This is a genomic window from Streptomyces sp. NPDC002773 (assembly GCF_040295605.1).
In the GTDB taxonomy this organism is placed as follows: Bacteria; Actinomycetota; Actinomycetes; order Streptomycetales; family Streptomycetaceae; genus Streptomyces.
In genome coordinates, this window is record NZ_JBEOVO010000022.1 from 54,237 (window position 1) to 110,653 (window position 56,417).

General features: G+C 70.4%; 55 protein-coding genes (2 of these 55 cut by a window edge). 26 read left to right on the forward strand and 29 right to left on the reverse strand.

What is annotated here, in order from left to right:
- Both ABT034_RS24370 and ABT034_RS24375 read right to left on the reverse strand, forming a co-directional pair.
- Positions 1-262 carry the 5' end (the start) of a hypothetical protein gene (locus tag ABT034_RS24370; protein WP_351218592.1) on the reverse strand. 887 nt of this gene lie to the left of the window's left edge, so 262 of the gene's 1,149 nt are visible here — the first part of the coding sequence; it begins with the start codon at positions 260-262; its stop codon lies beyond the left edge, outside the window.
- Positions 263-273: 11 nt separating this feature from the next.
- On the reverse strand, positions 274-528 hold the full coding sequence (locus ABT034_RS24375; RefSeq protein ID WP_351218594.1) for a MoaD/ThiS family protein: 255 nt from the start codon (positions 526-528) through the stop codon (positions 274-276).
- 435 nt (positions 529-963) lie between these two features.
- Between ABT034_RS24375 and ABT034_RS24380 the strand changes: the two genes are divergently transcribed.
- From ABT034_RS24380 to ABT034_RS24400, 5 genes are all read left to right on the forward strand, one after another.
- Entirely contained in the window at positions 964-1,812 is an 849-nt protein-coding gene (locus ABT034_RS24380; protein WP_351218596.1) for a response regulator transcription factor, read from the forward strand.
- Positions 1,813-1,836: 24 nt separating this feature from the next.
- A complete protein-coding gene (locus tag ABT034_RS24385) occupies positions 1,837-2,862 on the forward strand; it encodes a LacI family DNA-binding transcriptional regulator (RefSeq protein WP_351218599.1) in 1,026 nt (341 codons plus the stop codon).
- A gap of 100 nt (positions 2,863-2,962) precedes the next feature.
- A complete protein-coding gene (locus ABT034_RS24390; RefSeq protein ID WP_351218601.1) occupies positions 2,963-3,967 on the forward strand; it encodes a S1C family serine protease in 1,005 nt (334 codons plus the stop codon).
- A gap of 32 nt (positions 3,968-3,999) precedes the next feature.
- Entirely contained in the window at positions 4,000-4,731 is a 732-nt protein-coding gene (locus ABT034_RS24395; RefSeq protein ID WP_351218603.1) for a response regulator transcription factor, read from the forward strand.
- The gene (locus ABT034_RS24400) at positions 4,728-6,119 is read left to right on the forward strand and encodes a sensor histidine kinase (protein WP_351218605.1); all 1,392 of its coding nucleotides are present in this window, start codon (positions 4,728-4,730) and stop codon (positions 6,117-6,119) included. Before ABT034_RS24395 ends, ABT034_RS24400 begins: the two co-directional genes overlap by 4 nt.
- Before the next feature lie 119 nt (positions 6,120-6,238).
- On the opposite strand, the gene ABT034_RS24405 is transcribed toward ABT034_RS24400, so the two are convergent.
- The 6 genes from ABT034_RS24405 to ABT034_RS24430 all read right to left on the reverse strand — a co-directional run bounded on the left by ABT034_RS24405 (position 6,239) and on the right by ABT034_RS24430 (position 16,231).
- A complete protein-coding gene (locus ABT034_RS24405; RefSeq protein ID WP_351218607.1) occupies positions 6,239-8,734 on the reverse strand; it encodes an FG-GAP-like repeat-containing protein in 2,496 nt (831 codons plus the stop codon).
- 197 nt (positions 8,735-8,931) lie between these two features.
- Positions 8,932-9,798, reverse strand: coding sequence for a phosphatidylinositol-specific phospholipase C (locus ABT034_RS24410; RefSeq protein ID WP_351218609.1), 867 nt, complete (start codon positions 9,796-9,798; stop codon positions 8,932-8,934).
- A 96-nt stretch (positions 9,799-9,894) separates the two neighbouring features.
- Complete coding sequence (locus ABT034_RS24415; protein WP_351218611.1) at positions 9,895-12,393, reverse strand: FG-GAP repeat domain-containing protein; 2,499 nt, start codon at positions 12,391-12,393, stop codon at positions 9,895-9,897.
- A gap of 402 nt (positions 12,394-12,795) precedes the next feature.
- Positions 12,796-15,258: an FG-GAP repeat domain-containing protein gene (locus tag ABT034_RS24420; protein WP_351218613.1), complete on the reverse strand. Its 2,463-nt coding sequence runs from the start codon at positions 15,256-15,258 to the stop codon at positions 12,796-12,798.
- A 181-nt stretch (positions 15,259-15,439) separates the two neighbouring features.
- The gene (locus tag ABT034_RS24425; protein ID WP_351218615.1) at positions 15,440-15,934 is read right to left on the reverse strand and encodes a hypothetical protein; all 495 of its coding nucleotides are present in this window, start codon (positions 15,932-15,934) and stop codon (positions 15,440-15,442) included.
- 12 nt (positions 15,935-15,946) lie between these two features.
- Positions 15,947-16,231: a hypothetical protein gene (locus ABT034_RS24430; RefSeq protein ID WP_351218617.1), complete on the reverse strand. Its 285-nt coding sequence runs from the start codon at positions 16,229-16,231 to the stop codon at positions 15,947-15,949.
- A gap of 342 nt (positions 16,232-16,573) precedes the next feature.
- Between ABT034_RS24430 and ABT034_RS24435 the strand changes: the two genes are divergently transcribed.
- On the forward strand, positions 16,574-17,236 hold the full coding sequence (locus ABT034_RS24435) for a ScbR family autoregulator-binding transcription factor (RefSeq protein ID WP_351218619.1): 663 nt from the start codon (positions 16,574-16,576) through the stop codon (positions 17,234-17,236).
- Between the two features lie 92 nt (positions 17,237-17,328).
- Here the strand turns inward: ABT034_RS24435 and ABT034_RS24440 are convergent, their stop codons facing one another.
- The gene (locus ABT034_RS24440; RefSeq protein ID WP_351218621.1) at positions 17,329-17,955 is read right to left on the reverse strand and encodes a ScbR family autoregulator-binding transcription factor; all 627 of its coding nucleotides are present in this window, start codon (positions 17,953-17,955) and stop codon (positions 17,329-17,331) included.
- 179 nt (positions 17,956-18,134) lie between these two features.
- Between ABT034_RS24440 and ABT034_RS24445 the strand changes: the two genes are divergently transcribed.
- The gene (locus ABT034_RS24445) at positions 18,135-19,103 is read left to right on the forward strand and encodes a ScbA/BarX family gamma-butyrolactone biosynthesis protein (protein ID WP_351218713.1); all 969 of its coding nucleotides are present in this window, start codon (positions 18,135-18,137) and stop codon (positions 19,101-19,103) included.
- A gap of 130 nt (positions 19,104-19,233) precedes the next feature.
- Here the strand turns inward: ABT034_RS24445 and ABT034_RS24450 are convergent, their stop codons facing one another.
- The 12 genes from ABT034_RS24450 to ABT034_RS24505 all read right to left on the reverse strand — a co-directional run bounded on the left by ABT034_RS24450 (position 19,234) and on the right by ABT034_RS24505 (position 29,830).
- Positions 19,234-20,349 (reverse strand): fatty acid desaturase family protein, encoded by a 1,116-nt coding sequence (locus tag ABT034_RS24450; protein ID WP_351218623.1) that lies wholly within the window; start codon positions 20,347-20,349, stop codon positions 19,234-19,236.
- A 62-nt stretch (positions 20,350-20,411) separates the two neighbouring features.
- A complete protein-coding gene (locus tag ABT034_RS24455) occupies positions 20,412-21,650 on the reverse strand; it encodes a beta-ketoacyl-[acyl-carrier-protein] synthase family protein (protein ID WP_351218625.1) in 1,239 nt (412 codons plus the stop codon).
- Positions 21,650-21,898, reverse strand: coding sequence for an acyl carrier protein (locus tag ABT034_RS24460; protein WP_351218627.1), 249 nt, complete (start codon positions 21,896-21,898; stop codon positions 21,650-21,652). Before ABT034_RS24460 ends, ABT034_RS24455 begins: the two co-directional genes overlap by 1 nt.
- Positions 21,895-22,083, reverse strand: a complete 189-nt coding sequence (locus tag ABT034_RS24465) for a hypothetical protein (RefSeq protein ID WP_351218629.1) — start codon at positions 22,081-22,083, stop codon at positions 21,895-21,897. The genes ABT034_RS24460 and ABT034_RS24465 overlap by 4 nt, the downstream gene beginning before the upstream one ends.
- Complete coding sequence (locus ABT034_RS24470; protein ID WP_351218631.1) at positions 22,080-23,081, reverse strand: beta-ketoacyl-ACP synthase III; 1,002 nt, start codon at positions 23,079-23,081, stop codon at positions 22,080-22,082. The genes ABT034_RS24465 and ABT034_RS24470 overlap by 4 nt, the downstream gene beginning before the upstream one ends.
- Positions 23,078-24,043: a ferritin family protein gene (locus ABT034_RS24475; protein ID WP_351218633.1), complete on the reverse strand. Its 966-nt coding sequence runs from the start codon at positions 24,041-24,043 to the stop codon at positions 23,078-23,080. The genes ABT034_RS24470 and ABT034_RS24475 overlap by 4 nt, the downstream gene beginning before the upstream one ends.
- Before the next feature lie 8 nt (positions 24,044-24,051).
- Positions 24,052-24,612, reverse strand: a complete 561-nt coding sequence (locus ABT034_RS24480) for a flavin reductase family protein (protein ID WP_351218635.1) — start codon at positions 24,610-24,612, stop codon at positions 24,052-24,054.
- On the reverse strand, positions 24,609-25,103 hold the full coding sequence (locus ABT034_RS24485; protein ID WP_351218637.1) for a hypothetical protein: 495 nt from the start codon (positions 25,101-25,103) through the stop codon (positions 24,609-24,611). The genes ABT034_RS24480 and ABT034_RS24485 overlap by 4 nt, the downstream gene beginning before the upstream one ends.
- Positions 25,103-25,603, reverse strand: coding sequence for a type II toxin-antitoxin system RatA family toxin (locus ABT034_RS24490; RefSeq protein WP_351218639.1), 501 nt, complete (start codon positions 25,601-25,603; stop codon positions 25,103-25,105). Before ABT034_RS24490 ends, ABT034_RS24485 begins: the two co-directional genes overlap by 1 nt.
- A gap of 57 nt (positions 25,604-25,660) precedes the next feature.
- Positions 25,661-26,914: an aspartate aminotransferase family protein gene (locus ABT034_RS24495; RefSeq protein ID WP_351218641.1), complete on the reverse strand. Its 1,254-nt coding sequence runs from the start codon at positions 26,912-26,914 to the stop codon at positions 25,661-25,663.
- Positions 26,915-26,940: 26 nt separating this feature from the next.
- A complete protein-coding gene (locus tag ABT034_RS24500) occupies positions 26,941-28,077 on the reverse strand; it encodes an acyl-CoA dehydrogenase family protein (protein WP_351218643.1) in 1,137 nt (378 codons plus the stop codon).
- Between the two features lie 28 nt (positions 28,078-28,105).
- On the reverse strand, positions 28,106-29,830 hold the full coding sequence (locus tag ABT034_RS24505) for an aldehyde dehydrogenase family protein (protein WP_351218645.1): 1,725 nt from the start codon (positions 29,828-29,830) through the stop codon (positions 28,106-28,108).
- 252 nt (positions 29,831-30,082) lie between these two features.
- Between ABT034_RS24505 and ABT034_RS24510 the strand changes: the two genes are divergently transcribed.
- Positions 30,083-31,075: a bifunctional lysylphosphatidylglycerol flippase/synthetase MprF gene (locus ABT034_RS24510; protein ID WP_351218647.1), complete on the forward strand. Its 993-nt coding sequence runs from the start codon at positions 30,083-30,085 to the stop codon at positions 31,073-31,075.
- A gap of 11 nt (positions 31,076-31,086) precedes the next feature.
- Positions 31,087-32,511: an MFS transporter gene (locus tag ABT034_RS24515; RefSeq protein ID WP_351218649.1), complete on the forward strand. Its 1,425-nt coding sequence runs from the start codon at positions 31,087-31,089 to the stop codon at positions 32,509-32,511.
- A 128-nt stretch (positions 32,512-32,639) separates the two neighbouring features.
- Here the strand turns inward: ABT034_RS24515 and ABT034_RS24520 are convergent, their stop codons facing one another.
- Positions 32,640-33,449: an AfsR/SARP family transcriptional regulator gene (locus tag ABT034_RS24520; RefSeq protein ID WP_351218651.1), complete on the reverse strand. Its 810-nt coding sequence runs from the start codon at positions 33,447-33,449 to the stop codon at positions 32,640-32,642.
- Between the two features lie 395 nt (positions 33,450-33,844).
- The gene (gene mshD / locus ABT034_RS24525; RefSeq protein ID WP_351218653.1) at positions 33,845-34,780 is read right to left on the reverse strand and encodes a mycothiol synthase; all 936 of its coding nucleotides are present in this window, start codon (positions 34,778-34,780) and stop codon (positions 33,845-33,847) included.
- 281 nt (positions 34,781-35,061) lie between these two features.
- Here mshD and ABT034_RS24530 point away from each other — a divergent pair, with 281 nt between their 5' ends.
- The 11 genes from ABT034_RS24530 (at position 35,062) to pstB (ending at position 47,421) form a co-directional block, all read left to right on the forward strand.
- Positions 35,062-36,897, forward strand: coding sequence for a bifunctional metallophosphatase/5'-nucleotidase (locus ABT034_RS24530; protein WP_351218655.1), 1,836 nt, complete (start codon positions 35,062-35,064; stop codon positions 36,895-36,897).
- Between the two features lie 159 nt (positions 36,898-37,056).
- The gene (locus ABT034_RS24535; RefSeq protein ID WP_351218657.1) at positions 37,057-37,443 is read left to right on the forward strand and encodes a GntR family transcriptional regulator; all 387 of its coding nucleotides are present in this window, start codon (positions 37,057-37,059) and stop codon (positions 37,441-37,443) included.
- Positions 37,440-38,300 carry an ATP-binding cassette domain-containing protein gene (locus tag ABT034_RS24540; RefSeq protein WP_351218659.1) on the forward strand — a complete coding sequence of 287 codons (861 nt, stop codon included), beginning with the start codon at positions 37,440-37,442 and terminating at the stop codon, positions 38,298-38,300. The genes ABT034_RS24535 and ABT034_RS24540 overlap by 4 nt, the downstream gene beginning before the upstream one ends.
- A complete protein-coding gene (locus ABT034_RS24545) occupies positions 38,297-39,232 on the forward strand; it encodes an ABC-2 membrane transporter-related protein (protein WP_351218661.1) in 936 nt (311 codons plus the stop codon). The genes ABT034_RS24540 and ABT034_RS24545 overlap by 4 nt, the downstream gene beginning before the upstream one ends.
- 187 nt (positions 39,233-39,419) lie before the next feature.
- The gene (locus tag ABT034_RS24550) at positions 39,420-41,699 is read left to right on the forward strand and encodes an RNA degradosome polyphosphate kinase (RefSeq protein ID WP_351218663.1); all 2,280 of its coding nucleotides are present in this window, start codon (positions 39,420-39,422) and stop codon (positions 41,697-41,699) included.
- A complete protein-coding gene (locus ABT034_RS24555; RefSeq protein ID WP_351218665.1) occupies positions 41,686-42,690 on the forward strand; it encodes a CHAD domain-containing protein in 1,005 nt (334 codons plus the stop codon). The genes ABT034_RS24550 and ABT034_RS24555 overlap by 14 nt, the downstream gene beginning before the upstream one ends.
- Positions 42,687-43,103 (forward strand): NUDIX hydrolase, encoded by a 417-nt coding sequence (locus ABT034_RS24560; protein WP_351218667.1) that lies wholly within the window; start codon positions 42,687-42,689, stop codon positions 43,101-43,103. The genes ABT034_RS24555 and ABT034_RS24560 overlap by 4 nt, the downstream gene beginning before the upstream one ends.
- 221 nt (positions 43,104-43,324) lie before the next feature.
- Complete coding sequence (gene pstS / locus ABT034_RS24565) at positions 43,325-44,467, forward strand: phosphate ABC transporter substrate-binding protein PstS (protein ID WP_351218669.1); 1,143 nt, start codon at positions 43,325-43,327, stop codon at positions 44,465-44,467.
- 107 nt (positions 44,468-44,574) lie between these two features.
- Positions 44,575-45,549 (forward strand): phosphate ABC transporter permease subunit PstC, encoded by a 975-nt coding sequence (gene pstC, locus ABT034_RS24570; protein WP_351218671.1) that lies wholly within the window; start codon positions 44,575-44,577, stop codon positions 45,547-45,549.
- The gene (gene pstA / locus ABT034_RS24575; protein ID WP_351218673.1) at positions 45,546-46,619 is read left to right on the forward strand and encodes a phosphate ABC transporter permease PstA; all 1,074 of its coding nucleotides are present in this window, start codon (positions 45,546-45,548) and stop codon (positions 46,617-46,619) included. Before pstC ends, pstA begins: the two co-directional genes overlap by 4 nt.
- 25 nt (positions 46,620-46,644) lie before the next feature.
- Positions 46,645-47,421: a phosphate ABC transporter ATP-binding protein PstB gene (pstB, locus tag ABT034_RS24580; RefSeq protein WP_351218675.1), complete on the forward strand. Its 777-nt coding sequence runs from the start codon at positions 46,645-46,647 to the stop codon at positions 47,419-47,421.
- Between the two features lie 225 nt (positions 47,422-47,646).
- On the opposite strand, the gene ABT034_RS24585 is transcribed toward pstB, so the two are convergent.
- Entirely contained in the window at positions 47,647-48,645 is a 999-nt protein-coding gene (locus ABT034_RS24585; RefSeq protein ID WP_351218677.1) for an inorganic phosphate transporter, read from the reverse strand.
- Positions 48,646-48,650: 5 nt separating this feature from the next.
- Entirely contained in the window at positions 48,651-49,271 is a 621-nt protein-coding gene (locus tag ABT034_RS24590; protein WP_351218679.1) for a DUF47 domain-containing protein, read from the reverse strand.
- A gap of 193 nt (positions 49,272-49,464) precedes the next feature.
- Here ABT034_RS24590 and ABT034_RS24595 point away from each other — a divergent pair, with 193 nt between their 5' ends.
- A complete protein-coding gene (locus ABT034_RS24595; RefSeq protein WP_351218681.1) occupies positions 49,465-49,821 on the forward strand; it encodes a metal-sensitive transcriptional regulator in 357 nt (118 codons plus the stop codon).
- A gap of 25 nt (positions 49,822-49,846) precedes the next feature.
- Here the strand turns inward: ABT034_RS24595 and ABT034_RS24600 are convergent, their stop codons facing one another.
- Positions 49,847-50,032 carry a hypothetical protein gene (locus ABT034_RS24600; protein WP_351218683.1) on the reverse strand — a complete coding sequence of 62 codons (186 nt, stop codon included), beginning with the start codon at positions 50,030-50,032 and terminating at the stop codon, positions 49,847-49,849.
- Between the two features lie 117 nt (positions 50,033-50,149).
- Positions 50,150-50,992: an SCO4651 family lipoprotein gene (locus ABT034_RS24605; protein ID WP_351218685.1), complete on the reverse strand. Its 843-nt coding sequence runs from the start codon at positions 50,990-50,992 to the stop codon at positions 50,150-50,152.
- A gap of 131 nt (positions 50,993-51,123) precedes the next feature.
- On the opposite strand from ABT034_RS24605, the gene ABT034_RS24610 reads away from it, so the two are divergent.
- Positions 51,124-51,288, forward strand: coding sequence for a hypothetical protein (locus ABT034_RS24610; protein ID WP_351218687.1), 165 nt, complete (start codon positions 51,124-51,126; stop codon positions 51,286-51,288).
- Between the two features lie 38 nt (positions 51,289-51,326).
- Here ABT034_RS24610 and ABT034_RS24615 read toward each other — a convergent pair whose 3' ends face one another.
- Complete coding sequence (locus tag ABT034_RS24615) at positions 51,327-52,049, reverse strand: phosphatase PAP2 family protein (RefSeq protein WP_351218689.1); 723 nt, start codon at positions 52,047-52,049, stop codon at positions 51,327-51,329.
- Between the two features lie 238 nt (positions 52,050-52,287).
- The gene (locus tag ABT034_RS24620; protein ID WP_351218715.1) at positions 52,288-53,292 is read right to left on the reverse strand and encodes a C40 family peptidase; all 1,005 of its coding nucleotides are present in this window, start codon (positions 53,290-53,292) and stop codon (positions 52,288-52,290) included.
- Positions 53,293-53,660: 368 nt separating this feature from the next.
- On the opposite strand from ABT034_RS24620, the gene ABT034_RS24625 reads away from it, so the two are divergent.
- The 4 genes from ABT034_RS24625 to ABT034_RS24640 form a co-directional block, all read left to right on the forward strand.
- Positions 53,661-53,969: a DUF8827 family protein gene (locus tag ABT034_RS24625; RefSeq protein ID WP_017242359.1), complete on the forward strand. Its 309-nt coding sequence runs from the start codon at positions 53,661-53,663 to the stop codon at positions 53,967-53,969.
- 99 nt (positions 53,970-54,068) lie between these two features.
- Positions 54,069-54,908, forward strand: coding sequence for a DUF8175 domain-containg protein (locus ABT034_RS24630; protein ID WP_351218691.1), 840 nt, complete (start codon positions 54,069-54,071; stop codon positions 54,906-54,908).
- Positions 54,898-56,217: a hypothetical protein gene (locus ABT034_RS24635; RefSeq protein ID WP_351218693.1), complete on the forward strand. Its 1,320-nt coding sequence runs from the start codon at positions 54,898-54,900 to the stop codon at positions 56,215-56,217. Before ABT034_RS24630 ends, ABT034_RS24635 begins: the two co-directional genes overlap by 11 nt.
- Positions 56,214-56,417 carry the 5' portion of an SCO6880 family protein gene (locus ABT034_RS24640; RefSeq protein WP_351218695.1) on the forward strand. 1,350 nt of this gene lie beyond the right edge of the window, so only the first 204 of its 1,554 coding nucleotides appear in the window; it begins with the start codon at positions 56,214-56,216; its stop codon lies off the right edge, out of view. The genes ABT034_RS24635 and ABT034_RS24640 overlap by 4 nt, the downstream gene beginning before the upstream one ends.

The following is a 56,417-nucleotide window of genomic DNA, read 5'->3' on the forward strand; positions in this document are numbered from 1 at the left end:
AGCCGGCGGAGCCCCCGTACGGCGGGTACTGCTCGTACGACTGGTGCTGCTGCTCGTACGACTGCTGCTGCTGGCTCTGCGCGGCCCTCGCGGCCTGGACCTGTTCGTACGAGACGGCCGGCTGGTACTGGGTGTCCCAGGTCTGCCCCTCCCACGTCTGGGTGACGTCGGGGCTCCGCGGGACCTCGTCCGCGCCCTGGCTTCGGCCCTGGTTCGCGTACGGGTCGTACTGCTGACCGCCGTAGTACTGGTCGTTGCTCATTGCTCTGGGGTTCACCCTCCTGCGAACGGGGGGAGCACCTCGACCGTGCCGCCCTCGGCAAGCCGTACCGTCTCATGGCTCCGGGTCCCGACGGGGTCGCCGTCGACCAGGAACGAGCACCGCTTGAGGACCTGGACGAGCTCGCCCGGGTGCTTCGCACGGGCCGCGTCGAGCGCCTCCGCGAGGTGCTCGGCGGTGTACGGCTCCTCCGCGATACCGGCGGCGGCCTTGGCCGCGGCCCAGTAGCGGATGGTTCCCGCTGCCATAGCGGCGCTCCCTTCGTTCGTGTGCGCGCCGCTCACCATGATGGGCTATGCGCGCCGACGCCGGACGCCGTATCGGTGACACTTGCGGTGGAGGGGTGGCAAACCGCCTTGATACGGACATCGTCATCCGTACGCAACATGGCCCGCCGGGAGCCGGAAGTGATCAGGGAGACATCCACGATGTGAAATCAGCCCTCTCCCCCGCAAGACATCTGGGCTATTCTGCTGGGCAGAGGATCCGGGCGACGCAGCCCCCGGGTCCTTTTGCGTTTTCCGACCGTTGTTACGGACGGATGAACAAAAGCTCTCGGGGCGCGAGAGCCGGTAGTGATCTGTACGAAGCAGTGCACGTCCTCGCAGGGACCGAGGAGGAACCGACGTTATGAGCGAGCGACCGAAGCACGACCGACCGACCACCGGGGCAGGTGGGGCGCGATGAGTTCACTGCTGCTCCTCACCAACGCCCTCCAGCCGTCGACCGAGGTGCTTCCCGCACTCGGCCTGCTGCTGCACAACGTCCGGGTCGCCCCGGCCGAGGGCCCCGCCCTCGTGGACACCCCCGGCGCGGACGTGATCCTGGTGGACGGCAGGCGGGACCTCCCGCAGGTGCGTTCGCTCTGCCAGCTGCTGCGGTCCACCGGGCCCGGCTGTCCGCTGATCCTCGTCGTCACCGAGGGCGGTCTCGCGGCCGTCACCGCCGACTGGGGCATCGACGACGTCCTCCTCGACACCGCGGGCCCGGCCGAGGTCGAGGCACGCCTCCGGCTCGCGATGGGCCGGCAGCAGATCGTCGCCGACGACTCCCCCATGGAGATCCGCAACGGCGACCTGTCGGTCGACGAGGCGACGTACAGCGCGAAGCTCAAGGGCCGGGTCCTGGACCTGACCTTCAAGGAGTTCGAGCTCCTCAAATACCTCGCCCAGCACCCGGGCCGCGTCTTCACGCGCGCGCAGCTCCTCCAGGAGGTGTGGGGGTACGACTACTTCGGCGGCACCCGGACGGTCGACGTCCACGTACGGCGGCTGCGGGCCAAGCTGGGCCCCGAGCACGAGTCGCTCATCGGCACCGTCCGCAACGTCGGCTACCGCTTCGTCACCCCGGAGAAGGTCGAGCGGGCGGCCGAGGAGGCGCGCGCCAAGGCGGAGGACGCCCGCGTGAAGGACGAGGCCCGCGCGAAGGCGGAGTCCCGCGCGAGCTCCCACGTCAAGGGCGCCACGACGGACATCACCCCCTCGGAGGACAGGAACGTGGCGGACGCCACAGTGCGACCTGCCGGTAGGTAGGTCCCCCCGCGTAGACTGCCGCGCGTGGCCAAGGTGACGCGGGATGACGTAGCTCGACTGGCAGGTACTTCGACCGCGGTCGTGAGCTACGTCATCAACAACGGACCCCGGCCGGTCGCCCCGGCCACGCGCGAGCGTGTCCTCGCCGCGATCAAGGAACTGGGCTACCGCCCCGACCGGGTCGCCCAGGCGATGGCGTCCCGGCGCACGGATCTCATAGGCATGATCGTCCCCGACGCGCGCCAGCCGTTCTTCGCGGAGATGGCGCACGCGGTCGAACAGGCCGCCGCCGAGCGCGGGAAGATGGTGCTCGTCGGCAACTCCGACTACCGGACCGAGCGCGAGGTCCACTACCTGCGTGCCTTCCTCGGCATGCGGGTCTCCGGTCTGATCCTGGTCAGCCAGGGCATGAGCGAGCAGGCCGCGAGCGAGATCGAGGCCTGGGACGCGCGCGTGGTGCTGCTCCACGAGCGGCCCGAGGCGATCGACGACGTGGCCGTCGTGACCGACGACATCGGCGGCGCCCAGCTCGCCACCCGGCACCTCCTGGAGCACGGTCACCCGTACGTGGCGTGCCTCGGCGGCGTGCCGAACACCCCGGCCGTCGGCGACCCGGTCGCCGACCACGAGGAGGGCTGGCGGCGGGCCATGCTGGAGGCGGGCCTCTCGATCGAGGGCCGGCTCTTCCAGGCCCCGTACAACCGCTACGACGCCTACCAGGTGGCCCTGAAGCTGCTCTCCGGCCCGGACAGGCCGCCGGCCATCTTCTGCTCCACCGACGACCAGGCCTTCGGTGTGCTCCGAGCGGCGCGCGAGCTGCGCATCGAGGTGCCGACGGAGCTGGCGGTCGCCGGCTTCGACGACGTGAAGGAAGCGGCGCTCACCGACCCGCCGCTGACGACGGTCTCCTCGGACCGGCCGGCGATGGCCCGGGCGGCGGTGGACCTCGTCCTCGACGACTCGCTCCGGGTCGCGGGCTCGCGCCGCGAACGCGTGAAGCTCTTCCCGTCGGCCCTGGTGGTCCGCCGCTCCTGCGGCTGCGACGGCTGATCCTCCCCCGGGGCTCCTTTATATGGGGCATACGGGGTTCTGTCGGGCTTCTCAGCCGCTCCTCAGACGGTTCTCATGTACGGCTCCGAGAGTCGTACCCATGACGGACTTCCAGGAGCAGCAGCCGCAGCCGTACTACCCGCCGAGGCCGCCGTACGACCCGCCGCGGGCGTACGAGCACGCGGCACCCGGAGTCACCGCTCCCGCCCCTTCCCGCCGCCGCGCCAAACGCGGTGTCGGCCTCGTCGCGGCCGTGGCCATCGCGGCCGCGGCGGTCGGCGGCGGCACCGCGACCCTCGTCGGCGAGCTGGCCTCCGGCACCCCGGTCGCCACCGCCTCCTCGAACGTCAGCGGCACCAACGTCTCCGCGAGCAGCACGGGCACGGTCGCCGGCGTCGCGGACGCTGTCTCCCCCTCCATCGTCGAGATCTCCGCCGCCTCGAACTCCGGCAAGTCCACCGGCTCGGGCGTGATCATCACCGCCGACGGCGAGATCGTCACCAACAACCACGTGATCTCCGGCGCGTCCGAGATCAGCGTGCGGCTCAGCGACGGCACGTCCTACGCCGCCGAGGTCGTCGGCACGGACCCCGCCAAGGACCTGGCCCTCATCAAGCTGAAGGGCGCCTCCGGCCTCAAGGCCGCCACGCTCGGCGACTCCTCCACGGTGCGGGTCGGCGACCAGGTCGTGGCGATCGGCTCCCCCGAGGGCCTGACCGGGACCGTCACCAGCGGCATCGTCTCCGCGCTCGACCGGGACGTGACCGTGGCGAAGGACGAGGAGAGCCAGGGGCAGGGCCAGGGGCAGCAGTACGACCCCCGGCAGGGCTGGCCGTTCGAATTCGGCGGACAGCAGTTCAACGGCGACACCGGCTCGTCGAAGACCACGTACAAGGCGATCCAGACCGACGCCTCGCTCAATCCGGGGAATTCCGGCGGCGCGCTGATCAATATGAACGGCGAGATCATCGGAATCAATTCGGCCATGTACGCGCCCAGTTCTTCGAACGGTTCCACCGCCGGAAGCGTCGGCCTCGGATTCGCCATTCCGGTCGACACCCTGAAGGCCGACCTGGACAGCCTGCGCGCGGGCGGCGGGAACTGACCGGCGAGCGGGCCTCGTGCGACGCTGAGCCCATGACGGGACAGCACAGCGAGGCCGAGCGCATCCTCATCGTCGACGACGAGCCCGCCGTACGGGAGGCCCTGCGCCGCAGCCTCGCCTTCGAGGGGTACGGGACCGAGGACGCCGTCGACGGCCTGGACGCGCTCACCCGGATGGAGTCGTACGCCCCCGATCTCGTCGTCCTCGACGTCCAGATGCCCCGCATGGACGGACTGACGGCGGCCCGCCGGATCAGGGCCTCCGGCTCGACCGTGCCCATCCTGATGCTCACCGCCCGCGACACGGTCGGCGACCGGGTCACCGGGCTCGACGCGGGCGCGGACGACTACCTGGTGAAGCCCTTCGAGCTGGACGAGCTGTTCGCCCGGATCAGGGCGCTGCTCCGGCGCAGCTCGTACGCCTCGGCGACGGCCGGCGCCGCCGCCGACACCGACGTCCTCGCCTTCGAGGACCTGCGGATGGACCTGGCCACGCGCGAGGTGACCCGGGGCGGGCGGACGGTCGAGCTGACGCGGACCGAGTTCACCCTCCTGGAGATGTTCCTGGCGCACCCCCGGCAGGTGCTGACCCGGGAGCAGATCCTCAAGGCGGTGTGGGGCTTCGACTTCGAGCCGAGTTCGAACTCGCTCGACGTGTACGTGATGTATCTGCGGCGCAAGACGGAGGCGGGCGGCGAGCCGCGCCTCGTGCACACCGTGCGGGGCGTGGGGTACGCGCTGCGCGGAGGGGGAGGCGGGGAGTGAGGAGTCCCCTCACCTGGTTCCGGTCACGGCCGCTGCGGTCCCGGCTGGCGCTCCTGACGGCGACGGCGGTCGCCGTGGCGGTGGCGGCGGTGTCGCTGGCCTGCTGGTTCGTGACGCGGGCGCAGTTGGAGGCGGAGCTGGACTCCTCGCTGCGCAGCACCCGGCTCGACCCGTCCGGGGTGCAGGGCCTGCTCCTGCTCTGCCGGCAGGGCGGCACACCGCCGCCGGTGGCGGGCTCGTTCACGGTCCAGGTGATCCTCGCCAACGGCAGCGTGTGCACCTCGGGCAAGGCCGCGATCCCGGCGGAGAACGACGATCTCGCGGTGGCGCAGGGACGCCTCCGGTACGCCCTGCACACGGTGAAGGACGCCACCGGCCGGGAGATGCGGGTCTACACCTATCCGCAGGAGGGCCCGATCGGGCTCGCCGTGTCGGTCGCCCGGCCGCTCGCCGAGATCGACAACTCGATGTCCACCCTGCGCTGGGTGCTGCTCCTGGTCTCCGGGATCGGCGTGGTCGGCGCGGGCGCGGCCGGACTGTGGGTGGCGCGGACCGGACTCGAACCGGTGAACCGGCTGACCGGGGCGGTCGAGCACGTCGCCGCGACGGAGGACCTGACCGTGCGCATCCCGGTGGACGGCGAGGACGAGATCGCCCGCCTGTCCCGTTCGTTCAACGCGATGACGGCGGCGCTCGCGATCTCCCGCGACCGGCAGGCGCAGCTGATCGCGGACGCGGGCCATGAGCTGCGTACCCCGCTCACCTCGCTCCGTACGAACGTCGAACTGCTCGCGCGCAGCGAGGAGACGGGCCGGGCGATCCCGCCGGAGGACCGGCGGGCCCTGATGGCCTCGGTGAAGGCGCAGATGACGGAGCTGGCGGCGCTGATCGGCGACCTCCAGGAGCTGGCCCGCCCGGACGCGGCGCAGCCGGGTCCCCTGGAGGTGGTGCCGCTGCACACGATCCTGCGGGCGGCCCTGGACCGGGCGCGGCTGCGCGGCCCCGGGCTGACCCTGGTCACGGACCTGGCGCCCTGGTACGTACGGGCGGAACCGGCCGCCCTCGAGCGGGCCCTGATGAACGTCCTGGACAACGCGGTGAAGTTCTCGCCGCCCCGGGGCACGGTCGAGGTCACCCTGATGCGCGGCGAACTGACCGTCCGCGACCAGGGCCCCGGCATCGCCCCGGACGAGCTCCCGCACGTCTTCGACCGCTTCTGGCGCTCCCCCTCGGCCCGCAGCCTCCCGGGCTCGGGCCTCGGTCTGTCGATCGTGGCCCGTACGGTCCACCACGCGGGCGGCACGATCACCCTCACCCCGGCGGAGGGCGGCGGCACGGTGGCGACGGTCCGACTGCCGGGGGCGCCGACGCCGCCGCCGGAGGGGTGACCGGGGCGCCTGACGCCGGGGGCGCCCGGAAGCATGACGGGCACGCGTCACGTCCCGCCAGAGCGAGGGGCCGGGCATCCGCGTCGCTGCGGATGCCCGGCCCCGGTGTCATCGCTGGATCACAGGATGTCCTTGTAGGCCCCCCAGTCGGCGATCGTCGACATCTTCGCCGGAGTGCCGAAGCTGCCGTCGCCCTTGCCGGGCCACTGCCACAGCTGGCCACTGCTGTCGACACCGGCCATGTCGCCGTAGCGGTCGCTGTTGAAGTCACCGGCGAACACCTTGGTGACCGTTCCGAAGCCGTTCGGAGCCCAGGTCTGCCTGACGCCCTGGGTCCAGCGGGCGTCGGGCGCGGAGGGGCCCGGGTGCAGCTCCAAGGCCGTCGGGTGGGGCATCTTCGCGATGTCCATACGACCGTCACCGGTCACGTCCAGTGCGGAGAACTCGGTCTCCGTGCGCGATGCGTAGATGTACTCGTAGCCGTAACTCACGGTGAGGGTGGAGTTGATCCCGCCGTCCCCGTCGCCGGGATACCAGAAGATGCTGTCGTCGTCGTAGTTGCCCTGTTCCGAGCCCTGGCCGCAGGCAGCCGCGATGTCCGTCTTTCCGTCGCCGTTGAAGTCGGAGGCGAAGGCGACCCGACACGGATTGTGGACGCCGGGGTTGAAGGCGGCCTGCCTCTTGTACCGGTTGTCCATCAGCGGTTGAGCCGTCGCGCCGACCCCGCTGTCGCCGTCTCCCGCCCACCACCACACATAGATGCCGTCGAAGGCCCCGACGTCGCCGAACCCGTCCCCGTTGAAATCGCCGGCGAAGACGCTGACGTACGCGCTGCCGCGGCCGTCGGTCCACAGCATCCGCTTGTTCCCGAGGGTGCCGTTGCCGTTGCCCGGGAAGAGGGCGAGGTTGCCGTCCGTCTGGAGGGCCAGGACATCGGACACACCGTCGGAGTTGAAGTCCTGCGGCGGGGTGATACCGGGGGTGACGCTATGGACGTCGCAGGCCGGCAGCCCGGGGTAGGGTTCCGCGCCCACGCCGGTGATCTTGTCGGCCGGTACGAAGCCCCAGCCCTGCCAGTTGGTCCAGCCCGACGCCGTGTCGCCCTTGACGTAGTACCAGATGCGGTTTCCCGCGCCGTTCATGTCACCGCTGCGCCAGCACACGAAGCCGTGCGTGCCCGCAAGAAGCTGCCCGGTCGTCTGCGACGTGGTGAACGGCTCGATTTTCACGTCGGAGGCCAGGCTCTCGCAGTTCATCTCCTTGGTGAACGACCTGCCGTCGGGGTCCGTGTAGCTCACGTCCGTGACCAGGAAGCACTCGCCGTTGTTCGCGATCTCCACGGTGAACTTCGCGTACGCCGTCAGGAACTGCCGGGTGCTGTCGACCTTGGCACCCTCGGCGGCGAGGGTGGTCCGTACGCCCAGGTCCACGAGGTTCGTGCCACTCGCCGCGGCAGCCTTCGCCGCGCTCGTCGCGCCCAGGGTCAGCGTGCCCTTGGGGCAGGAGTAGGTGGAGTTCTTCGTCTTCCACACCGGCTGGTTGTTCCACGTCGTCGTGGCACCGGCGCGGCCCGTCTCCCACAGTTCGACAGGAGCGACGGAACAGTCGGTGGTATCCCCCGTCAGGTCCCTGAGGGACAGCGTCGCGTTCAGCACCTGGCGCCCGGCCAGGTAGGGAACGTTCACCTGGAAGAACGAGCGCGTACGCGAGAACTTGCCGTTGGAGTCCTTGTAGGTCCCCATCCAGAGGCGGTCCGGATCCCAGTGGTGCCACGTGGGGGAGAACTCGTGCACCGCGTATCCGCCGGGCAGCTCCGCGCTGAACGTCGGGTCCACGTACACCGGATAGGTGGTCCCGGGACCGGTCAGCACCGTCTGGTCGGGGACGACCGAGAGGCTCTCGCCCGCGACCGCGGTCTCCATGACCGCCTGCTTCCTCTTGCCACCCTTACCGCTGTCCCACATCAACGGCGCCGGCCCGGAGAACCGCGTACGGCCCTTGCCGTCGGCCGCCCTCAAGCCCTGCTTCTCGTCGGCGGTCAGCTTCAGCCCGTTCGACGTGACGCCGTACGTCAGCTTCTTCAGCTTCGGGTTCTTCGCAGCCTTGGCGTCCTTCACGACCAGCAGCTGCTGGAACCCCTTCGCGTCCACCTCGACCCGGAGGTCGATCCCGGGCAGCACCTCGGCATACGTCGCCACCGAACCGGCCAGCGTCGGCTTGGGCAGCTTGCCCGGCCAGCTGTACTCCAGCACATGCGTATCGTCATTGAGCCGGACCAGCGGACCCGTCCCACCGTCGGAGAGCTCGATGCCCGCCGCCGCGGCCCTGGGCCTCACGCCGTTCTTCCCGGCCACCAGATCGGTGTCGATCGCCACCCACTTGCCACCCAGACGTGTCCGCACGGGCTTCAGATGCGTCGTCACCGTCAACGTGCCGGACGGATTCGCGAACACCTCGGACGTCTCGGTGCGCTGCTCCACGATCTCCACCGGACCCCCGGAGGACTTCGCCTTCGCCAGCGCCGACACCTCGATGCCTCCGGCCGCCTCACCGGAATCCGGTTCGGGGACCGCCGCCGCAATTCCCAACCCCGTCCCCAGAGTGGAAAGAACCACGAGCAGGCTCAGGGCGAGCACGGACTTACGACTACGCCCCCGCCCTGCGTCATTCCTCGTCAACATCGAAACTTCTCCGGATCTGTCAGTACCGCACTCCCCTCGTCAGGATGCCGGAAGCCCCTGACATGACCCTGATGATCCGCCTCCGGGGTGATGACGCACGGCCCCTGCCGGGATACCGAAGGGGCAGCGGCCTAGTTGTGCCGGAGTAGGGCTTCGACGAGACCCGTCCGGGTGTTCGGGAAGTCCATGGGGACGATCCCGAGCCCCGTGCGGCCGGACATCTCGGCGCCGTCGAGGAAGCCGTGCACGCGCGGGTTGAGGCGGTCGGAGTTCCAGCGGGGCGGCAGCGAGGCGGAGGTGCTGACGAAGTTCACGTAGAGCCGGCCGGGCTGTGCGACGGCTGCACGGAAGTGGGCCTCGATCTTGGGGTACTTGGCGTCGGGCAGCGCGTTCCAGTCGTCCTGGGTCGCGAAGACGGAGCCGTCGCCCCACCGCAGGCCCGGCAACCCGCCGTTGTCGGCGAAGAGGACGACCCGGCCGCGGGCCTCGCCGAGGAGGGGCAGCCGGTCCCCGATGCGGAAGAGGGAGCGCCAGCCGCGTACGTCGAGGTAGTCGTCGAAGACCGCGCGGAAGGTGGCGTCGGACTCCTGGGAGTACTCCTGCTTGACCCGCATGAGGACGGTCTCGGAGGGGTGTACGGCGAGGAAGTCGCGGCAGGCGACGAGGACGTCCCCGAACATCATGTTCTGGTAGGAGGCGCCGTGGTGGATCGCGAAGGATCCGCCGGTCACCCGGCACCGGATGTCCAGGAAGCGGATGCCGCTCGCCAGCTGCTGGGCGATGGTCGTGTTCTGGCAGGCGCTCCAGGGGCCGCCGTAGCGGGCGCCGGAGTCGTGGGTGCCGGGGATGGTGAGCTTCTGGAGCGGGGTGGGGTCGCCGTGGCCGGCCATCCAGTCCTGCGGCCCGAGGGTCCGGGTGCGCGCCCGGGCGGGCGCGGTTCCGAGGAGGAGGGTGGCGGTGGTCGCCGCGGCGCCCGCGAGAAGGCTTCGTCGGTCCATGACCCGGATTATGACGGGTACGCGTCAAATCCCGCCAGAGCGAGAGGCCGGGCATCCACGTCGCTGCGGATGCCCGGCCCCGCTGTCATCGCCGGATCACATGAGGTCCCTGTAGGCCCCCCAGTCGGTGGTCGTCGACATCTTCACCGGGGCGCCGAAGGTGCCGTCGCCCTTGCCGGGCCACTGCCACAGCTGGCCACTGCTGTCGACACCGGCCATGTCGCCGTAGCGGTCGCCATTGAAGGCACCGGCGAACACCTTGGTGACCGTGCCGAAGCCGTTCGGCGCCCAGGCCTGCCTGGCACCCGAGGCGTAGGAGGAGTTGGGTGCGAGGGGGCCCGGGTTCAACTCCAGGACCGTCGGAGAGGCCATCCTCGCGACGTCCATGCGGCCGTCACCGGTGATGTCCAGCGTGGAGAACTCGGTCTCCGTACGGCTCGCGTAGACATACTCGTGGCCGATACTCCCACCCAGGGTGGCGTTGATCCCGCCGTCTCCGTCGCCGGGCCACCACCAGATGGAGTCGTCGTTGTAGTTGCCCTGTTCCGAGCCCTGGCCGCAGGCCGCCGCGACGTCCGTCTTCCCGTCGCCGTTGAAGTCGGCGGCGAAAGCGACCCGACACGGCTCGTGGATCCCCGGGTCGATGGCGAACTGGCCCCCGTACTTGTGGTCTATCAGCGGTTGAGCCGTCTGACTGACCCCGCTGCTGCCGTCGCCGGGCCACCACCAGACACGGGCGTTCTCGAAGCCCCCGATGTCACCGATCCCATCCATGTTGAAGTCGCCGGTGAAGATGCTGGCGTACTTGCTGCCGCGGCCGTCGGTCCACAGCATCCGCTTGCTCCCGACGGTGCCGTTGCCGTTGCCCGGGAAGAGGGCCAGGTTGCCGTCCGTCTGGAGGGCCACGATGTCGGACAGGCCGTCGGAGTTGAAGTCCTGCGGCGGAGTGATGCCGGGGGCGACCTTGTGGGCGTCGCAGGCCGGCAGTCCGGGATAGGGGTGCGAGACGATGTCGGGGATCTTGTCAGCCGGCACGAAGCCCCAGCCCTGCCAACGGGTCCAGCCCGAGGCCGTGTCGCCCTTGACGTAGTACCAGATGCGGTTTCCCGCGGCGTTCATGTCACCGCTGCGCCAGCACACGAAGCCGTGCGTGCCCGCCAGCAGCTGGCCGGTCGTCTGCGACGTGGTGAACGGCTCGACCTTCACGACGGATGCCAGGTTCTTGCAGGTCACCTCCTCGGTGAACGACCTGCTGTCGGGGTCCGTGTAGCGAACATCCTTGTTCGGGAAGCACGAGCCGTCCGCCATGAGCTCGGCGGTGAACTTCGCGTTGACCGTCGGGAAGTGCCGCTCGTTGTTCGCCTGCGCGTCTTCTGCGGTGCCGGAGATCCGCATGCCCATGTCCACGAGACTCGTGCCACTCGTCGCGGCGGCCTGCGCCGCACTCGTCGTGTCGAAGGTCATCGTGCCCTTGGGGCAGGAGTAGGAGCCCAGCTTCGTCTTCCACGCGGGCTGGTTGTTCCACGTCGTCGTGCCACCGGCGCGACCCGTCTCCCACAGGTCCACGGGGGCGAGGGAACAGTTCCCCGCCCAATCCGAGCGGTCCTGCAGGGTCAGCGACGCCTTCACCACCTGACGCCAGGCCAGGTAGGGAACGTCCACCTGGAAGAACGCGCGGTTGCGCACGTACTTGTTGAGATGGACGGTCCAGTGGGCCCCCATCCTCATCCAGTCCGCGTTCCAGGCGTGGTAGTCGGGGTGGGAGTCGAACACATTGTGTGCGCCCGACATGCCCGTGGTGAACGTCGGGTCCACGTAGACCGGGTAGGTGGTGCCCGCGTCGGTCAGCAGCTTCTGGTCGGGGACGACCGTGAGGCTCTCGCCCGCGACGGCGGTCTCCATGACCACCTGCTTCCTCTTGCCGCCCTTGCCGCTGTCCCACATCTGCGGCGCCGGCCCGGAGAACCGCGTACGGCCCTTGCCGTCGGCCGCCCTCAGGCCCTGCTTCTCGTCGGCGGTCAGCTTCAGCCCGTTCGACGTGACGCCGTACGTGAGCTTCTTCAGCTTCGGGTTCTTGGCGGCCTTGGCGTCCTTGACGACCAGCAGCTGCTGGAACCCCTTCGCGTCGACCTCGACCCGGAGGTCGATCCCGGGCAGCACCTCGGGGTACGTCGCCACCGAGCCGGCCAGCGTCGGCTTGGGCAGCTTGCCCGGCCAGCTGTACTCCAGCACATGCGTGTCGTCGTTGAGCCGGACCAGCGGACCCGTTCCGCCGTCGGAGAGCTCGATGCCCGCCGCCGCGGCCTTGGGCACCACGCCGTTCTTCCCGGCCACCAGATCGGTGTCGATCCCGACCCACTTGCCGCCCAGACGTGTCCGTACCGGCTTCAGGTGCGTCGTCACCGTCAACGTGCCGGACGGATTCGCGTACACCTCGGACGTCTCGGTGCGCTGCTCCACGATCTCCACCGGATCCCCGGAGGACTTCGCCTTCGCCAGCGCCGACACCTCGATGCCTCCGGCCGCCTCACCGGAATCCGGTTCGGGGACCGCCGCGGCTATTCCCAGCCCTGTTCCCAGGGTGGAAAGAGCCACGAGCACGCTCAGGGCGAGCACGGATCTGCGACTGCGCCCCCGCCCTGTGTCATTCCTCGTCAACATCGAAACTTCTCCGGATCTGTCAGTACCACGCTCCCCTCGTCAGGATGCCGGACGCCCCTGACATGCCCCTGATGATCTGCCTCCGGGGTGATGACGCACCACAGCGAGCCCACGGCGGCCGGCCGTGCACGGCGAGAAGGCGGCGCGGGCGGCCTAGTTGTGCCGGAGCAGGGCTTCGACGAGGCCCGCCCGGGTGTTCGGGAAGCCCCGGATTATGACGGGTACGCGTCAAGAAACCCAGACGGGGGACGCGTACGGCGGACGAGAGGGGGCCGCACACGGAGAGGCCGGGCATCCGCCTCGCGGCGGATGCCCGGCCCCGGTGTCACCGCTGGATCACATGATGTCCTTGAAGGTCCCCCAGTCGGTGGCGGTCGACATCTTCGCCGGGGTGCCGAAGGTGCCGTTGCCCTTGCCGGGCCACCACCACAGCTGGCCGCTGGCGTCGACGCTCGCGATGTCGCCGTAGCGGTCGCGGTTGAAGTCACCGGCGAACATCTTGGTGACCGCGCCGAAGCCGTTCGGCGGCCAGGCCTGCGTGGTGCCCGAGCCGTAGGAGGAGTTGCTCGCGAGGGGGCCCGGGTTCAACTCCAGGACCGCCGCGGAGGCCATCCTCGCGATGTCCATGCGGCCGTCACCGGTGATGTCCAGCGTGGTGAACTGGGTCTCCGAGCGCCCTGCGTAGAGGTACTCGTAGCCGAGGCTCGCGCCCAGGGTGGCGTTGAACCCGCCGTCCCCGTCGCCAGGCCACCACCAGATGGAGTCGTCGTTGTAGTTGCCCTGTTCCGAGCCCTGGCCGCAGGCCGCCGCGACGTCCGTCTTCCCGTCGCCGTTGAAGTCGGCGGCGAAAGCGACCCGACACGGCTCGTGGACGCCCGGATTGATGCCGAACTGGCTGTTGTACTTGTGGTCGATCATGGGTTTGACCGTCATGGCGACCCCGCTGCTGCCGTCTCCGGGCCACCACCACAGATAGATGCCGTCGAAGGCCCCGATGTCACCGATCCCGTCCGTGTCGAAGTCGCCGGTGAAGATGCTGGCGTACTTGCTGCCGCGGCCGTCGGTCCACAGCATCCGCTTGCTCCCGACGGTGCCGTTGCCGTTGCCCGGATAGAGGGCCAGGTTGCCGTCCGTCTGGAGGGCCACGATGTCGGACAGGCCGTCGGAGTTGAAGTCCTGCGGCGGAGTGATGCCGGGGGTGACCTTGTGGGCGTCGCAGGCCGGCAGTCCGGGATAGGGGTGCGAGACGATGTCGGGGATCTTGTCAGCCGGCACGAAGCCCCAGCCCTGCCAACGGGTCCAGCCCGAGGCCGTGTCGCCCTTGACGTAGTACCAGATGCGGTTTCCCGCGGCGTTCATGTCACCGCTGCGCCAGCACACGAACCCGTGCTTGCCCGCAAGCAGCTGCCCGGTCGACTGCGCCGTGGTGAACGGTTCGACCTTCAGATCGGATGCCAGGTTCTGGCAGGTCACCTCCTCGGTGAACGTCCTGCCGTCGGGGTCCGTGTACCGGACATCCTTGTTCGGGAAGCACGAGCCGTCCGCCGCGAGCTCGGCGGTGAACTTCGCGTCGGCCGTCAGGAACGGCCGCTGGTTGTCCAGCTGGGCGTCCTCGGCGGTGCCGGAGATCCGCATGCCCAGATCCACCAGGTTCGTGCCGTTCGACGCGGCGGCCTGTGCCGCACTCGTCGTGTTGAAGGTCATCGTGCCCTTGGGGCAGGAATAGGAGGCGAGCTTCGTCTTCCACGCGGGCTGGTTGTTCCACGTCGTCGTGGCACCGGCGCGACCCGTCTCCCACAGGTCCACGGGGGCGAGGGAACAGTTCCCCGCCCAGTCCGTGCCGTCCTTCAGGGTCAATGACGCGCTCAGCACCTTGCGCCAGGCCAGGTACGGAACGTCCACCTGGAAGAACGAACGGTTGGGCACGTACCGGTTGAGGTGAGCGGACCAGTAAGCCCCCACCCTGATCCGGCTCGGGTCCCAGGCGTGGTAGTCGGGGTGGGTGGGGATCACCACGTGTGCGCCCGCCACCCCCGTGGTGAACGACGGGTCCACGTAGACCGGGTAGGTGGTGCCCGCGTCGGTCAGCAGCTTCTGGTCGGGGACGACCGTGAGGCTCTCGCCCGCGACGGCGGTCTCCATGACCACCTGCTTCTTCTTCGCGCCCTTGCCGCTGTCCCACATCAGGGGCGTCGGCCCGGAGAACGGCGTGCGGTCCTCGTCACCGGTCGCCTTCAGGCCCTGGTTCTCGTCGGCAGTCGCCTTCTGAGCCTGCTTCTCGTCGACGGTCGCCTGCAGACCCTGCTTCTCGTCGGCGGTCAGCTTCAGGCCGTTCGTCTTGATGCCGTACGTGAGCTTCTTCAGCTTCGGGTTCTTGGCGGCCTTGGCGTTCTTGACCACCAGCAGCTGCTGGAAGCCGTTCGCGTCGACCTCGACCTGGAGGTCGATTCCGGGCAGCACCTCGGGGTACGTCGCCACCGGGCCGGCCAGCGTCGGCTTGGGCAGCTTGCCCGGCCAGCTGTACTCCAGCACATGCGTGTCGTCGTTGAGCCGGACCAGCGGACCCGTTCCGCCGTCGGAGAGCTCGATGCCCGCCGCCGCGGCCTTGGGCACCACGCCGTTCTTCCCGGCCACCAGATCGGTGTCGATCCCGACCCACTTGCCGCCCTGACGTACCCGTACCGGCGACAGGTGCGTCGTCACGGTCAGCGTGCCGGACGGATTCGCGTGGACCTCGGTGGTCTCGGTCCGACGCTCGACCATCTCCACCGGCTTTCCGGAGGATTTCGCCTTCGCCATCGCCGACACCTCGACGCCTCCGCCCCCCTCACCGGAGTCCGGGCCGGGGTCCGTCGCGGCTATTCCCAGCCCTGTTCCCAGGGTGGAAAGGGTCACGAGCAGGCTGACGGCGAGCACGGACCTACGACCGCGCCCCCGCCCTGTGTCATTCCTCGTCAACATCGAAACTTCTCCGGATCTGTCAGTACCACGGGCAGCGGGGAAGCCCCGGGAAGGGATGCTGCATTCCTGCGGGGGTCAGGAGTTTGTTGGACTCCATGGCTCCCCAGCCCTCGAAGGCCTCGAAGGGGGCAACCGCCGAGTCGCCCTTCGTGTAGTACCAGACGGTGTTTCCACCGGAATGCGCCTGGCCTCGCGTCCAGCACACGAAGGTGCTCAGCGTGGAGGTCTTCTTTCCGGTGAGCGGGCTGTCGTAGGACGCGCGCCCGTAAACGTTTCCGGCGATGTTCTCGCACTTGACGTCGGTGCGGAAGACATTGCCCAGCTTGTCCTGCTGGAGAATGTTCTCCTCCAGCACGCAGGTGGCGGCGTGGGCGGTGCCCGTGTTCAGACCGCTCGTCAGCAGGGGAAGGGCGAGGGCCGCCACGGTCAGACCGCGGGCGGTACGGCCGAAACGGCCGAGACGACCGAGGCGGGACACGCCCTCCGGCCGGCTGTTGTCATTGGTTGCACGCATGTGTAAGGGCCCCTATCCCCAAGTGCACTTTCGCAGCCCCGGGAAGGGCGCCTTGGTGGTGCCGAGCGCATTCGCCGGCATATAACCCCAGGCCTGCTGGCCCGGGTTGTTCACGACCACGTCGCCCTTGGTGTAGTACCAGACGCTGTTCTTCCCGGCGTGCGGAGCTCCGAGCTTCCAGCAGGCGAACCAGCTCGTGGTCTTCGTCATCCTCCCGGTGACCGGGGATCCGAAGAAGGACTGGGAGGTCACATCTCCGACCGTGTTGGTGCAGTAGAGGTCGATGGGGAAAGACATTCCTCCCCAGTCGGCGTGCGGCGAGTTCTCTCGGATTTCACAGCCGGGTTCGGCGGAGACAGCGGGGGCGCTTCCGACGATTCCCCATGCACCGGCCATGGCGAATACGGGCAGCCAGGCCCACAGCCGGGCCTTTCTTGTTCTCATTCGAGCTCCCTGTGAGGCAGACCTCGCCAGGATGCCGGAAGCCCCTGACATGACCCTGATGATTGGCCTCCGGAAAGGTGACGCATTACGCTCCACGGGATACCGCACGGTCGGTTTTTAGTATCCTGGCCGCCCTCCCGAATGACGTCCTGACCAGACGCTCAATCGAACCCATACCTCTGACCAGGGGGCCTGATGGCCAAGCAGCAGCGGGCGATGCGTACACGTCGACTGATCCTCGACACGGCCGCCACGATGATCGAACGCAACGGGTACACGGCGACCAGCATCGACGGCATCTCCGCGACAGCGGGTACGACGAAGGGTGCGGTCTACTTCCACTTCCCGTCGAAACGCGACATCGCCGCCGCCCTCTTCGACGAGGCGCACGACTCGCTCCGCCAGATCGCGCTCGCGACCCGGGCCGCCGGCCCCGAGGCCTCGTCGCTGCAGAGCCTGATCGACACGACCCATCTGGTCGTACGGCAGTTCAACCGGGACGCCGTGACCCGGGCCTGCATCCAGCTCTGTCTGGAGCCCCACTGTCCGGCGCCCCAGGCGCGTGCCTACCGGCTCACCTGGGCGAGCACCGTGCGACTGCTCCTTGAATCGGCCTCCGTCCGCCGGGAGTTCAGGGAGGGCGTCAGCGCCCACGCCGTCGCCGCGCTCGTCATGTCCACGGTCGCCGGCGCCGAACTGCTCGCCGGACGGGAGGGCAGGCTGCTGCGGCCGCACATGACGACCGCGATGTGGCGGGTGATCCTGCCGGGGCTCGTCACGCCGGAGCGCGCCGCGACCCTCCACCCGGAGGGCTCCCCCGGGATACGGCTCGCGGACCCGAGCCCTCAGACACGCTGAGGCACACCGGACGACGCTGCCGGGGGACTCCGCCGGCCGAGACCGCCGGGCGACACCGCCCGGCGGCGCACCGCCGGGCGATCGTCACCTCGTCAGTCCGCGGAACCAGGCGCTTCCGGGCCGTCGGGGAACTTCATCCCGCCCTCCGGCTTCAGGCTGGGCAGCGCCTCCGGCGTGGCCAGGCCCGGCAGCACCACCTGCCAGAAGGCGGTGATCCGCTCGCTCAGGTCCTCCCGCTGGGTGAGTACCTGGGCCATCAGCTGCGTTCCCGTGAAGAGCGCGACGATGAGCTGGGCCACGGCCCGTACGTCCACCTCGGGGCGCAACTCCCCTTCCGTACGGGCCTCTTCCAGCAGGGCCTGGGCCGGCTCGACCCAGCGCAGATAGGGCTCCGGGTCCGGCTCGGTGAACGACCCCTGTTCGATGACCAGCCGTATTCCGGCGCGTACCAGGGGGACGTGCTGGAGCGCGTGGGCGACCGCGTGCGTGGAGTCGATCGCCTGCTGGAGGGGGGAGCCCTCCAGTTGCAGCTCCGCCAGGGCCGAGAACTGCGCCTCGATCACCCCGCGGGCCAGCTCCTCCTTCGACGAGAAGTGGAAGTAGAGCGCCCCCTTGGTGGCGCCCGAGACAGCGATGATCTCCGAGAGGGGCGCCGCGGCGAAGCCCCGCTTCTCGAAGACGATCGATGCGGCTTCCAGAATCGCCCGGCGTGTCCGCAACGCCCGCTCCTGTACGACCACTTGGCTTACCCTGCCCCTCACGTCGGCAGCACTTCACAGCCATCTGGGCCCCCGACTGTGATCCCTACCGACTAAAAACCGGTTGGTAGGTATTGTACTTGTGAAGCAAGGTACACACTTCATCCACTCCTCTCCGATGCAGGAGTCACCACGTGTTGATGACCGACGCCACCCTCACCCACGGCACGTCCATCCCGCAGGCGGTCCCGATCCAGCGCTTCACCCGCACCGTGCCTCGTTCCTACGTCCATCGCGCCGCCATCGCCGAGGTACTGATCACCCACTGGCAGACGGAGGGCCCCGACAGCTTCTCCGTCGACGCGCAGTGGCCTCGCGCACACGGTTTCTACGGCGCCGTGGGCGGCGGCTGGCACGATCCCCTGCTGGTCGGCGAGACCATGCGGCAGGCCCTGCTGCTCATCGCGCACGCCGAGTACGGCGTCCCGGCGGGCCACCAGTTCCTGATGGGGGACAAGTCCTTCCGGATCACCCCGGAGGGGCTGCGCCTCGAAGGGACGCCGGCCGACGTCACCCTGCACATCCGGTGCCACTCCGTCCGCCGCACCGGTTCGAGGTTCGCGGGGATGCGCACCGAGATCACCTTCCACCGCGACGGCGTGGTCATAGGCACCGGCGGGGGAAGCCTCAGCTGCATCAACCCGAACGCCTACGCGCGGGTGCGCAGCGCGCTCGGCGAGCTGCCGCGGCAGGACACCGTGCCGTCGCCGCTCACCTCCCTCGCCCTGCTGCCGCCCGTCGACGCGGCGCTGGTGGACCGCGACCGCGCGCAGGACGTGGTGCTCTCGCCGGGCGGCCAGGCGGGAACGTTCCTGCTGCGCGCGGACCGCTCGCACCCCGTGCTCTTCGACCACCCCGTGGACCACGTGCCGGGCATGCTGCTTTCGGAGGCCGTACGCCAGGCGGCCCACCATGTGCTCCAGCCCCGGGACGTGCTCCCGGTCGGGCTGAGCATGCGGTACGAGCGGTACGTCGAACTGCACATCCCGTGCACGGTCCGCGCCGTCGCGGAGGAGTCGCAGGACCGCCACCACCAGGTACGGGTCACCGTCGAGCAGTCCGGACGCACCGCCGCCGAGGGCACGCTCACCGTCGTCGAGCGGAACTGAGCGAAAGTAGCCGAACGCAGGACGCGGGCCCCTGGGTCAGGGGCCCGCGGCAGCGCGTCGGCTCGCACCGCCGTCGCCGTTCTCGTGTGTCGCGCCGGGCCGGTCGGCCCGGCCCGGCTCGCCGGCCGGGTCAGGCACGCGCCTCCATCGTGTGGAAGACCTCCGCGAGCCTGGCCCGGGTGGTGACGCTGACCTCGCGCAGGTGCTGGGCCACTTCCAGGTACGAACGGGCCTGCGAGACCTCGTGGTAGGAGACGTCGTGCTCCTTGCAGTACTCCATGACCAGCGGGCGGGCGCGGCGCAGGTTCACCCGCGGCATGGACGGGAAGAGGTGGTGCTCGATCTGGTAGTTCAGGCCGCCGTACATGAAGTCCGTGAACCTGGTCGAGTAGATGTTGCGCGAGGTGAGCACCTGGCGGTGCAGCCAGTCGACCTCCACGTCGTCGCGGTGGACGACCATGCCCTTGTGGTTGGGGGCGAAGACGGCACCCAGGTAGATACCGAAGACGGCCTGGTTGACCAGGACGAAGAGGATGCCGAGGCCCGGGTCGAGGACGTAGAAGACGGCTGTCAGATACGCGGCGAAGTGCACGAGCAGCAGGCCGAGTTCCATGGCGGGTATGCGCAGCAGGCCGGCCTTGGCGGCCGAGAAGCCGGCCTTGTGCATCCGGAAGGCCTCCTGCACCAGCAGGACGAAGAACATCACCGACTGGTGCCGGATGACGAAGCGGTGGAAGGGCGAGCGGGCCTTGGCGGCGTACTCCGACGGCGCGAAGATCACCTGGCGCCGCATGGTGTCCGGGTCCTTGTCGAGGTTGTTCGGGTTGCTGTGGTGGCGGTTGTGGTGGTTGACCCACCAGCCGTAGCTGACACCGAGCAGGACGTTCATGTGGATCCAGCCGAGCACGTCCTGGGTCTTGCGGGCGCGGCTGACCTGCTTGTGGCCGGTGTCGTGGGCGATGAACCCCGCCTGGACGAAGCAGAAGGCCAGGAAGACCGCGACGGCGAGCTGCCACCACGAGTTGCCGAGCAGGGCGAAGACCGTCCAGCCGGCGACGGTGAGGACCAGGTTGAGCACGATCTTCACGGCGAAGTATCCGGGCCGGTAGTCCATGAGCCCGGCGGCTCGTACCTTCTTGAGCAGTTCGTCGAAACTGGCACTGGGCGAGATCCGCAGATCCTGCCCGTCAGCGGGGAATTCGGCGGCGGCCATGGCCGCCGCGAGGTCCTGGGTCTTGGGTGACATGCGTGCGGAACTCCTGGTTCGGTGTCCTCGGGGAGGGGGTGCGGCGCGGCGGGGGGGTCGGCTCAGGCGCGCGTCACCACCAGTACGGCGTTCTGGCCGCCGAAGCCGAACGAGTTGGAGACGGCGGCCCGGACGGGGACGGCCCGCGGTGCTTCCGTGACCACGTCCAGCTCCACCTCGGGGTCCTGCTTGACCATGTTGGCGGTGGGCGGGACCAGTTGCTGCTCCACCGCGAGGACGGTGAAGACGGCCTCCAGCGCTCCGGCCGCGCCCAGCGCGTGGCCGGTGACGCCCTTGGTGGAGGTCACGGCCGGCCGGTCGCCGAACAGCCGCCGCAGCACCTTGGCCTCGGCCGCGTCGTTGAGCGGGGTGGAGGTCCCGTGGGCGTTGACGTGGTCGATGTCCTCGGGCGCCAGGTGGGCGTCGGCGAGGGCCGCGCGCAGCGCCCGTTCCACGCCCTGCCCCGAGGGGTCGGGCGCGGTCGGGTGGTGGCCGTCCGCGGTCGCGCCGTAGCCGCTGATCCTGGCGCGTACCCGGGCGCCGCGGGCGGCGGCGTGCTCGGGCGTCTCCAGTACGAGGATTCCGGCGCCCTCCGCGGCGACGAAGCCGTCGCGTTCGACGTCGAACGGCCGGGAGGCGGATGCCGGGTCCTCGGTGCGCCGGGACAGGGCGCCCATCCGGGCGAAGCCCGAGATGATCGAGGGGGTCAGGCACGCCTCCGTACCGCCGGTGATCACCACGTCGCAGGTGCCGGAGCGCAGCAGTTCACGGGCCGTGCCGATGGCGGTGGCCGAGGCGGCGCAGGCGGTGGAGACCACCAGGTTGGGGCCGAGCGCCCGGTGCTCGATGGCGAGCTGGCCGGCCACCATGTTGGTGATCAGCATGGGGATGAGCATCCCGGAGACCTGCTCGGCTCCCTTGTCGAGGAGCGTGCGGTGCTGCTGCTCCCAGGTCGCGGTGCCGCCGACGGCGCTGCCGAGGACGACGCCGACGCGGGTGCCGTCCCAGGTGGCCGGGTCGAGCCCGGCGTCCTCCAGGGCCTCCTTGGCCGCGACCATCGCGAGCTGGACGAAGCGGTCGAGGCGCCAGGCCTTGCGCCGGCCGATCAGGGCGTCGGCGTCGAAGTCGGGGACCCGGCAGCTGAAGTCGACCGGGACACCGGCGAGCGCCGGGTCGGTCGTGGCGGTGGGGGTGCCGGAGCAGACGCGCTCCCAGCTCCCCGGGACGCCGACACCGGCCGGGGAGACGATCCCCAGACCGGTGACGGCGGCGTCGAACCGGTGTGTCGAGGGCCTGGTCATCAGGCGGCCGCGACCTTGGCGTCGACGATCGCGGCGACCTCGGCCACCGTCTGGCGCGGCGAGAGCTCGTCGTCCGGGATCTCGACGGACATCTCCGACTGGACGACCAGGGTGAACTCGACCAGCGCGAGCGAGTCGAGGTCGAGCTGCTCGAAGGTGGCCTCGGGCGTGACCTCGTCGTCGGTGACGCCGAAACGCTCGACGAGGATGGCGGCGATGCGGTCGTAGGTGGTGACGGTGGTGCTCATGATGTGGGTGTCCTTCCATGGGGTGGGGTGGAGATGTCCGTACGGACTGCGGAGACGGAACGGGTACGGGTGACGGGTGACGGGCGGCCGTCGCGGGAGAGGTCGCCGGGGAGGGAGAGCCCGAGCAGGGAGGCCAGCTGCCTGGCGAAGGCATCGCCGGCCGCCCGCGCCGCCAGGGCGCTCATGCGGGGGTGACGTCGGGCCAGCGGAGCAGGCACGACCCCCAGGTGAGCCCACCGCCGAAGGCACTGGCCAGCACCCGGTCGCCGGGCTTGAGCTCCCCCGCGGCCGCCGCGTCGGCGAGGGCGAGCGGAATGGAGGCGGCCGCGGTGTTGCCGACGCGGTCGATGTTGCTGATGCGGCGCTCCGGCGGGACGCCGAGCCGGTCGGCGACCGCGTCCAGGATCCGCAGGTTGGCCTGGTGGCCGACGAACCGGTCGATCTGGTCCGTACCGTGCCCCGCCGTGGCGAGGACCCGCTGCGCGGACTCGGTCATGCGGAGCACGGCGTGCCGGTAGACCTGCTTGCCCTGCATGAGGAAGTACTCCTCGCCGGGGGCGGCCGGCCGGCCGCTGGAGCGCTGCCGGGAGCCGCCCGCCGGGATCATGAGCAGCTCGGCGAGGGAGCCGTCGCTGCCGAGGTCGAAGGGGCCGATCGCACCGGGCTCGTCCGGCTCCCCGGCGCGCAGGACGAACGCCCCGGCCCCGTCGCCGAAGATCGCCGAGGTGGAGCGGTCCGCCGGGTCGACGATGGTGGTGAAGGCCTCGGCGCCGATGACCAGCACGCTGCCCGCGGTGCCGGAGGCGATGAGTCCGGTGGCGGTGGCGAGCCCGTAGAGGAAGCCGGTGCAGACGGCGGCGACGTCGAAGGCCGCCCGACCGCCCAGGCCGAGACGGTCCGCGACCTGGGGGGCGGTGGCCGGGCTGAGGTGGTCGGGGGTGGTGGTCGCCACGACGACCGCGTCCACCTCGTCCACCCCGGCCGACTTCAGCGCGCGGGCCCCGGCCTCGAAGGCGAGGTCGCCGGTGGAGGTGCCCGGGTCGACGACGTGCCGCTGCCCGATTCCGGTACGGGACCGGATCCACTCGTCGCTGGTGTCGAAGCGCCGGGCGAGGTCCTCGTTGGTGACCACCCGTGGCGGCAGCCAGCCGCCGATGCCCGCGAGGACGGCCGCGCGACTCATGCCAAGGCCTCTTCCAGGCCCATGTACTTCAGCCGGCTCTCCTGCATCTCCTCGGTCCACTTCTCGGCCTGGGCCTGGCGCTCCTCGGGCGTCGTGTCGACGAGCCGGCGGCCGGGCCAGATCTCGTAGTCGCCGACGACGTCGGCGTGCTGCTCCAGGCCCTTCTGGAAGATGACCTCGCGGCGGTGGACCATCGCGTGGCCGGGGAGCACGTCCCACAGCCCCATGCCCTCGCGGATCAGCGCGACGGCCCGCTCGCGCTCCTCGGGGTGGACCTCCAGGTACTCGCGGGCGGCGGCGGCGCCGACCGTGAGGTGGCGGATCTCGTCGATGCCGGCACCGCGCTCGATGTCCGCGGCGGCCGGGTTGAGCGGACGCCACTTGCGCTCGCTGAGCTCGGCGGCGGGCGCGAGGACACCCTCGACGATGATGGTGAGGATCAGTACGCCTCCGAGGAAGTCGCGCTGGTCCCGCATGACCTTGAGGGCGTACTCCTCCAGCGGGTCGAGGACCTCCGCCCGGTCCTTGGCGGCGATCTCGTGGATCCGCTGCCACAACTCCTCGCGGGGGACGCCCAGTTCGACGAGGTGGTTGCGGAAGACCATGGAGTGGCGGGCCTCGTCGATCACCTGGGTGGCGTAGAACTCCATGGTGTCGACGGTGGGCGCGATCGGCACGAGGTAGCCCAGCGCCCGGGTGGCCTTCTCCTCGGCGATGGCGCGGAAGGACAGCTCCTGGGTGATCGCCTCGCGCAGCGGCCCCTCCTCCCGCATGTAGTCCGGGATGGTCACCTCCGGGGCGTGCCCGGAGATGTGGCCGCGCAGGGTGGCGGGCATCGCCTTCAGCCAGTACGCGAGGTTCGCGCCCGCCGGGGTGAGCTCCAGGGTCTTGGCGCCCTCGATCAGGTCGGGCGCGGTGTCCCAGCCGGCCTCGGCGGGAAAGGTGTCGGTCGTCGACGTCATCTTCGTCGTCACTCCTGTGTCTGTGTGGTGGCGAACCGGCCCGCGTGGTAGACGAGCGGGCTGCACTGCGTGGAAGCGGCCGCGCGCCGGGCGAAGAGGACCCGCGCCAGGACGAGGTCGTGGTCGCCGGCGGCCAGGACCCGGTCGACCCGGCACTCCAGCCAGGCGGCGGACCCGTCGAGCAGCGGCGCCCCCGAGGCGTCCCCCGCCGCGTACGGCACTCCTTCGAACTGCGTGGCGCCGGGCGCCCGGCCGGGGGTGGCGAACCTGCGGGCGAGTACCGCCTGCTCGTGCACCAGGACGTTGACCCCGAACTCCCCGCCGGAGCGGACCAGGGAGAGGAAACTGCTGGGCCGCTTCAGGCACACCGAGATCAGGGGCGGCCGGCGGGAGACGAAGGCGAACGAGGACACCGTGGTGCCGTGCGGTCCGAGGGGGTGGTCGGCGGTGAGGACGGCGACACCGGTCGGGAACTGCCGTGCGCTGTCCCAGAAGACCTCCGGATCGGGCTCCGCCAGCTCGCCGCCGGGAGGCGGCAGCCCCAGGGCCGCGGCCGGACCGGCGCTCACGCCGGGACCTTCCCGGGCTGCCGTGCGGTCGGCGCGGCGGCCGTGCCCGCACCCTCCACCTCGTCGCGGAGCCGGGCGTACGCCGGGTGGGTCTTGGGCTCGAAGGACAGCGCGAACGGCTTCAGCGCGTTGCCGAACAGCGCCCGGTCACCGAAGAGGTGGATCGGGATCGCCAGCAGCGCCCACTCGAAGCCGAACAGGAGGACCCACAGGCCGATGACGGCCGCCTGCGTGACCAAGCTGTGCATGATGTTGTAGGCGACGTAGTAGCCCTTGTGGATCTGGCCGTCGGGGCTGCGTCTGAAGGCGATGGCGCCGGGTATGTAACCGATCAGGTCGATGTACAGGAAGAGCGCCACGGCCGGCAGCCAGCGCACCTCGTCCAGGTGGGTGACGAAGAGTTCCAGGCTGACGCCCAGCGCCACCAGGTACTCCAGGCGCAGCAGCCTGGCGGTGGTCTTCGTCTCGAAGAGATTGGCGGCGTCGGCCATCAGCGGACCCCCACCCCGGCCGTCCGGTCCAGGTCGGTGAGCGCCTCGCCGCCCTCCAGGACGGTGGCCTCGCCGAAGATCCCCGTCAGCGCCGCGCTGATGGCACGCTTGATCACGCGCTCCGCGATCGGGTCCATGATGCCGCTGAGGCTGGGGATCCCGAAGTCGTACGTGACCTCGAACAGCACCTCGCAGGTGCCGTCCTCGCGCGGGGTCAGCTGCCAGCTTCCGTGGAAGTCGTCGAAGTCCCCGTCGGTCTGGTGGAAGGCGATGTGGAGCTCGTCCCGGCGGAAGTGCTCCTCCTCGTCCCAGCTCATGATCCCCCGGCGGAAGTTGACCCGCCAGCTGCTGCTGCCCCGGTCGTCGGCGCCGCCGGGGTGGACCACGACCTCGTGGACGTCCTCGGCCAGATCGGCGTAACGGGCGAATTCGGTGATCTGCGTGTAGGCGCGGGCCGGGTCGTCGGCCGGGACCAGGACCCGCAGTTCGATGCTGCGCATGTGGGTGGAGTCTCGCTCTCTGGAAGCTCTCTGGGTGGGGTGGGAACGGCCGGCGGGTCAGTACGCGATCGCGGTCACCGAACGTTCGAAGGCGGCCAGCAGGAAGGCCACGTCGTCCTCGGTGAGCACGGCCGGCGGGGTGAGCCGGAGCACCATGTGCGAGTTGAGGGAGTGGTTGGCGACGACGCCCTCGTGGAGGAGCTCCAGGAGCAGGTCGCCGGCGAGGCCGGGCTCGGTGAACTCGATGCCGATCAGCAGACCGGCGCCGCGCACCTCCAGGAGCAGGTCGCCGAGGGCGGCGCGGGCGATCCGGCCGAGCTCCGCGATCAGCCGCTCGCCCAGCACCCGGGACCGCTCGACCAGGTCGTCCTCCTGGATCGCCCGGAGCGCGCCCTGGGCGGCGGCCATGGCGAGGGGGCTGCCGGAGAAGGTCGAGGTGTGGATGAACGGGTCCTTGTCGAAGGCGGTGAAGGCCTCCGTCGTGGCCACCGCGGCCGACACCGGCACCACGCCCCCGCTGAGCCCCTTGCCGACGAGCAGGACGTCCGGGGTGACTCCCTCGCGGTCCGCGCCCCACCACTGGCCCAGGCGCCCGAGGCCCGTCTGCACCTCGTCGAGGACGAAGAAGGCCTCGTACTCCCGGCACAGCGCCTCGACGTCCCGCAGGTAGCCCTCCGGCGGCATGATCACCCCGGCCTCGCCCTGCACCGGTTCGACGATGAAGCAGGCGTTGCCGCGGTGGGCGGCGAGCACCTCGCGCAGTGCCTCGGCGTCGCCGAACGGCACATGGGAGACATCGGGGAGGAGCGGGCGGAACGGCTCCTGGAAGAGGTCCTTCGCCGTCACGCTGAGCGCGCCGAAGGTCTTGCCGTGGTAGCCGTTGACGGTCGAGACCAGATGGCGCTTGCCGTGGGTGCGGGCCATCTTCAGGGCGGCCTCGACGGCCTCGGCCCCGGAGTTGGCGAAGTGCACCTTGTCGAGGCCCGCCGGGGTGACGGCGGCGAGCGCCTCGGCGGCCAGCGCCGCCTGGGGTTCGAGCAGCAGCCGGGTGGCCACCGGGTTGGTGTGCAGCTGGCGCTCGACCTCGGCCACCACCGTGGGGTGGCGGGCGCCGGCGATCAGCACGCCGTAGCCACCGCAGTTGAGCAGCTTGCGGCCCGCGGCGGTGTACACCCAGGCTCCCTCGGAGCCGGTCTCGATGTCACCGCCGAACATCTCGCCGAGCGAGGCGCGGCCCTTGCTGAGGTGGGCGCGGTAGCGGTCGAGGATCTCGGCGGAGGTGTCCGCCGGTGCGACCGGGGTGGTCGTCATTTCGAGGATTCCCTTTCGATGTCCGGTCAGCCGACCAGGACGGGCTGGCCGGACCAGTGCTCCGTCAGGCCCTCGGCCATGCTGGTGCGCGACGGCGGGTGGAAGGCGATGGCCTGCGCGGCCGTGGCGAGGCAGGAGCTGTCCGCCGAGGTGATGTAGGCCATGCCGCCGAGGAGTTCGACCGCGAGCCGCACGATGTCGGCCAGCGCGTCCTGCACGGCGAACCGGACCACCAGGGCGTTGCCCAGGGCGTCGTTGTCCACCTCGCCGGCGTCCACGGTCCGGGCCAGGCTCTCGACCAGGCCGACGGCTCCGCCGAGCCGGATGCCGAGCGTGGCCCGGTCGGTGGCGCTGCCGCGGCGCTGCTCCAGCACCTGGCGGACCAGCGCGGAGGTGATCCCGGTGTAGCCGGCCGCGATCATCATCTGGAACCAGATCAGGCCGACGGTCTGCAGCTCGTCGAGGGCCTCCTCCTGGCCCGGCTCGGGCTGGACGATCTGCTCGTCGGTGACGAAGACGTCCTCAAGGCGGACCTCGTCGCTCTCGGCTCCGGCCAGTGCCGGGTTCGACCAGAAGGGGCGCACCGAGACGCCCTCGGTGTCGGCGGGCAGCAGCAGGAAGCCCATCGCGGTGGAGCCGTCCTCCTGCGGCATGCCGACCGAGGCGGTGAGCAGGTTCATGGACCGGCTCAGGCTGCACGGCTTCTTCGAGCCGGTCAGCAGGTAGCCGCCGTCCACCGGGCGCGCCATCAGGGTCGGGGAGAGGATGCCCTGGTTCGTACGGCCCTCGGCGAAGCCGGAGGCGACGAGGAGCCGCTCGGAGACGACCTGGCCGAGCATGGTCTTCAGGTCGCTGTCCCCGGCGACGGAGTCCGCGACGGCGTAGAGGGTGCCGAGCGAGAAGTGGTGCATCATCGTGCCGACCGTCATCGAGGGGGCGACGGCGCCGAGCGCGCGGATGACCCGGGTGGCCTCCAGCGCGTTCACGCCGGCGCCGCCGTGCTCTGCGGGCACCAGCAGGTTGGGGCCGCCCGCTTCGCGGAAGATCCGGATGGCCGGGCTGTCGGGGGACTCCAGGACCGAGAGCGGCACGTCCTTGAGAGCCTTGCGCAGACCGGGCAGGAAGGTGTCACAGGTCTCGTCCGCCTGGCGGAAGTAGCGCACGTCGAACTCCTTGGTGGGATGAGGGGTTTCAGTCGGTCGCCCCGGCACGGGCCGCCCGGACGGCGTCGTACGCGCCGAAGACGGCCTGGTGCGGACGGATGCCGCGGGCGATCGAGACACCCTGGAGGTGGGAGGTGCGCAGCATCGGGTAGTTGGCCTCGCCGAACACGCCGCCCGTCAGGCCGGTGCCGCCGTGGGTGGGCAGGTACGGCAGGAACCCGATGTGCGAGTCGTTGATCTTGAGCAGTCCGCCGTTGTCGATCTCCCGCTCGAAACGGCCGAGCACCTGCTCGTCGCCGGCCCAGACCGAGTTGCGCAGCCCGTAGGGGTTGCTGTTGACGTAGTCGAGGAAGCGCTCGAGGAGCGCCTCGTCGGTGTCCGCCTCGGGCACGATCACGGGCAGCAGCGGGAAGAAGGTCTCGCGGCGCACCGCCTCGATCTCCCGGCACTTCTCCATGCCGTCGACCCGGAGCACGGTGGGCTCCAGGAACAGCCCGGTGTCCGAGGGCGAACCGTCGGCCTCCAGCCTGCGGGCCCCGTGCACCAGGCTGGCGCCCTTGTCCAGGGCGTCCTTGACCACGGTGAAGAACCGCTCGCTGCGCAGGACGGGCGAGAGCAGCACGCCCTCCTCGTCCGGGTAGCCGGGGCGCAGCTTCGCCACGGCGGCGGACAGCCGCTCGAGGAGTTCGTCGGCGATCGCCGGGTGGGCCAGGACCTGGTTGGGCACCATGCAGATCTGGCCGGAGCCGTAGAAGCACTCGGTGAGGGCCTCCACCGCCAGGTCCAGGTCGGCGTCGCGCCAGACGACCACGCAGTCGTTCCCCGCGAGTTCGAGGACCGGCTTCTTCCCGTGGCGTACGCACTCCTCCTGGAACGTGAGGCCGTTCTCGGTGGAGCCGATGTAGAGGATGTCGTTGATGTACGGGCTTTCCAGCCAGGACCGCATCATCGGACCGGGACGGCCGCACACGACGTTGAGCACGCCGGGCGGGGCGCCGATCTCCTCAAGGGCGGGGACGACGAACTCGCGCAGGGCGTACATCACCCCGAAGGGGGCGCTGCGCGGCGCGCGGACCACCACGGTGTTGCCCGCCATGAGGGCCGTGATGCCGAAGAGCGCGCTGGACGCGGGGGCGTTCTGCGGCGGGTTGACGCAGACGACGCCGTCGGGCCTGCGGCGCACCAGCAGCCGGCGCCCGCCGTGCTCGAACTCGCGGTGCATCAGCTCGCCGACCCAGGAGAGGGTCTCCTCGCTGAACGTCTCGAGCAGGCCGGCGACCTGCCACTCGGCGAGCGCCCGCGGATTGCCCTCGGCGATGAGGACGTCGACCATGTCGTCGCAGCCCTCGACGATCCTGCGCCGCAGGACCGCCCCGAGCTCCATGCGCTTCTCCTGCGGCCACCGGGACCACTCGCGGAACGCCTCGGCGGCGGCGCGGGAGGCCTCCTCCACCGTCTCCTGGTCGGCGAGCGCGACCCGCCCGACGACCAGGTCGCCGGCGTCCTCGGGACGCACCCGGCCCTGCTCCAGACGGCGCTTCAGGGTGAGGCTCTCGAAGACGTCGTCGAGGATCGACCTCGTGGTGACGGTGTAGACGTACTTCTCCGCGTCGATGTCCTTGCCACCGACGTAGGAGAGGTAGGTGGGGATGGGTTCGCGGACCGCATGACGCGCGCCCCGCAGCGCGGTCGGCCGGCCCGCGGTCGCGGGCGCCTCCCCACCGCGGGTCAGCACGCTTGCGTGTCGGTTCATTTTTCCCTGCTCGCTTCTCGGGTGTTCCTGCACGGCGGCCGCCCGGTCACTGCGCGCCCTGTCGAAACAGGATTCTGCGAGGTGCGCCTGATCTTCTCCTGACGAATTCCTGACCCTGACGGCCTCCTGACGTTCCGGCTGCGCCGCGCGGACGGACGGCCCGATACGCAACGGACCGCATGGACAGGGGGCTTGACGTCGGCTTGACTGCTGCGGCTCAGGCGTTTCCACGACAGGGAGAGAGTGGAGAATATGACCGAGGGAACCGTTTCCCAGGACTCACTGCTGGGATCGCTCGAGTCCTTCAGTGACAATCCGAGCGCGTTTCTCGCACTCAACAAGGGAAATCTCCACTTCACCGCTCCCGGACTCGACGGATTCGTTTCCTACCGTGAATCCGGCCGGTATCTCGTGCAGTTCGGCGGGCCCTTCGCACCGGAGCAGGACTACATACCCCTGCTGAAGGCGTTCTCGGCGTACGCGCGCAGCCGCCGCCGGCGCGTGGTCGCCGTCCAGCTGCAGACCGAGGACGCCCGCCGCTACATCGAGCACGGCTACACGGTCAACCAGATCGGCGCCTCCTACGCGGTCGACCTGTCGAAGTTCACCCTCGCCGGCAAGAAATTCGTGCAGCTCAGGAACAAGGTCTCGCGGGCGCACCGGGCCGGGCTCGAAGTGATCGAGGCCCAGCACGACAAGGTCGGGGAGGCGCTGACCGAGATCGACGGCGTCTGGCTGCGCTCCAAGGGGAAGCACACCAAGGAGCTGGAGTTCCTGGTCGGCGAGACCGGCGGCCCGTTCCAGGGCAGCCGTCGACTCTTCGTCGGATACATCGACGGGAAGCCGATCGGCTATATCTCCTACTCCCCTTCCTACGGCTCGCGTTCGGGCTGGTTGCACGACCTGAGCCGACGCAATCCCGACAGCCCGCCCGGGGTGATGGAGGCCATCAACAAGGCGGCCATTCTGGCGTTCCAGGAAGAGGGCGCCGACTGGCTCCACTTCGGCTTCACCCCGTTCACCGGACTGAATCCCGAGCTGGAACAGAACGGTTCCAGCCGGGCTTTCGGTTGGTTCGTGCAGCAGCTGGCACAGCGCGGCGACTCCATCTACCCGGCCAAAACCCAGCTCGCCTACAAGGAGAAGTGGGATCCCCATCTGGTGATCCCGGAGTACGTGGGATTCCAGGGCCGCGCGCGACTCAACGGATTCCTGCACATCATGCGCGCATCGAACGCCATGTAGGGAGGCGGACCATGCTTTCCGAAAAGCCCCGGAGCCGGGGCGGGAACGGCCTGTCGCTGCTCTTCCTCGGCTTGGCCGTCTTCGTGGTGTACGCGGGAACCACGATGGCCGACGTCGCCCTGCCCGCGGTCCGGGACGAGCTGCCCGCGACACCGGCGCAGCTGCGCTGGGTCGCGAGCGTCTACGTCCTGGCCTCCGCCTGCCTGCTGCTCAGCGCGGGCACCCTCGGCGACGTCCTGGGCCGCAAGCGGGTCTTCCTCGTCGGCCTCGCCGGGTTCGGTGCCACGTCCGCGTGGTGCGCCTCGGCCTCTTCGATCGAGATGCTGCTCGTCGCACGGGCCGCCCAGGGGGCCTTCGGTTCCGTACTGATCCCGGTCTCCCTCGCCCTGGTCGCCGCGCTCTTCCCCGACCCCGCCGCCCGCGCCCGGGCCATCGGCATCGGCGCCGGTTTCTGCGGACTCGCCCTCGGCATGGGACCGGTGCTCGGCGGCCTCGTGGTGGACGGCTGGGGCTGGCGCGCCATCTTCTGGCTGAACGTCCCGGTGGCGGCGGCCGCCCTGGTGGGCCTGCGTTTCTCGCTGCCGGACGGACAGCCGCGCCGGGCCCGCCGGCTCGACGTGACGGGCCAGCTGCTCTTCATCGTGGCCGCCGCCGCGACGGTGTTCGCCCTCGCCGAGGGCAACGACCAGGGCTGGACCTCGACGCCGGTGGCCGTGTCGTACGCGCTGGCCGCCGCGGCCCTGCCGGGTTTCCTGTGGTGGGAGGCCCGGGCCGGGGAGCCGATGCTGCCGCTCGGGCTCTTCCGCAACCCGGTGGTCGTGACCGCCTGCACGGTCAATCTGCTGAGCCTCTTCGGCCTGTACGCCGCCATGTCGCTCGTGGCACAGCGCATGTACGAGCTGGAGCAGCTGACCGCGACCCAGATCGCGGTCCGGTTCCTGGTGCTCAACGGGGCGATCGCGGTGGCCTCCTGTGTGGCGGCCGTCATGGTCGTACGGACCGGCCCGCGCGTCCCGGTCGTCACCGGGACCCTCGGCTCGGGAGCGGCGCTCCTGGGCCTCGCCCTGCTGGGACCCGCGGAGGGTTACGGCGCCTACTGGTGGCTGCTCGCCCTCCTCGGTACGGGCATCTCGCTGGCCGCGGCGCCTGCCACGGTGGCCCTCCTCGGCGCCGTACCCATGGCCTGGGCGGGTACCGCATCGGGGGTGTCCAACACCTTCCGCCAGTTGGGCAGCGTCCTCGGGGTGGCGGCCTCCGGGGCGACGGTGTCCGCCCAGGGGCTCGTGTCCGGTACCACCTCGGCGCTGTTCCTGGCCGCGGGTCTGGCCCTGACGGCCGCCCTGCTCGCCCTGGTGCTGCTGCGGCGACGCGGGGAGGCGGGTGCCGCCGGTGCGCAGGGGGTGGAGCAGGCCGCCGGGGTGGCGAGCGGCGTGTGAGCGCGACCCCCGGCACCACCCCCGCCGCCGTACCCGGCATCGCCCTCACCCCCCTACCCGGCACCACCCTCACCCCCGGCGCCGTACCCGACCCTGTGCCCGACCCCGTACCCGACGCCCCCCCGCGGTCACGCCACGGCGGGCCGGTGCGGCATTCCCCGCCCCCTGTCGTGGGGGATCACGTCCGCCATGTCGTGCTGGAGGATCGACTGCATCCGCGACTGCACGGTCGGCGTCGGATCCAGGCCGAGCTCACCGCGCAGAGCGGTCCGCAGCCGCCAGTAGACGTCGAGCGCCTCGGCCGGCCGGCCCGAGCGGTACAGAGCGACCATCAGCTGCTCGGAGAGCCGCTCGTGCAGCGGGTACAGCATGGTGAGCCGCCGCAACTCCGCGACCGTACCGGCGTGCCGGCCGCCGAAATGCTCCAGTTGGATCTTGTCCTCCAGGGCGAGCAGCCGCTCCTCGTCGAGACGGGCGGCGGCGCTGCCGCACAGCACACCGCCGCCGACGCCCTCGAGGGCGGAACCGCGCCAGAGCCCCAGCGCCTCCTCAAGAGCGGCGGCGGACCGGGCCGGATCCTTGGTCATCAGCCGGTGCGCCTCCGAGCGCAGCGACTCGAACTCCCGGAGGTCCACCGTCTGGTCGTCCAGCCAGAGGCTGTACCCCGACTGTTCGGAGACCAGCCGCTCGCGGGCGAAGCCCGATCCGCACCAGGCGTCCAAAGACCGTCTCAGCCGGGTGACGACGGCCTGCAGGGCGTTGTCGACCTGGGCTGGTAGGGCGTCGCCCCATATCTCCCCGATGAGTTGGTCCTTGGAGACGGAGGCTCCTTCACCGAGCAGGAGCAGCACCAGGAGGATGCGCTGGCGTCCCCCTCTGATGTTCGCCGGCCGACCCTGCACCCGGACCTCCAGGGGACCGAGCAAGTTGAAGCGCACCACAATTGCCACCCTTCTACCGAAAGCCGACCGACAGTAGCGAGCGTGCGACCGTCGGTGCCTGGTCAGTAGAAAACCGACGGACCGGTTTGTCAATCCTCGAACAAGCGTCCAAAGGCTGTAAACGATCGGTGCAAGGTGGGTGGGGCCCGTGAAAGCCCTGTGAGAGCGGGTGGCCCACCCCGACCTGATCGAGGGCAAGCGGCTGAAAATGTTCGTCAGAAGCGCGTCAACTTCTCGCAGGCGCCACACGCCGCGAACTCCGCGCAGGCGCCACGCGCCGCGAACTCCGCGCAGACGCCACGCGCCGCCGGCCTCGGCCGGCGGCGCTCCTGAACCCCGCGAGTACCGGGCGGCGGCGCCCGAAGCGCCGCCGCCGCCTACGACGTCGCCGCTCAGGTCTCCGTGCGGTACATCAGATCCACCTCGTGGGTGGTGAAGCCCATGCCCTCGTACACGCGCAGGGCCGCCGTGTTGTCGGCGTCGACGTAGAGCATGGCCACGGGGAGGCCCTGGGCGGCCAGGTGGCGCAGGCCGATCGCGGTGAGGGCCTTGCCGAGGCCCATGCCCTGGGCGTCGGGCGAGATGCCCAGGACGTACACCTCGCCGAGCTGTTCCTCGGCGTGGACCTTCGTCCAGTGGAAGCCCAGCAGCGTCCCGTCCGACTCGCGTTCGGCCAGGAAGAAGCCCTTCGGGTCGAACCACGGTTCGGCCTTGCGGTCGTCCAGGTCCCGCTGGGCCAGGGAGCCCTGCTCCGGGTGGTGGGCGAACGCCGCGGCGTTCACCGCGAGCCAGGCCGCGTCGTCCTGGCCGGGAACGAACGTACGGATCCGGATGCCGGGCGAGACGGCCGGCTCGGGGATGTCCAGGGGGGTCAGCGGACGGCGGAGCTGGCGGAGCTCGCGGAAGAGGGTCAGGCCCAGCACCTGCGCCAGATGGCGGGCCGCCGACTTGCCGCCGTGGGCCCAGACGCGCAGGCGCTTGCCGGACTGGGTCAGCAGGGCCGAGCCGAGCGCCCGGCCGTGGCCGCGGCCCCGCTGCGTCGGGTCGACGACCAGTTCGGCGGCCGGGGCCTCGACCGGGTCGGTGTCCTCCAGCTGGGCGTACCCCACGAGCCGGCCGGAGACGGTGAGGAGGAAGTGGCGGATGCCCTCGCGACGCCCCCCACGGAGCTGGAGGCGTCCCTGCTCGGAGACCGCCTGCATGCCGTCCGTCTCGGCGGCGGAGGCGATCAGGTCGAGGACCTCCTGGACCTGCTCCGGGGTGAGCTCGTCGACGATGTCGAAACGGCGGCCCGACTCGAAGGCTGTTGCGGGAGCTTCAGTCGTCATGCGCCGAGCCTACGGGGCCCTGGGCCGTTCAGCGGGTGTCCTCGGGGGCGCCGTCGAGTGATGGCAACCAGGTCGTAACCCGTATCCCCCTGTTGCGCTACGCGCGTTGACTCTAGGCTGCCCTCGGCAGACCAGCGGCCATGGCCTCACCGTCTGGAGCCTCCCGGGGAGGGGCGGCGACGGACGGGGTGGCGAAGCGTCAACGAACGCGCATCGCCGCTCTTCTCGCCACGACAGGGGCATCGCCGGATCCGTCGGGCATGCAGGGAAAAAGGGGACAGATGTCAGAGACTCGTCACAAGAAGCGTGCGGGGCGGCGGATACTCGCCACCGCCGCCGGGCTCGCCACCGCCGGCGCTCTCCTGGCCGCCATACCCGCCGGCGCGGCGCCGAGCGAGGAGCCGAGCAACGGCAACGGGCCGGGCAACGGCAACGGCTGGGGATACGGCAACGGCCGCACCGTCGACGTGCAGCTGCTCTCCTTCAACGACCTGCACGGCAACCTGGAGCCGCCGGCCGGCTCCTCCGGCGAGGTCTACGCGCACGGCGCCACCGAGGGCATCAAGGCGGGCGGCGTCGAGTACCTGGCCACCCACCTGCGGGGCGCCCGCAAGGGCAACCCGTACTCGATCACCGCCGCCGCCGGCGACATGGTCGGCGCCTCCCCGCTGATCTCCGGCCTCTTCCACGACGAGCCCACCGTCGAGGCCCTCAACAAGCTCAGGCTCGACGTCACCTCCGTCGGCAACCACGAGTTCGACGAGGGCGCGGCCGAGCTGTCCCGCCTCCAGAACGGCGGCTGCCACCCGACGGACGGCTGTGCGGCCGAGGGCAGGACCTTCCGCGGCGCCGACTTCCCGTTCCTCGCCGCGAACGTGACCGACGAGAAGACCGGCAAGCCGATCCTCGACCCGTACTTCATCTGGCAGCGGGGCGGCGTCAAGATCGGTTTCATCGGCGTGACCCTGGAGGGCACGCCGAACATCGTCAACGCCGAGGGCATCAAGGGCCTGAAGTTCGGCGACGAGGTCGAGACGATCAACAAGTACGCCAAGGAGCTGGAGCGCAAGGGCGTCAAGTCCGTCGTCGCGCTCATCCACGAGGGCGGACTCCCGGCCTCCGGCTCGTACAACTACGACTGCGACAGCCCGGGCCCCGGCGACGGCATCTCCGGCCCGATCGTCGACATCGCCAAGAACATCGACTCCCGGGTCGACGCGCTGGTCACCGGCCACACCCACCAGGCGTACGCCTGCACCATCCCCGACCCGTCCGGCAAGCCCCGCACGGTGACCTCCGCCGCGTCCTACGGGCGGATCTACACCGACACCACGCTGACCTACGACCGCAGGACGAAGGACATCGTCCGTACGGCCGTGACGTCCGCCAACCACGTGGTGACCCGTGACGTCGGCCGGGCGCGGGACATGGAGGACCTCATCAAGTACTGGGGCGCCCTGGCCGCGCCCATCGCCAACCGCCCGGTCGGCCACATCACCGCCGACATCGAGGGCCGCGGCTCGAAGGCGCTCGAGAAGCCGCTCGGCAGCGTGATCGCCGACGCCCAGCGGGAGGGCATGGCCCCGGCCGACAAGGGCGGCGCGCAGATCGCCTTCATGAACCCGGGCGGCATCCGCTCCGACTTCGTGCACGAGGGCCCGGTCGGGGGCGAGGCCGACGGCGTCCTGACGTACGGCGAGGTCTACACCGTCCAGCCGTTCACCAACATGATGACCGTCCAGAGCCTCACCGGCGCCCAGATCGTGACCGCGCTCCAGCAGCAGGTCAGCGGCCGCAACGAGGCGTCCCCGAAGATCCTCCAGGTGTCGGAGGGCTTCACGTACACCCTGGACCTCACCAAGACCGGCGCCGCCCGGATCGACGCCGCGTCCGTGAAGCTGGACGGCCGGCCGCTCGACCCGGCCGCCACGTACCGCGTCGCCATGAACGAGTTCCTCGCGGGCGGCGGCGACGGCTTCCCGGTCTTCGCCCAGGGTACGAACAAGCTGGTCGGCGCCTCCGACCTGGACGTCCTGCTCGGCTACCTGGCGGCCCACGCCTCGGCCGGCGCACCGCTCGCGCCTCCGGCGGCCGGGCGGATCACCATCGTGCAGTAGCAGTAACGGTTGCTCTCCTGTTGCAGGGAAGCGGGGCGGCGGGTCCTCCGGGACGCGCCGCCCCTCTCTTTTAGCTGAGGGATCTTGTGGATTGACAGGAGGCGGTCCCTTCCACCACCCTTTCACTACTTGATTAGTGAAAGGGTGGTGAAAGGGATCGTGCTCGAGTACCGCATCGACCGGCGCAGCGGCGTCGCCACCTACCTCCAGATCGTCCAGCAGACGAAACAGGCCCTCCGGATGGGCCTCCTGGAGCCCGGCGACCGACTGCCCACCGCACGCGAGGTCGTCGAAGCGACGGCCATCAACCCCAACACGGTCCTCAAGGCCTACCGCGAGCTCGAACGCGAAGGCCTCGTCGAGGCCCGCCGCGGCCTCGGCACCTTCGTCCGCGCCACCCTCGGCACCGGCCCCGCCGACTCGCCCCTGCGCGGCGAACTCACCGACTGGGCCCGCCGGGCACGCGCCGCGGGCCTCGACCGCGAGGACGTGGCCGCGCTCTTCACATCCGTACTGAAGGAACACTTCGAGGGGGACGACGCATGACCAAGGACGGGATCGCGCTGGAGGCCGATCTGCTCGGCAAACGGTACGGAGGACGAAGAGGCCGCGGCTGGGCCCTCCGGGAGTGCGGCTTCGCCCTCCCCACCGGCCGTATCTGCGCCCTCGTCGGCCCCAACGGCGCCGGCAAGTCCACCCTCCTCGCCCTCGCCGCCGGCCTCCTGCGGCCCACCGAGGGCACGATCGACGCCCCGGCCCGCGAACACCTCGCGTACGTCGCCCAGGACAAGCCGCTCCACCCCCGGCTCAGCGTCGCCGACACCCTGCGCATGGGCCGCGAACTCAACCCCGGCCGCTGGGACTCCGCCCTCGCCGAGCGGGTCGTCGAGGGCGGCGGCTTCTCCTCCGACACCCTCGTCCACCACCTCTCCGGCGGCCAGCGCACCCGCGTCGCCCTCGCACTCGCCCTCGGCAAGCGGCCCGAACTGCTGCTCCTCGACGAACCGATGGCCGACCTCGACCCGCTCGCCCGCCACCAGCTGATGGGCCTGCTCATGGCGGACGCCGCCGAACACGGCACCACCGTCGTCATGTCCTCGCACATCCTCACCGAGCTGGAGGGCTCCTGCGACCACCTCCTGCTGCTCCACGGCGGCAAGGTCCGGCTCGCCGGCCCCGTCGACGAACTCCTCGCCGCCCACACCCTCCTCACCGGACCCGTGGCCGACCTCGCCCCGCACTCGGTCGTCGAATCCCGCACGACGGGCCGTCAACTCACGGCCCTCATCCGCCGCGAGGGCCCGGTCGAAGGCCCCTGGGAGACGACGGAACCCTCCCTGGAAGACCTCCTCCTCGCCCACCTCCGCACCACCGCCACCGCCACCGAAGGAGCCCCGGCATGAGCGCACTCGCCCTGAAGGGCTCCTACTGGGTGACGGTCCGCCAGTACCGGCGGACACTGTGGCTGACGGGGGCGGTGGTGGTCCTGGCGTTGACGGTGATCGGGGGGCTGCGGATCTGGGACGCACGGTTCCGGGCCACGCACGAGGTCCCGTACGCATACGGCAGCGGCTACGACCTGCTGCGCGGAGCCATGGAGCAGTTCTCCAACGGCACGGTCGTGGTGCCGCTGCTCGTCGGAGCCTTCGTCGCAGGCCCGTTGATCGCCCGCGAGTTCGAATCGGGGACGTACAAGCTGTCCCTCACCCAGTCGATCAGCCCGAAGGCCTGGCTCCGCGCCAAGCTCGTCACCGCGACCGCCGCCGCCCTCGCGGCCACACTCGCCCTCATGGCGGTCTACCTGCTCGGCTGGGTGCGGGTCTCGGGCACCTGGAACTTCCACTGGTCGGACAGGGGACCGTACGAAGCCACCGGCACCGTCCTCGTCGCGTACGTCCTGCTCGCCGTCGCCGTCGGCGCCCTCGTCGGCCAGCTGATCCGTCGCACGCTTCCGGCCATGGCCGTCACCGGAGGGGTGGTGGGTCTGATCCTCCTGACCCTCGGCGCCTTCCGCTGGGACTTCCTGTCGGTGAAAACGATCACCGACCGTGCGTACGAGGGTGTGTCCCCCCTTCACGCGCCCGAGAACGGCATGCTCGTCGACCAGGGGCTGCTCACCGCCTCAGGGCAGCGGCTGCCGGGCTGGTTCTGCTACTCCGACTCGGTCCCTGACGGCGGCTGCCGCTTCGACGAGCCGATCGCAGCCCAGTACCTCGACTACCACCCCGAGTCCCATTTCTGGCCCACCCAACTCATCGAGACCGGCATCGTCCTCGCCCTCGCCGCCCTCGCGGCCTACGCCGCCTTCCGCGTCCTGCGCGCCCGGCACCCGTAGCGAAAGGGAACGGGCGGGGCCCGCACACGGCCCCGCCCCGTAATGTCGTCGTTACCGGCCATTCAGACGCGCTTGCGACGCTCACGCAATGAAGCGCTCCGTGTCCGCTCTCCCCAAAGGGAGACTTCCCTCCCCCACGGCCCGCTCCGACGCGCCTGAGCCGCCCCCCGCGCGGAAGAATAGGGGCATGAGCCAGCAGCCTGCCGAGGTCCCGGTCCAGTCCTCCGCCACGCCGAACGCCCAGGCGTCCGCCACGCCCGGCACCGCGCCCTCCCCCCAGCCGTCCGTCGGTTCCATCGCCGCACACCGCGCGCAGGTCGTCAACGGCACCGTCGTGACCGACCTCGACCCCGACCTGGACGCCGACCCCGACACGTACGAGGACGACGGCGCACTCGGCGACGAGCTGCCGCAGGGCCGTTTCCTCGACCGGGAGCGCAGCTGGCTCGCGTTCAACGAGCGCGTACTCGAACTCGCCGAGGACCCGACGACCCCCCTCCTCGAACGAGCGAACTTCCTCGCGATCTTCGCCTCGAACCTCGACGAGTTCTTCATGGTCCGGGTCGCGGGCCTCAAGCGCCGCATCGCCACCGGCGTCGCCACCCGCTCCGCCTCCGGCCTCCAGCCCCGCGAGGTCCTGGAGCTGATCTGGACCCGGTCGCGCGAGCTCATGGCCCGGCACGCCGCCTGCTTCCAGCAGGACGTGGCCCCGGCCCTGGCCGACGAGGGCATCCACCTGATCCGCTGGCCCGAGCTCACGGAGAAGGAGCAGGCACGGCTCTTCACCCTGTTCCGGCAGCAGATCTTCCCCGTCCTCACCCCCCTGGCCGTGGACCCCGCGCACCCCTTCCCGTACATCTCCGGCCTGAGCCTCAACCTCGCCGTGGTCGTACGCAACCCGGTCAGCGGCCACCGCCACTTCGCGCGCGTGAAGGTGCCGCCGCTACTCACCCGCTTCCTTGAGGCGTCCCCGCAGCGGTACGTGCCCCTGGAGGACGTGATCGCGGCGCACCTGGAGGAGCTGTTCCCCGGCATGGAGGTGCTCGCGCACCACATGTTCCGGGTGACCAGGAACGAGGACCTGGAGGTCGAGGAGGACGACGCCGAGAACCTGCTCCAGGCCCTGGAGAAGGAACTCATGCGGCGCCGCTTCGGCCCGCCGGTGCGCCTGGAGGTCGAGGAGTCCATCGACCCGTACGTCCTCGATCTCCTCGTGCGCGAGCTGAAGGTCTCCGACGCCGAGGTCTACCCGCTGCCGGGCCCGCTCGACCTGACCGGGCTCTTCGGGATCGCCGGGCAGGACCGGCCCGAGCTGAAGTTCCCGAAGTTCATCGCCGGCACCCACCGGGACCTGGCCGAGGTCGAGTCGGCGTCGCCGCCGGACATATTCGCCGCGCTGCGCGAGCGGGACGTGCTGCTCCACCACCCGTACGACTCGTTCTCTACGTCCGTGCAGGCCTTCCTGGAGCAGGCGGCCGCCGACCCGGACGTCCTGGCGATCAAGCAGACGCTGTACCGGACCTCGGGCGACTCGCCGATAGTGGACGCCCTCATCGACGCCGCCGAGTCCGGCAAGCAGGTCCTCGTCCTCGTCGAGATCAAGGCCCGGTTCGACGAGCAGGCCAACATCAAGTGGGCGCGGAAGCTGGAGGAGGCCGGCTGCCACGTCGTGTACGGCCTCGTCGGCCTGAAGACCCACTGCAAGCTGTCGCTCGTCGTACGGCAGGAGGGCGAGCTCCTGCGCCGCTACTCGCACGTCGGCACCGGCAACTACCACCCGAAGACGGCCCGTCTGTACGAGGACCTCGGCCTGCTCACGGCCGACCCGCAGGTCGGCGCGGACCTCTCCGACCTGTTCAACCGGCTCTCCGGCTACTCCCGCCGCGAGACGTACCGGCGGCTGCTCACGGCCCCCAAGTCGCTGCGGGACGGCCTGGTCTCCCGGATCACCAAGGAGATCGTCCACCACCGCGCGGGACGGCCCGCGTACGTACGGATCAAGGTCAACTCGCTGGTCGACGAGGCCGTCATCGACGCCTGCTACCAGGCCTCGAAGGCCGGCGTACCCGTCGACATCTGGGTCCGCGGGATATGCGCCGTACGCCCGGGGGTGACCGGCCTCTCGGAGAACATCCGGGTCCGTTCCATCCTCGGCCGCTTCCTGGAGCACTCCCGGGTCTTCGCCTTCGGCAACGGCGGCGAACCCGAGGTGTGGTTCGGCAGCGCCGACATGATGCACCGCAACCTGGACCGCCGGATCGAGGCCCTCGTACGGGTCTCGGACCCGGGCCACCGGGCTGCGCTCACCCGGTTCCTGGAGACCGGGATGTCCGACACCACCTCCTCCTGGCACCTCGGCCCCGACGGGAACTGGACGCGGCACGCGACCGACCCCGAGGGACGGCCGCTGCGGCACGTCCAGGAGATGCTCATCGACGCGCGGAGGCGCCGGCGTGCACAACCCTGACCTTTCGCAGGACGTCACGGCGGGCGAGGTCCTCGCCCCCTACCTGCACGCACGTGCCGCGGACTTCCTCCGCGGCCTCCGGCTCCACGCCGAGAGCGGCTCGGACACGGCCGGATCCGAGGAGGCGACCCGTACGCTGCGGGGCGCCGCCCGCCGGATCAGCGGCACGCTCCACACGTTCCGGCCGCTGCTCGACCAGGCCTGGGCGGACCAGCTGCGCACCGAGCTGGCCTGGCTCTCCGGCACCCTGGCCCTGGAGCACGCCTGCACCTCCCGCCTCGTCCGGCTGGTGGACGCCCTGTCCCGCCTGTCGAACGCATCGAACGGCGCGGGCGGCGGGGGCGGGCCGGTACCCGCCGCCCGGGGCGGCGACGCGGCCGGGCTCAGCGTCGGCGCCGCCCGGGCCGGCGCCCTCCTCGAACGCCAGCTGACCCTGGCCCGTACGCGCGCCCACTCGGCGTCCCTCCAGGCCCTCGGCTCGGCCCGCTTCCACGCGGTCGCCGACGCCGTCGCCCTCCTCGCGTCCGAGGTCCCGCTCGGCCCCGTGGGCATGGCCCCCGCGGTCGAGGTCCTGGACGGCCCAGCCGAGGTCGCGGAGCGGCGCCTCCTGGACGCGGTGGCCACCCTGCCCCTGACGCGGGCGGCCCACCCGTACAACGCGGACGCCCTCGGGCTCGCCGCCGGGGAGGGCCAGGACGCGCCCTGGCACCAGACCAGGCTCCTCCTCCGCCTGCACCGGTACGCCACCGAGGCCCTCCACACCGGCGGCGAACCCGAACCCGTCCTGTACGAGGCGGCCCGCGCCCTGGACCGGCACCGCGACGCCGCCGAGGCCGCGACGGCCGCCGCCACCGCCGCCCGCACCCCCCGCATCGCCCCGGCGACCGCGTACGCCCTGGGCGTCCTCCACGCCGACCAGCGCCACGAGGTCGAGGCCTCCCGCTTCGCCTTCCAGCGCGCCTGGCACAGAACGACGGCCCCGGTCCCATGACCGACCACCGAGGCCCGATCCTCGCAGCCGGCTGCGTCCTGTGGCGCCCGGCGCCTTCCGGCCACGGCATCGAGATCGCGCTCGTCCACCGGCCGAAGTACGACGACTGGTCGCACCCCAAAGGCAAGCGGAAGCGCGGTGAGACGGCGGAGGCGTGCGCGCTGCGCGAGGTCCTGGAGGAGACGGGCCAGCGCTGCGAGCCGGGCGCCCGTCTGCCGGTGGTCCGCTACACGGTGGACGGGCGCCCCAAGGAGATCACCTACTGGGCGGCCCGCGCCCTGGGCGGCACGTTCACCCCGACGAAGGAGGTCGACGCGTTGCTCTGGCTGAAACCCACCGCGGCGAGAGCCCGCCTCACCCAGTCGAGAGACCGCGAGCTCCTGGACACGGCAGTGGCGACTTCACGCCATTGAGCGTCCCCCGCCGCCCCCCGCCAAGGCCTCCGCACCGGGGCTTACGGCACGGTTCACTTCCCGTTCACCCTCTTCGGTCGACGGCTTCACCTGTTCTGCCTAATTTCGGACGTACACGGTGCTCGGAGCACAGCGACGCACCACCAACCGACACACGCCGCCGTAGAACGTTCAGGACACTCGGTCCGCGACAAGGCGGCTTCTGGAAGGAACACCCGAAAGTGAAGCTTTCGCGCAAGAACGGGCTTCGCGCCTCTGCGATCGGTGCCCTCGTCGTCTCCGGTGCGCTCGTCCTCTCGGCGTGTGGCTCGGACGACAACACGGCGACCCCGGCGAAGGAGGGCGGCACCAAGTCCGCCACCGCCGCGTCGAGCATCGCGTGCGAGGGCGCCAAGGGCCAGCTCCTCGCCGCCGGCTCCAGCGCGCAGAAGAACGCGATGGACCTGTGGGTCAAGAACTTCCAGGCGGCCTGTGAGGGCGTCGAGATCAACTACCAGGGCATCGGCTCCGGTGGCGGCATCACCAAGTTCAACCAGGGCCAGGTCGCCTTCGCGGGCTCCGACTCCGCCCTGAAGGAGGAAGAGGTCGCCGAGTCGCAGAAGATCTGCAAGGGCGGCAAGGGTGTCAACCTCCCGATGGTCGGCGGCCCCATCGCCATCGGCTACAAGCTGGAGGGCGTGGACAACCTCGTCCTGGACGCCTCCACCATCGCCAAGATCTTCGACAACAAGATCACCAAGTGGAACGACCCGGCGATCGCCAAGCTGAACCCGGGCGCCAAGCTCCCCGACAGCACGATCCAGGCCTTCCACCGCTCGGACGAGTCCGGCACCACCCAGAACCTGGGCAAGTACCTCTCGACCGCCGCTGCGGCAGACTGGAAGCACGACCCGAAGTCGAAGTCGTGGCCCGCCCAGGGCGGCCAGGCCGCCAACGGCTCCTCCGGCGTCGCGACCGCCGTGAAGGACGCCGAGGGCTCCATCGGCTACTTCGAGCTCTCGTACGCCACCGCGAACAAGATCTCCACCGTCAGCATCAACACCGGCGCGGCCGCCCCGGTCGCCGCCACCTCGGAGAACGCCTCCAAGGCCATCGCCGCCGCCAAGGTCAAGGGCACCGGCAACGACGTCGCCCTCTCCCTCGACTACGCGACGAAGGCCGAGGGTGCCTACCCGATCGTCCTCGTCACCTACGAGATCGCCTGCGACAAGGGCAACAAGGCGGAGACCCTGCCGACCCTGAAGGCCTTCCTCAACTACACCGTGAGCGAGGAGGGCCAGAAGGTCCTCGCCGACGCCGGCTACGCCCCGCTCCCGGCCGAGATCGCCGCGAAGGTCCGCGCGATCGTCCCCACCCTGTCCTGACCCCCGGCCGGGCCCGGCCCCTCCTCCAGGGGGGCCGCGCCCGGCATCCGGTGCACCGCCGCCAGGAGCCCTCACACCCGTAAGGGCACCGCAGACCGGAGAAGCAGATGGCTACCACCACACCAGACATACAGAGGAGCCGGCGCGCCAAGAGCGCGTCCCGCCCCGGGGACCGCATCTTCAGCGGTCTGTCCCGAGGCTCCGGCATCACCCTCCTCGTGATCATGGCCGCGATCGCCGGCTTCCTCACCTACCGTGCCGTCCTCGCCATCTCGAAGGACAGCACCAACTTCTTCACCACCTTCGAGTGGAACCCGGCGGGCAGCCCGCCGGTCTTCGGCATCGCCGTCCTCGCCTTCGGCACGGTCGTCTCGTCGATCATCGCGATGCTCATCGCCGTGCCCGTCGCGATCGGGATCGCGCTCTTCATCTCGCACTACGCGCCGCGCAGGCTGGCCAAGCCGCTCGCGTACGTCGTCGACCTGCTCGCCGCCGTGCCCAGCATCATCTACGGCCTCTGGGGCGCGATCTTCCTCGTCCCGTACCTCGACGGCCTGAACCTCTGGCTCGACGAGTACCTGGGCTGGACGTACCTCTTCGACAAGGCCAACGAGGGCCCCGCCCGGTCGCTCTTCACCGTGGGCATCCTGCTGGCGATCATGATCCTGCCGATCATCACCAACGTCACCCGCGAGGTCTTCCTCCAGGCCCCGAAGATGCACGAGGAAGCCGCCCTCGCCCTCGGCGCCACGCGCTGGGAGGTCATCCGCATGTCGGTGCTGCCCTTCGGCCGCTCCGGCATCATCTCCGCCTCCATGCTGGGCCTCGGCCGCGCGCTCGGCGAGACCATGGCCGTCGCCGTGGTCCTCTCCCCCAGCTTCCTGATCTCGGGCCACCTGCTCGACCCGGGCGGCGGCACCTTCGCGCAGAACATCGCCGCCAAGTTCAACGAGGCCAACGAGTACGGCCGGGACGCGCTGATCGCCTCCGGTCTCGTCCTCTTCGCCATCACCCTGCTGGTCAACGGCGCCGCACGCTGGATCATCGGCCGCCGCAAGGAGTACTCGGGGGCAGCGGCATGAGCCACGCCATTCAGGATCGTCCGGTCACCGCGGCCCCCCGCCCGGGGTCCCTCTCCCACGCCCGGCTCCCCCGCTGGACGCCGGCCGCCGTCGCCGCCGGCTCGATCGCCGCGGCGATCGGCATCGGCCTCGCCGCCGGCTGGCACAGCAAGGTCCAGTGGGGCATGATCGCCGCGCTGATCTTCGTCATCGCCACGTACGCCGTGACCACCAAGGTCGAGGGCAGCCGCCAGGCCAAGGACCGCGTCGCCACCAGCCTCGTCTGGGTGTGCTTCATCCTCGCCGTCGTCCCGCTGCTCTCCCTCGCCTGGGTCACGATCAGCAAGGGCATGGGCGTCCTCGACGGCTACTTCCTGAGCCACTCGATGAACGGCGTCCTCGACGCCGAGGCCGGCGGCGGCGTCTACCACGCGCTGCTCGGCACCATCGAGCAGGTCGGCATCGCGACCGTGATCGCCGCGCCGATCGGTCTGCTCACCGCCGTCTACCTCGTCGAGTACGGCGGCGGGAAGCTCGCCCAGGCCGTCACCTTCTTCGTCGACGTCATGACGGGCATCCCGTCGATCGTCGCCGGCCTCTTCGTCCTCGCCACCTGGAACCTGATCCTGGGCTTCGGCCCCTCCGGTTTCGCCGGCGCGATGGCCCTGTCCATCCTGATGATGCCGGTCGTGGTCCGCTCCACCGAGGAGATGCTCAAGCTCGTCCCGAACGAGCTCCGCGAGGCCTCCCTCGCCCTCGGCATCCCGAAGTGGCGCACCATCCTGAAGGTGGTCCTGCCCACCGCGATCGGCGGCATCACCACGGGCGTCATGCTCGCGGTCGCCCGTATCACCGGCGAGACGGCCCCGGTCCTGCTCCTCGTGTTCGGTACGAAGCTCATCAACCCGAACCCCTTCGAAGGCGCGCAGTCCTCCCTGCCGCTCTACGTGTACGAGCAGTTCGCGGTCGGCACCGACGCCGCGATGGCCCGTGCCTGGGGCGCCGCGCTCGTCCTGATCGCCTTCGTCATGATCCTCAATCTGGTGGCCCGCGGCATCGCCCGCTGGAAGGCCCCGAAGACCGCCCGCTGACCAGCGGCAATTGGAAGTGATTCACATGGCCAAGCGAATCGACGTCAGCGGCCTCTCCGCGTACTACGGCGCCCACAAGGCGATCGACGACATCTCGATGACCGTCGAGCCCCGCTCCGTGACGGCCTTCATCGGCCCGTCCGGCTGCGGCAAGTCCACCTTCCTGCGCACCCTGAACCGGATGCACGAGGTCACCCCCGGCGGCCGCGTCGAGGGCAAGGTGATGCTGGACGACGAGAACCTGTACGGGACGAACGTCGACCCGGTCGCCGTGCGCCGTACGGTCGGCATGGTGTTCCAGCGCCCCAACCCCTTCCCCACCATGTCGATCTTCGACAACGTGGCGGCGGGCCTGCGCCTCAACGGCAACTACAAGAAGGCCCAGCTCAACGAGATCGTCGAGAGGTCCCTCAAGGGCGCCAACCTCTGGAACGAGGTCAAGGACCGCCTCAACAAGCCGGGCTCCGGCCTCTCCGGCGGTCAGCAGCAGCGTCTGTGCATCGCCCGCGCGATCGCGGTCGAGCCCGACGTCCTGCTGATGGACGAGCCCTGCTCGGCCCTGGACCCGATCTCGACCCTCGCGATCGAGGACCTGATCGGCGAGCTGAAGGAGCGCTTCACGATCGTCATCGTGACGCACAACATGCAGCAGGCCGCCCGCGTCTCGGACCGTACGGCCTTCTTCAACCTGGCGGCCGTCGGCCAGCCCGGCAAGCTGATCGAGCTGGACGACACCGAGCGCATCTTCTCCAACCCGAGCGTCCAGGCGACCGAGGACTACATCTCCGGCCGCTTCGGATAAAGACCGTCCTACGGTGCTGCATGGCGGTGCCACCGTAAGACGAAGGGCCCGGCTCCCCCACAAGGGAGCCGGGCCCGTTTCCGTACGTACGACATGCGTCAGCCGAAGAACAGCTGCACCACGTAGAAGCTCGTCGCAGCGACCAGCGCCGCCGCCGGCATGGTGATACTGCATCCCCCGGGAGATAACCCCCGGACCCCCAGCAGCACCCCGCGGCGCCGAGCCTCAGCCGAAGAACAGCTGCACCACATAGAAGCTCGTCGCAGCGACCAGCGCCGCCGCCGGCATGGTGATGAACCAGCCGAGGATGATGTTCTTGGCGACACCCCACCGCACCGCGTTGACCCGCTTGGTCGCGCCCACGCCCATGATCGCGGAGGTGATGACATGGGTCGTCGAGATCGGCGCGTGGAACAGGAACGCCGAGCCGAACATGATCGACGCGCCCGTGGTCTCCGCCGCGAAGCCCTGCGGCGGGTCCAGCTCGATGATCTTCCGGCCGAGCGTCCGCATGATGCGCCAGCCGCCCGCGTACGTACCGAGCGAGAGCATCACGGCGCACGCGACCTTCACCCACACCGGGATGTCGTCGCCGACCTGCTGCACGTCGGCGATGACCAGGGCCATCACCACGATGCCCATCGTCTTCTGCGCGTCCTGCAGACCGTGACCGAGCGCCATGCCGGCCGCCGAGACCGTCTGCGCGATGCGGAAACCGCGCTTGGCCTTGTGCGGGTTGGCCTTGCGGAATATCCACATGATCCCGCACATCACCAGGTAACCGGCCACGAGACCGACCACCGGCGAGATGAACATGGGGATGATGACCTTGTCGAGCACCCCGCCCCAGATGACCTCCGTGCCACCGGCGAGCGCCGCGCCCACCATGCCGCCGAACAGCGCGTGGGAGGAGGAGGACGGCAGACCGAAGTACCAGGTGACCAGGTTCCAGATGATCGCGCCGACGAGCGCGGCGAAGAGGATGCCCATCCCCTTGTCGCCGTGCGGCGTCTCGATCAGACCCTCACTGACGGTCTTGGCGACCCCGCTGCCCATGAAGGCACCGGCGAGGTTCATGACCGCCGCCATCGCCAGCGCGGCCCGGGGGGTCAGCGCCCGCGTCGACACCGAGGTGGCGATGGCGTTGGCGGAGTCGTGAAAGCCGTTCGTATACGTGAAGCCGAGCGCGACACCGATGGTCACGATCAGAGCGAAGGTGTCCACGAAGCTCAGGACTCCTTGACCGCGATGGTCTCCACCGTGTTGGCCACGTGCTCGAACGCGTCGGCCGCCTCTTCCAGCACGTCGACGATCTGCTTGAGCTTGAGCACCTCGATGGCGTCGTACTTGCCGTTGAAGAGCTGGGCGAGCAGCTTGCGGTGGATCTGGTCGGCCTGGTTCTCCAGCCGGTTGACCTCGATCCAGTACTCGGTGAGGTTGGCCATCGTCCGGAGGTTCGGCATGGCCTCGGCGGTCAGCTCCGCCGCCCGGTTCAGGACCTCGATCTGCTGCTCGACGCCCTTGGGAAGTTCCTCGACGTTGTAGAGGACGACCAGGTCGACGGCCTCCTCCATGAAGTCCATGATGTCGTCGAGGGACGACGCGAGGTTGTAGATGTCCTCGCGGTCGAAGGGCGTGATGAAGGAGGAGTTCAGCTGGTGGAAGATCGCGTGGGTGGCGTCGTCGCCGGCGTGCTCCGCTGCCCGCATCCGCTCCGCGATCTCGGCCCGGGCGGAAGGCTCCGCTCCGAGCAGTTCCATCAGGAGCTTGGAGCCCGTGACGATGTTGTCCGCGGAGGCGGCGAACATGTCGTAGAAGCTCGTCTCCCTGGGGGTCAGACGAAATCGCACGTGAGGTCCTCGGGGTGCTGGGTTTCGGTCAGGCTGATGCTAGGCGCATCATCCGGCCACGGCTAACCGGCGTCCTCTCAGTGTCGCCCATCAGGCACAGTGAACTGCACGGGCCCCCGCCCGGATCGGCGGGGATCGGTACCATATACCCACGAGGGGTATACACCCCCTTAATGGACAACGGGAGGACGCCATGACGACCACCGAGACGGACCAGGTCACCCCCGAGGCCGTCGAGGCCGTCGGGCCGGCCGACCACGAGCACGGCGTGCACGGCTACCACAAGCAGAAGGACGAGCACCTCAAGCGGCTCCGCCGGATCGAGGGCCAGATCCGCGGCCTCCAGCGGATGGTCGACGAGGACGTCTACTGCATCGACATACTCACCCAGGTCTCCGCCTCGACGAAGGCACTCCAGTCCTTCGCGCTCCAGCTCCTCGAGGAGCACCTGCGGCACTGCGTCGCGGACGCGGCGGCCAAGGGCGGCGACGGCATCGACGCCAAGGTCGAGGAGGCCACGAAGGCCATCGCCCGCATGCTGCGCACCTGACGCCGGGCCCGGCGGAGCCGTACCGTCAGAGATCCTCCACGGCCCGCTCCGCCGCCACCCGCAGCACCTCGTCGATCCGGTCGGCGCTGAGCCGTTCCCCGTCGGCGGTCGAGGCGGCGATGATCAGTTCGCCGCAGAGTTCGATCTCGGCGAGGGCGACGCAGTCCGGGTCTGCGGGCACGGTTGCTGTACCGGGCGGGGCCACACGCATCCACCTCTTCCTGCCGGCGTCGGTCTCCCAGCGGTCTCCCAGCGTAGGGAGGACGACACGGACCGCGCATGACACGTCCGGACCATTTGCCGATGGCCCCCGCGGCAGCGGCCCAGGTCAGACCTTGATCTTCCCGGCGTAGATGTCCCGGCGGTCCGGCAGCACCACCTCGACCCGGACCCCGAACCCGTACAACAGGGTCGTCGACGCGACCGCGACCGTACGGCCCTGGTTGCTGAAGCTGAACTGGTGGCGGACCTTCCGCAGCCGCCCCTCCCCGTCGAGGTACGCGTCGAAGGGCACCGAGTCCTTGGCGAACCCTTTCGCCGCCGCGGCGAGCGCCCCGCGCAGCTGCGGCGAGGCGGCCCTGGCGGCCTCCGCCATGTCGGCGACCCCCCGGTAGTGGCTGACTTTCACCCCTGCCAGCTCGACCTCGCCGAGGTACGCGACCTTCCGGGCGCCCCGGAGCAGCTCCGCCGCGGCGGCCGGGTCGGTGGCCCCGCCCGTGACGAGGTTGCCGTCGTCGAGCGTGGTGGTGTCGACGCGGACCCACTTGTCGGCGGGCACCCCGGCCCCCCTGTTCTTCATGTAGAGGGCGCCGGGGGTGAGGAGCTCGGTGATCGGCCGGTGCCCGCTGGACCCCGCGGGGTCCTTCGGCAGCACCACCTGGAGCCGTCCGGTGCGGCGCCGGAAGTCGTAGCCGCCCTCGCCCCGGATGGTGACCCTGGTGCCGCCCGTGGCCATCTCCATGGAGGTGCTCGCCTTGGCGGTGCCGGCCTTCGTCAGGACGTCGGCGGCGTTCCGTACGGCGAGCGCGGGATCGACCGCGGGCTTCGGGTCCTCGGGGGCCGCGCACCCCGTGACCGCCGCGGTCCCGACGAGGGAGCCGACGAGGACGGCGGTGACGGCGAACGCCCCGCCCCCGCGACCGTGCGGACGCCCGTACCGCTGCACCACCATCGCCTGCCAACCCCCAACGCCGCACCGCTGTCCGCCCGGGTCCCGCCCTTCCGCGGTCCCGCGGGCACCGGGGACACCCGATCCGCATAACGACGGCCGACGCGTGCCGTCACGCGCAGTACGGTGGTGGTGTGCACGCGCAGTCCAGCCCCCACACCGCCACGACGACGGAACGCGGCTCGTTCGCGTTGGCACGGTGCAGCTGCGGCTGGACGGGCCCGGCCCGCCGGTCCCGGGACCGCGCCCGTACGGACGCGGCGGACCACGTCCGTACGACCTCCGGCGCGGAGGCCTAGGGCTTCTCCGGCCATTCGCTCCGGTTCAGCCCACCGGATCAGGCCGCGAGGTCGTTCCGGTCGGAGTCCGCGGTCGGGCCGCCGATACGGGGCTCGGGGATGCCGACCGCCTCCGGGCGCCGCGGCCCCTCGGCCCGGCCGGAGCGGACGAGCCGGGCGCCGAGGCCCGAGCGGGCGACGGCGGAGACCACCGGGGTGAGCAGGGCGAGCGCGAGCGGGGCGAGGAGCAGCGCGACCGCCGTACCGAGGGCGAAGCCGCCGATCACGTCGGTCGGGTAGTGGACGCCCATGTAGACCCGCGCGAAGCCCTCGGCGAGCGCGAGGCCGATGGCCGCGAACCCGAACCTGCGGTGGGCGACGAAGACACCGACGCCGAGGGCCATCGCCAGGGTGGCGTGGTCGCTGACGAAGGAGAAGTCGGTCTTCCCCTCGATGAGCACGTCGAGCCCCTGGTGCTCCTTGAACGGCCGGGGGCGCTCGACGAAGCCGCGGATGGGGATGTTCACCAGGAGGGCGACGCCGGCGGCCAGCGGGGCCCAGACGAGCCCGGCGACGGCCGAGACGGAGTCGGCGAGGGTGCCGCGGCGGCGGACGCTCCACCAGCACCACAGGCAGACGAGAGCCAGCGCGAGCATGATCCCGTACTCGCCGACGAACTCCATGACGCGGTCGAACCACGGCGGTGCGGCCTTGGCCAGCCCGTTGATGTCGTAGAGCAGGCTGACATCGGGGTTCGAACCGTCCGATGCGAGTCCAGCCATCTGCTGCGGCCCCTTGCTCTCGTGTCTGGTGGTTTCCAACCCCCGTGGTCAGCGTGGTCGGATCAGGGAACGAACCGCCTGAGGCGTACGTTCCGCTCTCTCCGGTGGATCATGATGACGTTATCGAAGAGTGACGGCGTGCCGCAGCTCAGGGCCTCTGCATGACGGAGAGTTCCGGCCATGTCCGGTACGACCCACGGCCCGGCGCCCCGACGACCCGACGGTCCGTCTGCTCGGCTCAGGCCCCCGGGAGATGGGTCGGCAGCGCCGCCGCGCCCTCCGCGGTGACCCGGGTCGCGCCGAAGTAGTCCGGGGTGTCGATCCGGTCGAAACGGATCACCGCCCCGGTGCGCGGCGCGTCGATCATGTACCCGCCGCCGACGTAGATGCCGACGTGACGGATGGTCCGGGAGTTGGTCAGGTCGTCGGAGAAGAAGACCAGGTCCCCGGGGAGCAACTCGTCCCTGCTCGGGTGCGGACCGGCGTTGTACTGGTCGTTGGCGACGCGCGGCAGATCGATGCCCACGCTCTCGTACGCCGCCTGCGTCAGCCCGGAGCAGTCGAACCGGCCGTTCTGCGCGGCCGTGCCCGTACCGCCCCAGAGGTACGGGGTGCCGAGCTTCTGCTGCGCGTAGTGGATCGCGCCCGCCGCCTGCCGGGAGGGCTCGACGCGGCCCAGGGGCCGGGCGAAGCTCTTCTCCAGGGACCGGATGATGCGGACGTAGTTCTGGGTCTCGGTGTACGGCGGAATCCCGCCATGATTGATGACCGCGTACGCGCCCGCGTTGTACGCGGCCAGCATGTTGTCCGTCGGGTCGCCCGGCACCTTCTTCACGTAGCCGGCGAGTTCGCAGTCGTACGAGGCGGCCGAGGGGATCGCGTCCTCGGGGTCCCAGACGTCCCGGTCGCCGTCCCCGTCGCCGTCCACGCCGTGACCGGCCCAGGTGCCGGGGATGAACTGGGCGATGCCCATGGCGTCGGCGGGGGAGACGGCCCGCGGGTTCCAGCCGCTCTCCTGGTAGAGCTGGGCGGCGAGCAACGCCGGGTTGATGGCGGGGCAGAGGTTCCCCCACCGCTGCACGAGCCCCTGGTACAGCGCGGGCACCGCACCCTTGGCCAGCGCCACGGTGCCGTTCTTGGAGCCCCCGGCGCCGCCGACGAGACCGGCCGCGGCGGAGAACGTGCCGACGACGAGCAGGGCGACGAACCCGAGACAGACCCCGATGGCACCCCCGGCCACCAGCCACCCCTTGCCAGCCCTACGCACCGTCAACCACCCCTCGGCCCATGGCAGTACGCCCCGCCGACCGAGTCTAGGCGGCGGGGGCCCCGTGGGGACGTCCGCCGGTTCGACGCGGCCCCAAGAGTGCAACAACGACAATCATTGCCCGGAGTCACTCTCCGTGATACACAGAGTGACCATACGCGTCTTCGCATGGAAACCGGCCACACCACCGCAGGTCAAGACGGTCAGACCGGTCAAGTGTGCGGGGATCGGGTAAAGAGACCCGTCAAGCCGTCGCACACGGGCGGTTTCATCAGCGAAGATAGGACGATGACCCATGCCGTCCGGCAGGGGCAACTAACTACCCAACAGGGGCGGTGAGTTACATGTACCTGGCGGCAGAGAAGGGCGACATCACCACCATCATCGGTGGAATCGCCCCGAACTGGGGGCCTTTCGGCAGTCTGGGCGCAGAAGCCAAGATCATGATCGAGGTCGTGATGGCCGTGGCCATCCTGCTCTGCCTCGGCATCGCCATCTGGGGCGCGGCCAAGCAGCGCATCGGCGCGACCGCCCTCCGCGACACCTTCAGCGCGGAACAGGGCAAGGGTCTGATCGTGGCCGGTCTGACCGGCGTCTTCATCATCGGATCGCTGGGGACGCTGTTCACGATCGTGTACGGGATGGCCGTCTGATACCCCGTCGGACCCCGTCCTCCTGAGATTGCGTTCCCTGATGTCCAGTCACGTTGCAGCACTGCCCGTACCGCGAACCAGTGAGGGGGCGTACCCGGCATGAGTCCCGGTGACGAGCACGACAGCTTCGGCGGCGTGGGCGGCTCGGGCCAGACCCGGACCCGCCTGCCCGAAGGCAACAGCGGCGACGTCTACGGCGGCGCCCGCCGCCCCGTCCGCAGCTCCCGCTCCCTCCTCGCGGTCGTGGGCGTGGTGGTCCTCCTCGTCGCGGCCATCGCCTTCGCCAACCGGGGCGGCGGCGACCCGGCGGACGCGGCGGGCACCTCACCCCGCAAGGGCGCACCGGCGGGCGACCCCACAGCGGCGACGGGCGTCCGCCCGGTCAAGGCCAAGACCGGCACGATCCCCACGGGCTACGCCCACGACGAACAGGGAGCACAGAGCGCGGCGTCGAACTACGCGGTGGCGCTGGGCTCCGACGGCATGTTCACGGCCGGCCCCCGCGAGGACATCGTGCGCGCCACCCACGACCCCGCCGTCGCGGACGACCTGGTGAAGCGGCTTGACGCCTCCTACTCGGCCGACTTCCTGACCAGCATCGGACTCGACGAGAACGGCACCGCGCCCTCCGGCCTGACCTTCGTGTCGCGCACGGTCCCGGTCGGCGCCAAGGTCCTCGACTACACGGAGACCTCCGCGACCGTCGAGGTGTGGTGCACCGGCCTCCTCGGCCTCGCCGGCGCGGGCTCGACCAAGCCCGTCACCTCGGCGTGGTTCACCCTCACCGAGAAGCTCACCTGGACCGGGGGCGACTGGCGGATCACGTCGTCGAGCCAGACCGAGGGCCCGACACCGGTGAACGGCGACAACCGCGCCTCCATGGCCGACGAGATCGCCGCGGCGGTCGAGGGATACGGAGGCTTCACCTATGCCCGCTAGCCGCAGTCTGGCGGGGCGCGCGTCGGCCACGGCCGCCGCCGCCCTCCTCGCCGTACCCTTCCTGTCGTTCTCCGTCGCCCACGCCGCACCCACCCCGACGCCGACGGCGCCCACCCCGTCCCCGAGCGCCTCCAACAACGACTGCGGCCTCATCGTCGGGCAGGCCCGGGACCTGTGCGAGAGGGGCCAGCCCGGCGGCGGAGCGGACAGCGCCCCCGTCACCGACCCCGCGGCCGCGCTCGACCCCCTGTCGTCGCTCTCCCGCGGCTGCGCCGACGCCGCCATCGCCACCATCGACTACCTCTCCAAAGCCGTCAAAGAAACCGCCGACGTCGACTTCACCAACCCGGAGTTCCTCGGCCGGTACGCCATCGTCTTCGCCGCCTCCACCGTCCTCACCCTCCTCCTCTGGCTCCTCGCCGTCGCCAAGCGAGCCATCCGCGGCGTCCCCCTCACCACTGCGCTCTCCGAAGCCATCGGCTTCCTCTGGCTGACGGTCCTCGCCTCCGCCTTCACCCCCCTGATCCTCTACACCGTCGTCAACGCCACCGACGCCGTCACCGAGGTCATCGCCTCCGGCACCGGCCAGCAGACCGACGTCTTCTTCGGCAGCTTCAAGCAGGCCCTGCAAAAGGGCGACAGCATCGGTGGCGGCCCCATCATGCTGATCATCGTGTCCCTGGTGACCGTCGTCGCCGCGGGCGTCCTCTACCTGGAGCTGTTCCTCCGCGCCGTCATGCTGTACGTCGGCGCCCTCCTCGGCGTCGTCGTCTACTCCGGGCTCGTCGACAAGAACATGTGGGGCCACGTCCGCCGCTGGGCCGGCATCATGATCGCGATCATCCTCGTCAAACCGGTCATCGTGATCGTCCTCGGCCTGGCCGGCGCGCTCTCCTCCGGCACCGGCCCCGACGCGTTCTCCGCCGTCGTCTCCGGCCTCGCGATCATCCTGCTCGCGATCTTCGCCTCCGCGATGATCTACCGCTTCGTCCCCGGCTTCGGCGACGAGATCGCCGCCTCCCGCAACAACCGCCTCCACCGCGCCGGCGAGAACACGGCCGCAGCCGTCATGACCTCCCCCGCCTCCCTCGTCTCCCAGGGCATCAAGACCCACAGCTCCCGCGGCGACGGCGGCGGAGGCCAGAGCGGCGCCCAGCCCGCCCGCCCCGCCAACCCCGTCTCCGGCGGCATGGCCGCCCACAGCAGCCGCGGCGGCGGTGCGACTCCCCCGCCCCCGCCCCGTAGCAGCAGCCCCACCGCGGGCACCCCGCACAGCAACCGCAAGAACTCTGGAGGTGCAGGGCGTTGACGACCCAGTCCCAGCCGGTCGCGCCCCGCCGTACGTATCTCGTCGGCCGTGCCCGGCCGAACGCGATCGTCGGCAAGAACCGCGAGACCGGCGAGATCGCCCTGATCGTCGTCGGTGCCTTCCTCGGCATGATGAGCGGACTCCTCGTCCCCCTCCTCCCCCTGCGGATCGGGCTCCTCGCCGGCCTGCCGATGCTCGCC

Coding starts and splice junctions, on each gene's coding strand:
- ABT034_RS24375 (WP_351218594.1), bottom strand. CDS start 528: ATGGCAGCGGGAACCATCCGCTACTGGGCCGCGGCCAAGGCCGCCGCC.
- ABT034_RS24380 (WP_351218596.1), top strand. CDS start 964: ATGAGTTCACTGCTGCTCCTCACCAACGCCCTCCAGCCGTCGACCGAG.
- ABT034_RS24390 (WP_351218601.1), top strand. CDS start 2,963: ATGACGGACTTCCAGGAGCAGCAGCCGCAGCCGTACTACCCGCCGAGG.
- ABT034_RS24395 (WP_351218603.1), top strand. CDS start 4,000: ATGACGGGACAGCACAGCGAGGCCGAGCGCATCCTCATCGTCGACGAC.
- ABT034_RS24410 (WP_351218609.1), bottom strand. CDS start 9,798: ATGGACCGACGAAGCCTTCTCGCGGGCGCCGCGGCGACCACCGCCACC.
- ABT034_RS24420 (WP_351218613.1), bottom strand. CDS start 15,258: ATGGCGAAGGCGAAATCCTCCGGAAAGCCGGTGGAGATGGTCGAGCGT.
- ABT034_RS24425 (WP_351218615.1), bottom strand. CDS start 15,934: ATGCGTGCAACCAATGACAACAGCCGGCCGGAGGGCGTGTCCCGCCTC.
- ABT034_RS24430 (WP_351218617.1), bottom strand. CDS start 16,231: ATGTCTTTCCCCATCGACCTCTACTGCACCAACACGGTCGGAGATGTG.
- ABT034_RS24435 (WP_351218619.1), top strand. CDS start 16,574: ATGGCCAAGCAGCAGCGGGCGATGCGTACACGTCGACTGATCCTCGAC.
- ABT034_RS24445 (WP_351218713.1), top strand. CDS start 18,135: ATGACCGACGCCACCCTCACCCACGGCACGTCCATCCCGCAGGCGGTC.
- ABT034_RS24450 (WP_351218623.1), bottom strand. CDS start 20,349: ATGTCACCCAAGACCCAGGACCTCGCGGCGGCCATGGCCGCCGCCGAA.
- ABT034_RS24455 (WP_351218625.1), bottom strand. CDS start 21,650: ATGACCAGGCCCTCGACACACCGGTTCGACGCCGCCGTCACCGGTCTG.
- ABT034_RS24460 (WP_351218627.1), bottom strand. CDS start 21,898: ATGAGCACCACCGTCACCACCTACGACCGCATCGCCGCCATCCTCGTC.
- ABT034_RS24465 (WP_351218629.1), bottom strand. CDS start 22,083: ATGAGCGCCCTGGCGGCGCGGGCGGCCGGCGATGCCTTCGCCAGGCAG.
- ABT034_RS24470 (WP_351218631.1), bottom strand. CDS start 23,081: ATGAGTCGCGCGGCCGTCCTCGCGGGCATCGGCGGCTGGCTGCCGCCA.
- ABT034_RS24475 (WP_351218633.1), bottom strand. CDS start 24,043: ATGACGTCGACGACCGACACCTTTCCCGCCGAGGCCGGCTGGGACACC.
- ABT034_RS24485 (WP_351218637.1), bottom strand. CDS start 25,103: ATGGCCGACGCCGCCAATCTCTTCGAGACGAAGACCACCGCCAGGCTG.
- ABT034_RS24490 (WP_351218639.1), bottom strand. CDS start 25,603: ATGCGCAGCATCGAACTGCGGGTCCTGGTCCCGGCCGACGACCCGGCC.
- ABT034_RS24495 (WP_351218641.1), bottom strand. CDS start 26,914: ATGACGACCACCCCGGTCGCACCGGCGGACACCTCCGCCGAGATCCTC.
- ABT034_RS24505 (WP_351218645.1), bottom strand. CDS start 29,830: ATGAACCGACACGCAAGCGTGCTGACCCGCGGTGGGGAGGCGCCCGCG.
- ABT034_RS24510 (WP_351218647.1), top strand. CDS start 30,083: ATGACCGAGGGAACCGTTTCCCAGGACTCACTGCTGGGATCGCTCGAG.
- ABT034_RS24515 (WP_351218649.1), top strand. CDS start 31,087: ATGCTTTCCGAAAAGCCCCGGAGCCGGGGCGGGAACGGCCTGTCGCTG.
- mshD (WP_351218653.1), bottom strand. CDS start 34,780: ATGACGACTGAAGCTCCCGCAACAGCCTTCGAGTCGGGCCGCCGTTTC.
- ABT034_RS24530 (WP_351218655.1), top strand. CDS start 35,062: ATGTCAGAGACTCGTCACAAGAAGCGTGCGGGGCGGCGGATACTCGCC.
- ABT034_RS24540 (WP_351218659.1), top strand. CDS start 37,440: ATGACCAAGGACGGGATCGCGCTGGAGGCCGATCTGCTCGGCAAACGG.
- ABT034_RS24545 (WP_351218661.1), top strand. CDS start 38,297: ATGAGCGCACTCGCCCTGAAGGGCTCCTACTGGGTGACGGTCCGCCAG.
- ABT034_RS24550 (WP_351218663.1), top strand. CDS start 39,420: ATGAGCCAGCAGCCTGCCGAGGTCCCGGTCCAGTCCTCCGCCACGCCG.
- ABT034_RS24560 (WP_351218667.1), top strand. CDS start 42,687: ATGACCGACCACCGAGGCCCGATCCTCGCAGCCGGCTGCGTCCTGTGG.
- pstC (WP_351218671.1), top strand. CDS start 44,575: ATGGCTACCACCACACCAGACATACAGAGGAGCCGGCGCGCCAAGAGC.
- pstA (WP_351218673.1), top strand. CDS start 45,546: ATGAGCCACGCCATTCAGGATCGTCCGGTCACCGCGGCCCCCCGCCCG.
- pstB (WP_351218675.1), top strand. CDS start 46,645: ATGGCCAAGCGAATCGACGTCAGCGGCCTCTCCGCGTACTACGGCGCC.
- ABT034_RS24595 (WP_351218681.1), top strand. CDS start 49,465: ATGACGACCACCGAGACGGACCAGGTCACCCCCGAGGCCGTCGAGGCC.
- ABT034_RS24600 (WP_351218683.1), bottom strand. CDS start 50,032: ATGCGTGTGGCCCCGCCCGGTACAGCAACCGTGCCCGCAGACCCGGAC.
- ABT034_RS24605 (WP_351218685.1), bottom strand. CDS start 50,992: ATGGTGGTGCAGCGGTACGGGCGTCCGCACGGTCGCGGGGGCGGGGCG.
- ABT034_RS24615 (WP_351218689.1), bottom strand. CDS start 52,049: ATGGCTGGACTCGCATCGGACGGTTCGAACCCCGATGTCAGCCTGCTC.
- ABT034_RS24625 (WP_017242359.1), top strand. CDS start 53,661: ATGTACCTGGCGGCAGAGAAGGGCGACATCACCACCATCATCGGTGGA.
- ABT034_RS24630 (WP_351218691.1), top strand. CDS start 54,069: ATGAGTCCCGGTGACGAGCACGACAGCTTCGGCGGCGTGGGCGGCTCG.
- ABT034_RS24635 (WP_351218693.1), top strand. CDS start 54,898: ATGCCCGCTAGCCGCAGTCTGGCGGGGCGCGCGTCGGCCACGGCCGCC.